Source organism: Paenibacillus sp. DMB20 (assembly GCF_000987955.1).
GTDB lineage: Bacteria > Bacillota > Bacilli > Paenibacillales > Paenibacillaceae > Paenibacillus_AQ.
This window is the reverse complement of the sequence record NZ_LAZU01000028.1, coordinates 173,014-229,775: the sequence shown is the minus strand read 5'-3', so window position 1 is coordinate 229,775 and position 56,762 is coordinate 173,014. Positions and strand designations below refer to the sequence as shown.

Below are 56,762 nucleotides of genomic sequence, written 5' to 3'. Positions count from 1 at the left end.
AGATCCTTTATGCTGACCGCGCCTCCATGAGACCGGCGAAGACGCCCGGACTGCTCAAGCCGGTCCAAATCGCGGCGGATGGTTTCTTCCGTGACTCCGCAAATCTCGCTCAGCTCGGTGACCCGAATGCTTCCCCGTTCGTTGACCAACTGTACAATTTTCTCATAACGTTCTGCAACCAGCATAAATCTCTACATCCTTACTTTTGAATTTGTTCGTTCAGGGCGAGCAAACGCTGAAATTGACCATAAGCCTCTTCCCATTCCGTCCGAAGCTCCGGATCATACGTCTTAACTCCGAACGATCGGCGTATCAGGCGGCGCGCTTCCCATATGTCGGTAACTTCGCCGCGGGCAATCCACTGCACGGCCAAATTGCCGATGGCACTGCCCTCCGCGGGGCCGGCCCATACCGGTTTGCCGATGGCGTTGGCCGTCCATTGACAGAGAAACTCGTTGTGAATTCCGCCCCCCACCATATAAAGTCCGCTGAACTCGTTTCCTGACAGATCTTCGGTCATGTCAAGCACCATCCGATACTTGAGTGCCAGACTTTCCAGGATGCAGCGCACCACCTCGCCCGGTTCCGCCGGAACCGGCTGCGATGTCCGGGCCGCATATTCCCGAATTCTTGACGGCATGTCGCCCGGCGGCAGAAACAGCTCATCGTCCGGATCGATATACGTTTTAAACGGAGCCGCCCCCTGTGCCATCTTAACCAATTCGGGAAATGAATACAAAAGTCCTTTCTTCTCCCAGGCACGGCGGCTTTCCTGAAGGATCCACAAGCCCATAATGTTCTTCAGGAGACGGTAGCTTCCGTAGGCTCCTCCCTCATTCGTAAAGTTCAGCTCCCGGGCCTTGCCGCTGATCACCGGCTGCCGAACCTCGGTTCCCATGAGCGACCAGGTCCCGCAGCTTAAGTAGGCAAATTCGCGTTCCAACGCCGGGACCGCTACCACCGCCGAGCCCGTATCGTGTTCGGCAACCGTGTATACGGATATATCCGGAATCCCCAGCTCCTGCTTGACGGTCGGACGCAGCCCCCCGGCCTCCATCCCCGGTTGCAAAACCGCTGGGAAGATATGACCCGGTATGCCAAGCCTTTTCATCAAGCCGCCGTCCCACTGGCCGGCAAGCGGATTGTACAGCTGCGTCGTCGTAGCGTTCGTAAATTCGCCGAACGTTTCGCCGGTCAGGAAGTACCGCAGCAAGTCCGGAATCATTAATAACCGGCTGGCACTAGCGAGCCGGGAAGGCTGAAATTTTTTCAATGCCACCAGCTGGTAAATCGTATTGAACGGCAGAAACTGAATGCCGGTCTGTCCGAATAGATCGGCAGCCGGTATGCGTCCCAGCACCTCCTCCATCATTCCGCCCGTTTGAGCATCCCGGTAATGGTAAGGATTCCCCAATAATTCCCCGTCTTCGTCGATTAGTCCGAAGTCCACGGCCCAGGAGTCGATTCCGATCGAACCTGGCACCATATTCTTCTGCCCGGCTATGATTAAGCCCTGTTTGATTTCGTGGTACAGGCGGAGAATGTCCCATTGAAGTCTGTTGCCTACCCTTACCGGATCATTGGAAAAGCGGTGAATCTCCTCAACGTTTATTCCGTGATCGTCCAGCCGGCCAATCATAGCCCTTCCGCTGCTTGCTCCAAGATCAAATGCAAGAATACTCATTTTAACGGCCACCCCGCATTCCTTAATGCTAGCCGGCACAGCGGCAGCTGCATCGCTACACTTCGCGTTTAAGCAAGACATCCTTCTCATAAGCTTTGACTTGGGCGAGCCATTCCTCGCGGACAGGCACGTCATTTTTTTCGCAATAATAATCCCAGACCGCGCCGAACGGATACGTTTTAAATTCCTCCAGCAAGGCCAGACGGGTCGTGAAATCGCCTTCTTGTTCCGCGGCCTTCAAGGCATCGACAGGCTCAAGCATCGCCCGCAGAAGCGCTTTGATGGTATTTCTTGTGCCAATCACCCATGCCGCTACGCGATTGATGCTGGCATCAAAAAAGTCCAAGCCGATATGCGTGGTATCCAAAAGATCGTGGCGAACCAGCTCTCTGCCGATATCCAGCAGCTCATCGTCCATAATGACGACATGGTCGCTGTCCCAGCGCATCGGTCGGCTGACATGCAGCAGGATGCCGTCCGTGAAGAGCGCCAGGGAGGACAGCTTCCCGGCAATGCTTTCCGTAGGATGGAAATGTCCGGCATCCAGGCAGATCAGCTTGTTGTTTTGAATCCCGTATCCCATGTAAAACTCATGCGAACCGACCACGTAAGCCTCGGAACCCAACCCGAACAGCTTGCTTTCCACGGCATCCAGGTTATGAGCCGGATTAAGCTCCTCCGCGAAAATTTCGTCGAGCGCGTCCTTCAACCGCCGTCTGGGAGCAAGGCGATCCACCGGCAGATCCTTATAACCGTCCGGAATCCATATGTTCGTCACGCATGTTTGACCAAGCTGCTCGCCAAAATACGCTCCGATCTTACGCGATGCCTTGCAATGGTCGATCCAGAAACGGCGGATATCGGGATCGTGATGGCTTAGCGTAAAGCCGTCTTTGGACTTCTCATGGGAAAAACACGTTGGATTGAAATCCAGGCCTAGACCCTGCTGTTTGGCCCAATCGACCCAGGTCCGGAAATGCTTTGGCTCAAGCCGGTCCAGCTCCACCTCTTCATCCGTATCCGCATAGATGGCGTGAAGATTTACTTTGTGTCGTCCCGGGATGAAAGAGAACGCCTTTTCCAGATCTTGACGAAGCTGCTCCGCGGTCCGCGCCGCGCCCGGATACTGACCGGTCACGGATATGCCTCCGCTTAACTCCTGATCCTTGGACAAAAATCCCTTTACATCGTCGCCCTGCCAGCATGCATCGAAATTTTGACCTGTCCAAGCATCTCCAGCGCCTGATCCACGTCGATTCCGTGACGTTCATAAAGTTTTTTGGCCTCTTCGTAGGCATGAATGATATCCTGCCGCATGCCAGTCCTTCCTCCTTAGAAAGAGACGCTATAAAACCCGCGTTAGCCTGTTCCAAGCGTCTCTCCATTATGATTATCAATCGCGATTTGTCCCTTAAGGACAGGGGCCTATCTCGTAAAAGCAGCCGGCACCCCGCCATCGATCGTGAGCATGCATCCGGTTGTTTTTTCCGCTTTGGACGAGGCGAAGAAAGCAATGCCTTCGGCGATATCCCTTGGATAAATGTTGACGAGCAGGGTGGTCCGCTTGCGGTAGTATTCTTCGAGTTCATCCGGCTGAATGCCGTAAGCCGCCGCACGCTCATTCCGCCAACCGGAATTCCAGATGGCCGAGCCCTGCAAAATCGCGTCCGGCAGAACCGTGTTCACGCGGATGCCGTACTGCCCTCCTTCGGCAGCGATGCAGCGTGCCAAATGGGCTTCCAATGCCTTGACGGAGCTGTAAGCACTCGCGTTCTTCCCGGCATACACGGAGTTTTTGGAACCGACGAACACCATGCTTCCCCCGATGCTTTGCTCTTTCATCATCTTGAACGCTTCGCGGGCAACCAGGAAATACCCCGTTCCGAGCACGTTCATGTTGAGGTTCCATTCCTTGAGCGAGGTTTCCTCAAAAGGACTGGAGGTGGCCAGACCGGCGTTGTTTACGATAATATCCACGCCTCCATAGGTCAAAGCCGTTTCGGCATAGGCGCTGCGGACGGCATCCTCATCGGTGACATCCATCTTGACGGCGATGGCTCTGTTCTCTCCGAATTTCCCGTTGATTTCGGCGGCTACCTTTTGGGCTCCTTCAAGATTAAGGTCCGCGAGCACCACGTGAGCCCCCTCTTCGACGAAACGGCGCGCGGTTTCGCTGCCGATTCCGCCGGCTCCGCCCGTAATAAAGGCCACCTTGCGGGAAAACTCGGCTTCCGCCGGAGCCAGGGATAGCTTGTAAAGCTCAAGCGGCCAGTACTCCACATTGTAGGATTCGTTCTCGCTAAGGGATACAAAGCGACCAAGGGCCGTCGCTCCCCGCATGACCGCGATCGCCCGGTGGTACAGGGCTCCGCTGACTTTGGACATCGCCCAGCTTTTGCCGGAGTTGATCATCCCGATGCCGGGAATCAGAATCACGCGCGGCGCGGCTTCAAACATGACGTCGCCTTCGCTGCGGTTCCGTTCAAAATAGGCTTTATATTGCTCCTTGTAAGCGGCTATGCCCTCTTCGAGCTTGGCTTTAAGGCCTTCGACATCGTCCTTGTCGGGCGCCCAGTCGATAAAGAGCGGAACCATCTTCGTGTGCACGAGATGGTCAGGGCAAGCGGCGCCTACTTGGGACAGCTCATATGAGTTCTTGCCGCAGACAAAGGAAAGCACATCCTCCTCATCGTCGAACGACAAAATCATTTTCTTCGCATCGCTGACGGCCCCGCGAATGACCGGCATGACGTCGGCAGCCATGCGGCGCCGGTCCTCGGTTGGAAGCGGCTTAAACTTCTCTCCCCCGAACAAAAATTCATCCTTGACTCTCGCCTCGATGAAGGCTTCTGCTTCGCTGATGATTTTGATCGTCTGGGCGTAACACGCCTCGGAGGTGTCTCCCCAAGTAACAAGACCGTGCTTTTCCATCAGGACCAGCTCGGCGTGCGGGTTAGCGAGCACTCCCTCCGCAATCATCTTGGACAACGAGAAACCGGGTCTTACGTATGGAACCCATACAAAGCGGTCGCCGAAAATTTCTTTGGCCAATTCCTTGCCGTTATCCGCACAGCATAGGCTTATGATGGAATCGGGATGCGTATGATCCACGTGTTTAAACGGAAGGAATGCATGAAGAAGCGTTTCGATCGACGCTCTCGGATGCTTTGCGTCGATCATGCAATGCGCAAGGTATGCGACCATTTCCTCATCGGGCATGTGCTCACGTTCAAACAGCGGTCTGATATCGTCCATGCGCAGTCCGGTAAAATTGGCCGCCTTCATGCTTGCCAGATCCGAGCCGCTTCCTTTGACGTACATGACCTCCACGTCACGGCCCCGAAAATCCTTCACGGTCGTTTTGCTGGACGTATTTCCGCCGCCCCAGTTGCACACCCGGCGGTCTGCGCCGATGATGTTGGACCGGTACACCAATTCGTCTAACGTGTGTTTCGCCTGACCTGCTTTCGATTTGTCCCATAAACTTTGAACCATGAAGTGCTCTCCCCTCCGGATATCCCATTCATTCGACCAATTTGAACAAGCTATAATCGTTTGTTTCAGTCGTTTTGGTTTGAACCCATAATAACATGCCCGTTTATTTTTGAATAGTTGTTTTTCAAAAATAAACGGGCATTTAGTTGGGTTAAATAGACCGGTTGATTAATCCAAACGGAAAGCGGCTTTGAGCTCCTCGATTCTTTCCGGGGCGATATGCCGGACCGGACCGAGCACAAACGTATCGATAAACGCTTTGGCGCTGTATTCCGCAACCTCGAGCCGATCGAAGGCATTTAACAGGGAGGAGCCGGTAACCACCACGCAATCATTGGCGGCAATCGCTAGCGGCGTGTCCTTTTTGAAGCGTCCGGCCGCCTCATCGGCCTGCTGCACGACCATGCCGAACGGGAGCTTCGGCATATCGCGAAGCAGAATATAGCTTTCCGGAATCGTCCGCGAATCAAACGGCGTATCCGTGACGGCAAACGCCATGATATGGGGCGGGTGGGCGATAATGATCGACTTTACATGCGGCTGGGTCTTGTAAATCAGCTCGTGGAACCGGACCGAACGGCTCGGGAGCTTGCCCGCTTCCTGTTTTCCGTCCTTGATGCGTACCAAATCGCCGGGCTGCAAGTATTTGCGGTCATCGCCATAAGGCGTAATCACGAACGAACCGTCGGACAGCCTTTGGGAAAACGTACCCTGCGTACTGGTAAACAGGCTCTGATCATACGCTCTTGAAATAAGGCGGCACATTTCGCCTCGCACTTCCCGCTCCTCCGTGGAATAACGAACCGGCGTAAATTCCTCGAGCTGCGGTTGCGGCTTGTTTCGGTTTACTTCAAGCAGCGACACCGGTTTCCCGATCCGATGGGCGTTGATTTCAAGCCTGGCGCAGTATTCAAGCGTCTCAAACGCCCGGAAGGCCTCGAACAAATGGCCGCCTCCGACAACCACCCCATGATTCTCCAGCATGACGCAGTTGATTCCGCGGGCAAAAACCTTCGCGATATTCTCGCCCAGCGACTCGCTGCCAGGCAGAGCATACTCCGCCATTCCCACTTCGCCGACAATAAGCTCTTCGTTCGGGAGCAGCTTGGTGTTCGGGATGCGCCGGACGATGCTGAAGGATACTAGCGCAGGGGGGTGCGCATGAACCACTGCCTTCAGATCGGGCCGCGAACGGTAAATGAGGCGATGGAACGGGTATTCGCTGGACGGCTTATGGTGCCCGATTACCGTTCCGTCTTCTTTTACGCATACCATATCGCTTCGCGTTAAAGCTCCTTTGTCCACACCGGCCGGCGTAATCCAGATATCTCCGTTTTCATCGAGAATGGACAGATTGCCTCCCGACGTGGTTGTCATGCCATAGCCGTAAATCCGTTCCATCATCATTAATAATTGATCCGCAGGATGCAGCAGTTCCGTTTGCATGATGAGCGCCTCCATTAATCCGTGGTTTTCCAAACATTTATTTTTGTTTTCCTTTGTTTATCTGTTTTTAAGTTTACTTTATAAAAAATGCTTAAGCAATGATTTATTGCACTGTAAAATCAAACAAGGTCAAATGACGGAACGGTATGTTTCGTGAATTTAATCACATCATTTCGGCTGGAGACTCCCTATTTTCAAAAATAAACGATCCAAATAAGGCTTTTCATTCCGATATCAAGAAGAATAAAGTTTGACGAAAGGAAGAAGACCTTCGGAATTCCCCGAAGGCCTTGGCTTGTACATATAATGTTAATTGGCCTGATCCACTTTAGCGATCCCTTCAACCAAAGCATCCCGAAAAGCAATTTCCTCATCGTTGACATATCCCTTAAAAACGACTTCAGAAATGTCTTTATGATTGAAAAAAATGTTGGAATCCTTGGTCAGATTGCCGTGCGGATAGAAACACGCCACATAGTCCCAGCGCTTCAGCGTTTTGGAATCGTTCTGCATCCTGCCGTAAATCATCAGCGTCTGGTCCCAATCTTTAAATTTCACAACCGAGCCGATCGGCAAAAGCTCTTCCTGAATCTCTACCATCCATTATCAACCCTTCATTATTTTCTTTCCGACAAAATATACGGCTGTAACTACAAGAGGTATACAAACGAGGAATGCTATACAAATGACAGCCTTTTCCGCAGCCGGAATGCTTGCATCCAGGAGATTGGGGATGACCGTTCCCAGGACGCCGATTACGGCAATGGCGATCATGATCTGTTTAAACCGGATGCGTTTATCTCGCATATCCCGCATGCCCCTCTCTAAAAAAATTATTCGACCGTTATGTTTCCGCCGACGCCGACCAGGCTTGCACCGGGACCGAGAGGAATATGGAACTTCAATCCTTTTTTGCCGACCTCCGCTGACGCTCCAACGACTCCGAGGGATGCCGATCCGCCAATATTCAACTCTTTGTCCGTAAATGGAAGAGGAATTTTGACTCCCCCTTCATATTTGTTTAAGGTCGCTTCGGCACCCACGCTCAAGGTTCCATCCTTAACGGAAGCTTCTACTTCAGCCTTCGCCAAACTTACGGACCCTTTAACATGATCATTTTCATAGCCCGCTTCGACAACGGCGCCCTCGGCAGAAACACCTTCAACGATGTTGGCCTTGGCACTTCCGGTTATGGCTTTTCCGCACCAGCCGCCCTCTTTTTCTTCGATCACGCTGCCCTCGGCTTTGACGCCGTCAATCATTTTATCCATCAAGCCTTTTCCATTGCCCGCAGAGCCAGCTCCAGCTCCGCCTGAACCCGCAATTCCTGCAACGGCTCCGGCAGTCATCAATCCGGCGCCACCGACGCCTGCCATCACGCCGACGCCGCCCGCAGCGCCGGCCATTGGAACGCCGCCGATTCCCGTGCCTGAGCTAGATCCGTCTGTGGAACGGAATTTCACGGCAATTTGCTTAAGCTCAGTCGAGACGTTATGTAAGCATTCTACGAATTTATTCATGGTGATACGAGCCTGTTGGTATTCTCCGTAAAACCTTTCGCGGGTGATGCCTTCCCACTGTCCCTCCATTTGCATGATGCTTCCTTGAAGCCGCTGTACAATGTCGCCGCCCTGCTGACCGGACTGCGAAAATTGTGCCGAGATCTGTTCAAGCTGCTCCGGAGTTACCAAAATACGATTGGACATAGACCAAACGCTCCTTCTCTGACGATTTCCAAAGGGATGAGTCCTGTTTTCCGGGACCGCAATCCCCAAAACCTATTACCCTCTTTCCCAAAAACCATAACCACATTTTTCTATTTTAAATTTGAATGGACTCTAAAACAATGAAACTTTTGGTCCATTTCCATCCGCACTAAGGGCTATCCATTATGATTCTTCGACTAGTCCGTTTTAACCTGTGTTCAAAAAGTCGGGGGCACGCCCCCTACGAAATGGACGTGAGAAACGCAAAAGACAGCTCCCGAAAGAGCTGTCTTAAGTTATTATATAAAAAAGAATGGCAGCAAAAACAACAGCGCGATTGTTTCAAAGGCCAAAATGCGTCTAAATGGATATCCGAATCCATAGTAGCCGGGATAAAAAGCCGAAGTTTCCGCTTTCTTCTTGGCAGCTCCCTTTTTCTTGGATTTGACCGGATTGTGAGACAGCACGGCAGCTTGGGGGCCGACCGGCTCGAACATAATTCCTCTATCGTTGACGTCTTTCAAAACTCCGACGACCTCCGTTCCATCATGCAAAACCGCGCAAACATGACGGCCGATATATGGACGGCAGGAACCCGCATTAACAGGATTAATGATTTGCACCCTTTGATCCTCCTCACCCGTTGAATTGATTCATTGTATTCTTCCGGCTAAATGGAGGTCATATATAAACGTCTAATCCGCATGGATTTAATATGTTTCCATTATTGACCTTAACGGGCTCTCTCGTAGGCTTTAACCATTAAATCGTGATCTATGGCTCCCTGATAGCGGCCGGTTATGACGCCTGATGCATTCAGAACATAGGTCGTAGGGTAGGCTACGATCCGATAGCGATCCGTGACCTCTCCTTGATGATCATATACGGTCGGGAAACTGGCGCCGACTTCATCCAAAAAGGCAGCTGCATCCCCCGGATTTTTCTCCAGATGCGACATATTGACGGCCAGAACGACTACATCCTTTTGCCGGTATTCCTCGTAAAAATCCTGCATATAGGGCATTTCTACCTGGCAAGGAGGACACCAAGATGCCCAAAAATTCAGCAGAACCGTAGACCCCCGGTAATCCGATAGCCTGACAGAAGTTCCGTCTGCCGTCATCAGCGTAAAGTCAGGGGCACGTTGGCCAACTTTAAGCCCTTCGGGAATCGCGCTATCCGCCGCCTGATCCGTCCGGAAAGCGTCATCCCCCTCCGCTGCCTGCTTTGACATATAATCATACACTCCCCAGGTTATCAACCCTGCAAGGAGAATAAACGCTACAGCATTTTTCCTCACCATCATCCCCCTCTCTTGATCTTATAGATGCCCTTTGAAGCTATCGTTTTTCTTCATCCATGCCGTCTCCACGAGCAGCAGGATGATTGCAATGACGCTAAACGCTATTTGAGCGGATGTGAAGCCTGCAAATACCGCATAGCGGTCTTCCTTAAAGAAAGGGATCATCACGGAAGCTATACTGAACCACAAAGCCTGCGATAGCAGCGAACGGAAGGAATCGTTATATGTCAGCCACAGCCGGGCCGTAAAAAAGCCGTATAGCACAACATTCAACGCCTCAATCCAATCAAACGAACCGCTCCATAACAAGATCAATGCATGCTTGGTAAATCCACCTGCAACATAAGCCAGGGCCGCTGCCCGAACCAGCGGCCCGGTCCATTCCTTCTTCCTGTTTAACCGGAAGCCGATATATGCAAGAGCTAAAGCCGTTCCCAGAAGCACGCCTTTGCCCCCGCCCGTAAAATAAAGAAGCGACATCGGATACCGGAACGTGCGGACAGGATCGAAGACGATCATGCTGAACTTCCATGCAAGAAAACCGATAAGAAGTACATTTACATACATATCCAAAACCCAGGCAGATTCTTCGCGGCGGCGGAGTCTCCACTTCAACATGAAAAAACCCGCCGCGGCGGAAATTAAAAATATAAGAATATCCGCACGGATCATCAACGAACCAAGAGCAATCGTGTTCAATAGCGATCCTCCTTTTCTTCCTCACCGCCCGAATTACCCTTAGGGGTATAACCGAATGATAATTTTTTTTCTCCTTCGTGTCAACTTGAATTAACTTTGTTTATCCGAAATGACAAGGAAGAACGTTGCCAACGGACCAAGCAGCAAAACTAGTAAAAACCAGTTCAGACCGCTTCTGTTTTTCCCTTGTGCCAAACCTGCTTTTATCAACGCCAGCGTCCCCCAACCAACATAAAATTCATTGGACATCATTCATTCTTCCTGAGCGTATGTACTTCAACACCTATTACGGTCCCCCTATAGGAATGTTTCATGTAAATATATGAAAAGGCCGCGAAAGTCCGCGGTCTTTGATAGGATGCAAGCAGCTATGAAGCATCTGCCAGCCAATCTCAAGTGCTTGACAGCTATGTGTTCGCTCCGATCCCGTGCTTTTGGGCGTAGTTCCCCCAATGCGGCCTTCTTCCGTCAACGTCGCTAAAGCCGTATTCGTCGGACAATCCCCAGCTGCTCGGAGAGCTTCCCGTCTTCGCATGGACCTCCGGGTCGCCCGCCAGCGCCGCTATTGCCCGACCGACAAAGTAAGGCGTTTCGGACTCGCTGTAATTCGGATCCTTCGCGATGGCATCCCGCCAATGATCCTCCGTTACGCCAAAATGCTCAAGCATCTGCTCGGAACGTAAAAAACCGGGGGTTACGGCAACGGCTGTAACCTGATGCGGCCGCAGTTCTTCGGCCATGGCGGCTGCAAGGTGAACCGGCGAGATTTTGGCCAGGCTGTAAAAAAGATGGCCCCGATAGCCGTAACCCACCCCGTCCGTAACCTCTACCACCAGGCCTTTGCGGTGTTTTACCATGAGCGGAACGCCGTAATAACTTGTGATCAAATGGGCACGGACCGAACGTTCCTGAAGTAATAATCCGTCCGCTAGCGAATGCTCCCAGAAAGGAACCCCCCATTGCACATACTGTTCCCCGCCCCAAATATCATTCACCAATATATCCAGCCGACCGTCCTGCTCTTCGCTTACGCGCTTGAAGAGGGCTTCGACCTCGGTCTCCCTCAGATGGTCGACCCGTACCGGGATCCCGACACCCCCGCCCTGTGTTACCATTTCCGCCGTTTCTTCAATGGTTTCCGGTCTTTGCAAATCCGAAGGGTTTCCCCTTACGCTGCGCCTGGTACAGTATACGGTCGCTCCCGCGGCACCCCAGCATGACGGCAATCCCCCGGCCAGCCCCTCTTGTCGCTCCGGCTACAACCGCTACTTTTCCTGATAAAGGCTTCATATCTATCGACTCCTTCTCATCCCCAATTTTACTTTCTGCAGTGCGACTCCATCGTAGCAAAAGATATATGACATCTTTTGTCTTATTTCCAAAATATGAAGATATAACGCCTATCTTCTTTTCATTGCACCGATAGACGTTTTTCATATGGTAGAATGGAAAAAGAATATGTTTGCCGGAGGGTACCCATGCCACATTCATCCCGTGCCTCATCGCAAGTTAAAATCATCGCCCCCAAGCTGCCAAGGCAGCTGGACAGCGTCTCAGCCCAAGATAACCCGTTGATGGACGACGTCCTGTTAAGCAATTCAGGATGAAAACATCGCTGACGTAATTGCCAGCAAAGCGGCGATTGAACAGGTTCTGTTCGATCATGTTACGTTCGAGAACGTTTCGCTGCCGCATGTGGAATTGACCGATGTCGTGTTTAGCCATTGTGATTTATCCAATGCGGATTTTGCCGAAGCCATCATTCACCGCGTCCAGTTCGATAACTGTAAAATTTTGGGTATAGTTCTAACAGCCGCAACGATTCGCAACACTGTATTTACCGGTTGTTCGGGCGATTACGCCACGTTCCGGTTCGCCAGCATGAAGCAGACCGCTTTCCGATCCTCATCCCTGATCAAATCCGATTTTTACCATACGGAGCTGTCCAAAGTGGAATTTGACGAGGCCGTTATCGATCAGGCCCAATTTTCCGGCACGAGTCTGGCCGGCATCGATCTGAGCACAGCCGAATTTCACAACTTGGGCGTCACCCTGGAAGATTTGCAGGGCTGCATCATATCTCCGGCTCAATCCATCGTGTTCACCAAAATTTTCGGTTTGGTCGTGAAAGAGTAAATCCCGCTTGACCATTCGCAAGAGACCCGATTTCAAGACGAAAATTCCGCGCAAAAAAAACTGCCAAGCGCGAAAAGCGCGCTGGCAGTCCTATATGAATAATCCGCTTTTAAACTATGACTGGTGTAAGCTGCAACCCAAAAAAAGACGGGTCTGTTAATAACGATAATCTCATTTTTTCCAAATATTCTTGTTGTTTTGGCGTTAGCTGGTCTTGCGGCGAGAATATCCGGTGGTAGGCGTAAGAATACAAATGACGGAAATTCAGGAAGAAGTCGAGCACTACCAAAGGTCGATCTGTGATGACCTCGTATACATTATTATGGTAGCCGCCAAGGCACACGGCATCCTCCGCTTTGAATTCGAGCAGCATGCCCGCTTCCGCTATTGCCGTTTGCACATTCATCCGAACTAGTTCCCTTCCGTTCCAAGAATGAATTGCCAGGACATTGTTTTTAAATATGCTTTCGTTTCAAATAATGCAGCATTTTTTCCAGCTCAAGATGAACCTGCCGCAGGTCGCCGGTCGTAAGAGTCCCCAAAACATTATCCACTTGATAACAAGCAAACGCTCTTCGAAGGCCGACCAAGTCGTTAAGAATGTCCAACTCTTGCGGGGTAAACCGTCGATTTTTCGAGTACCCTTCGAAAAAAGCATTAAAATACTTGTCTCCCGTCTCCTCGGAATCGTCGTCCATCCGATCCGCGGCGTAGGATAAAAAAGCGCCTTCGCCCGCAAAATGTCCCACGAAGGCATCGGTACCGGCAAGGTGAAAATCAATGATGCTGCATAGACGGCCCTCATCGTTAACGAGCAAATTATTTAACGAAAAATCCCCCTGAACCGCTCCTCGTGGAAGTTGGAGCCAACGTTCCTTCAGTTTGGTCCGCTTTCGAGCATACAACGCGAAAAGTTCTTCATACAACGTCTGATCGGCAGAGCTCTCCTGCAGAGCCGTTTTCAGGCTTTGGGCGTCTTGGTCCAATTCATCCTCCATGCCGAACATGCCCCACGGACTTTCGGAGGAAAACGGGATTTCTTCGTCTTCACAGACGCGATGCATTTGGCCAAGCCACTCTCCCGCTTGACCGATCAGGTTGATGTCGAGCAGCTCCGGCTCGCCTCCAGGCATCCAATGCTCCACCACGGCAAAAGCCTTTTGACCATTCCGGGTCAGTGTCATATAGGGTAAGGAGTCCTCGCCCTGCAACCGTCTGGGAACGTTTAACCCGGCTTCCGCATAAAGCTCGCACAACCTCGCCTGACCGATAAGATCTCTTACTTGGGTAGAGGCATCGGAAAAAATTCTAACCGCATAAGAGCGTCCGTCAGCCGCCGTCGTTTTGTATATGTACCTTACATCATCCTGTTCGTCTTCGTGTTGTACCAAATCCGCCTTCGTAAAGACAGGGAGCCGGAAGCGTTCCCGGATTAGTTCCAGCTCCGTTTCCATGGTTATTATGGTTATCGCCCCTTCCTTCCGCATTACTCGATAATTTGATTGGTTAAAAACATACGGTCCATTAAATTGTTGTATAACAATGGGGCTGCTGTCAAATCATCACGAAGGAAGCTGACGCCATGACTATATGTATTACGATGCTGCTTATGGGCCTGATCCTCGCAATTCATGCCGATTGCTTTGTTCGGAGGGCTCGATTTTTTTCAGGCCGGATACATTGCTTGGGATCTCCAGGACACGAAAAAACCATCCTTGACGGATGGCCTGTACTTGAGGTTTGAAATTTAGGAAGGTATATCCAGCGCCGTCTTGGCGGTTCGCAAGTCCACATGAAGCTGCTCATCGATATTGTATGGGCGATAGTGTCCTTTGTCCATCATATAACGGAATATCCGCTCATGGCTGGCTATGGCCTCTTCCAGATGATCGTTCAGCACGGCCCTGATTTCCGGGTTAGACGCCTCGGTTATGGCCACCGCAAGATTCTGGACGGCCGATTTCGAAGAGAGCAGGAAATCCGTCGCAATGGCCTGATCCGTCAAATGATGCAAACCGAGCAAATGCTCGAGAATCGTATTCAATGGATTCCCCCGCTTTCGATTTTCTTTTCAATTAAAGTGCTCAGTTGTTGAAGCTGCCGTGTCCCCAAGTCCACTTCCTGTCGAAGAATGCTCTTCAGATCCTCGTCCGAAACCAGCAGTTGCATGGCTTTGGCCTTGATGAGGCTGTTGCTTTTCAAGGTTGTCATCTCCAAAAGCTCGAGGGTTTCATGCTCCCCGTAGGAATATGTCATTCACCAATCTCCTCCTTTACTATGGTTTCAGAACCACTTTAATGCAGTCGTCCAGCTTATCGTCAAATATCTCATATCCGCGCTTGGCCTGATCGAGCGGCAGCACGTGGGTGACCACGTCTCCCGGATCGACTTTGCCCTGTGCAACGAGATCGTAAAGATGCGGCATGTAATGAATAACAGGTGCCTGACCCGTCCTCAAATTAACATTGCGCTGAAAAATATCGCCGAGCGGAAAAGCATTGTAGCGCATACCGTAAGCGCCCGTTACCTGTATGGTTCCTCCTTTACGGACGGCCTGCGCCGCCATCACAAGGGCTCCCAGCGCGCCGCCATGCAGCTTCAAACCGGATGCGACAAATTCAAGCGGCGTCATTTTACCGTCCATTCCAACCGCGTCGATGACGACATCCGCCCCGCCCTGCGTGATTTCTTTCAAATAAAGCCCGGCGTTGTCAAACTTCTCAAAATTAACGGTTTCCACCTTGTTCGTACGCTTGGCATGCTCCAGCCGGTAATCGATATAATCCACGGCTATCACCCGCTTTGCCCCTTTATGCCATGCGAATTTCTGAGCTAGCAAACCGACGGGGCCGCATCCCAGGATAATGACAGTATCTCCCTTTTTAACCCCAGCGTTATCCACGCTCCAATAAGCCGTGGACATGGCATCCGCTATGAGAACGAGTTTCTCGTCTTCGATCTCGCAGCTTTCGGGAACGCGAAACGACGTAAAATTCGCGTATGGCACTCTCATGTACTGCGCCTGTCCGCCCGGATACCCGCCCGTGGTATCGGAGTAACCGAAATAAGCACCCATATCGCCGTTCGGATTCGAGTTATCGCACTGGCTCTCCAGTTGGTTTTTGCAAAAAAAACACTCTCCGCAGCTGATATTGAAAGGAATGATCACCCGGTCGCCCTTCTTCAGCTTCGTCACCCCGGGTCCTGCTTCTTCAACGATCCCGATAGGCTCGTGACCGATCACGTAATCCTGCGGAAAATTCGGGATCATTCCGTGAATCAAATGCAGATCCGAGCCGCAAATGGCCGTGGCGGTCAGCTTGATGATCATATCATCGTCTTTAATCAGCTTCGGATCCGGAACCTCCTTGACCTGAACGTTTTTAATGCCTTGGTACGTAACGGCTTTCATGATGAAGGCTCCTCCAATGTTTAATAATCTGGTGTCGCAAACGTGCCGAGCCTGGACGTATCCTTCGGAAACAGCTTCATCTGCGCTATTTGCATTGTCGTTTTGGCCGACAGCATATCCAGTTCGTATTGCTTACGGGTTTCGTTCGGGTGAAGCCAACCTTTTTGGATCATCATCCGGCTTAACTCCTCATGCATCGCCAGGGAATGGCGCAGCTGGTTGCGGAAAACGGTGCGGACCTCGGGGGTGGCCGCTTCCGTTAATGCGATGGCGCAGTTCCGTACCCCGGTTTTGACGGAGAGCAAAAAATCCATGGCCAAGAAGGCATTTGCCTGATCCGGCATGCCTTCGGCGTTGATCGGGTCCAAATAATCATCGTTCATGTATTTTCAACCTCCATTAATGAATGGGAGCTCTCTGGTACAGATGTTGGAGCTCCTGAATATCCTGAATGGTCTGTTCAACATCCTTTTGCATCAGAGCCCGAAGGTCCTGATCGAACACGAGGCCCTGGGCCATTTTCGATTTGGCGAGGCAGACGGTTTTGAAATTAAGCATTTCGTGGATTTCCATCGATTCATGCAGTGCCAAGCGAACTTGCTCCAAATGTAGTCACCCCCGGCATTTGTCAATTTCGGGTATTTTCCCCCACAAGAGATGGACTTATGCTATAGGCCCAAGAGCCTGAAAAAAAATCCCACCAGACTATTTTATAGTTAGCTGCTTGACAAAGTTAAGTTTAGTCGCTATCATACTAACATAAAGTTAGTGATAAGATTAAAAAGTTAGTCTTAAGCTATCAAAATTAATAATAGGAGTCGATTGATCTTGAAAAATTATGCTTCATTTAGCAGCCTCATTTTGCGGGTTGTGCTCGGTATTATATTTTTGGCGCATGGCCTTGACAAATTTCAGAGCGGCATCGGCAATGTTTCCGGCTTTTTTTGAAAGCTTAGGCATCCCGGGTTATATGGCTGCCGTCGTAGCGGTAATCGAAACCGTCGGCGGGATCCTGCTCATCCTTGGTGCCGGAACGCGGATTGTTTCGTTGGTGCTCGCGTTTGTCTTGCTGGTCGCCATTTTCACGGCTAAAATCAGCGCCGGCCTTCTGAACGGATACGAGCTTGATCTGGCTCTCATCGCGATTGCGGTATCCCTGGTTTTGACGGGAAGCGGCGTTTGGTCCATAGATTCCCTGTTTGGAAAAAACAGAAAACAATAAGGCCATCAGCACACGCACTTGAATCTTTAGTGTGAATACCGGTGTAATACGGGGAAAACTACCGCAATCGCGGAACTTCATTCCCCTTGTTAAAAAAAGCTGTACCGTCCGCTTTCTGGCGCGACCGGTTACAGCTTTTATCTTTTATTCTTCAACCCCGGCAGGAGTATCCTCATTGTTGCTTTCCATACTCTCCTCGAAAGTTTCGGTACGGGGGACATTCGTCAACTCTTCGGCTTGACGAACCCAATGGCTGATATTTCGGTAGAGTGCTTTATAGGATCGTTCCAAGAGTTGTTGCGGTATATGTTCGGCGCTTACATGCTCCGCATCCGGGGCATCGGGGTCAAAGCCTGTTTCCGCCTGGCCGAAATTATCCGCGACAAATTCTTCGCCAGAACCTTCATTGAGACCTGCGTCTTGCTCAAGCTGCATCGCGATACACCTCTTCTCCTGTTGCTGGTTGATGATGCATTCCTTTTTTCAATGCATTTATTCCTTGGCCTTATGCGTATTCGCGTTTATGGCTGCCCTGTTAATATTGTTGACCATGACTTCTTTTATTCCAGCCGCAATTCACATATCCAGATGAGCTTCTTTGCGCCTCTACCATAACTGACCATGAAAAAAAAGCCCGCGCCGTAAATTTACGGCACGGGCTCTGATTTCATTCCGCGTATTAGCCGGAATCAGTGCAATGCCCGATTCAGAAATGCGCGAGTACGCTCAACCTGAGGGTGATTCAAAATCTGTTCGGGAGTTCCCGATTCCGTGACTTCCCCGTTGTCCATAAAAATGATCCTGTCCGCCACATCGCGCGCAAACCCCATTTCATGCGTCACGATGACCATGGTCATATGCTCTTCCGCAAGCTGTTTAATAACCTGCAAAACTTCCCCTGTCAACTCGGGGTCCAGCGCCGAGGTCGGCTCATCAAAGAGCATGATGTCCGGATTCATCATCAGGGCCCTTGCAATCGCCACACGCTGCTTTTGACCGCCGGATAAATTGCCGGGAAAGGCATCCGCTTTGCTGGCCAAGCCTACTTTCTGCAATAGAGCCGAACTCTTCTGCCGGACGGTTTCCCCGGACTCTCCTTTAACGAGCCTCGGCGCCAGCTCCAGGTTGTCCTGGACGGTCAAATGAGGAAACAGGTTGAAATGTTGAAACACCATCCCCATTCGGGACGTGACCTGTTTGATTTGTTTCGCCGCAGGATAAACCCCGTTTTCAACCAGAAATCGATCCTGAACCCGTATGCTCCCTCCGTTTACTTCCTCCAGATGAACCAAACTCCGCAGCATGGTGCTTTTACCGGAACCGGATGGACCGATAATCGCAACCACCTCGTTTTTATTTACTTCAAAAGATACATCTTTCAGCACATCCAGATTGCCAAATGATTTTTTCACATTGGAGATTTCAATGATAGCCATATCACGACATTCCTTCTATTCGAATTTGAACTTGCGTTCCAGATATTTAAACAACAGCGTCAGCACCAGCGTCATCAGCAGGAAAATCACTCCCGCCACAAAGAAGGGGAGCAGCTTGAAGTCCCGGTTAACCGCGGTCTGCGCAAAATGAAGAATCTCCGGAACAGCCACCGCATACAGAAGCGCCGTATCCTTCACCAACGTAATCGATTCATTGGATACCGCTGGAAGGGCCACCCGAAACATCTGCGGCAAAATGATCCGCGACGTCATCTGCCAGCGGCTCAGTCCCAGCACCTGAGAAGCTTCGTACTGCCCCTTATCGATCGCCAGAAGGCCTCCGCGGAATATTTCCGCAAAGTAAGCCGCATAGTTTAACACAAACGCGAGACTGGCCGCCACGAAGCGGTCCATGACGAGATAGTCCCCGATCACCGGCAAAATCGGAAGTCCATACACGAAAAACAAGAGCTGCAGCAGCAGCGGCGTTCCCCGCATGACGTAAATATAAGCGTTCGCCAGCCAGACAAGCGGTTTGACCGAGCTTCTAACCAACAGGGTTAGTCCGAATCCGAGCGGAATAGAGGCCATAATGGCAATGATAAACAACAGAATGGTCGCCCGGGCCCCTTCCAGCATCGGTATGGTTATGTCTATTAGGTAGTTGATGTCCATAAATATCTATGCTCCCGTAAAAAAACGTTAATGGATGTACGAAACAAAACCGGAGCCTTGGGTAAAGTCCGGTTTTTAATAGTGAAAGGATATAGAAAACACGCTATTTCAATACTTTATCCTCGCCAAACCATTTTTCGGAAATCTTGCCTGCCGTTCCATCCGCATTTAAAGCATCCAGTGCTTCCTGCAGCTTGTTCAGCAGCTCTTCGTTCCCTTTCTTGACCCCGATGCCGTATTCCTCTGGCGCAAGCGACTCGTCTAGAAGCTTGTAGGTTCCTTCTTCTTTGGCCATGTAGTATTTGATAACGACTTCGTCAATAATGACGGCATCGACACGCCCGTTTTTCAAATCGCTAAGCGCCAGAACGTTATCGGCAAACTCGGATACACTCTTGATCTGGGACTTTATTTCACTCCCGTTTAAAGCGTCTGCCGCAGAGGACAATGCTTGCAGGCCCACGTTTTTGCCCGCCAAGTCACTGATGCCGTGAATATCGGAATCCGCCAAAACCGCGACGACCTGGCTGTTTTTCAAATACGGTTTCGTAAACAGGACCTTTTCCTTTCGTTCATCCGTAATGGTGTAGCCGTTCCAGATCAGGTCGATCCGGCCGCTGCTCAGCTCCGACTCTTTCGTTTTCCAGTCAATGGGCTGAAATTTAACCTTATAACCCATCTTTTCCACGGCGGCACGGGCATAATCAATATCAAAGCCGACAATTTCATTCTTTTCATCGCGAAAACCCATCGGCGCAAATTTGTCGTCTATGCCAACGATAATTTCATTGTCGCCGCTCCCGCTTTTGGAGCAGCCCACCAGGGAAATAATCAACAACAGAATTCCCATGAACATTAATGATTTCTTTCTCATCCCAAAAGCCCCCTATAAACTTGGCGGGAATTATCCATCTCCCGACTTTATCTTTCTCGCTTTAATACAATACCATATTAGCAGAGAAGAGTCGATAGTTTCCCTGAAGAGATTTATACGACGGCACCCGGTATTTTATTCCACTTTAAGCAAACGTTAAGGATGTTTTCAGCTATAGCGGAAACACTGAGGAAGGAAACACCAAAACAACCCGGAAAGGCGGTATGTACAAGTGAAACGGAATGGTCAATGGGGAAAGCTTCTGATAAGCCTGACCCTTACCATAATGCTCGTACTCGATGTTCAACAGGGAATAACGCACGCGACGGAAACGGAGAAACCTTCGGCTGGAGAATGTTCCGAACCCTCCTCTCTGCTGTTGCCTGCTTACAATTTGCAAGCTTCCCAAGCAGCGCCCGGTCTGTTCAAAGAGCTGGCCGATTATTTGGGTCTTGAGCCGAAGGCCCTCCGTGAACGGCTGACTAACGAATCTCTTGCCGAAATCGCCAGAAAACAAGGGATCGACAGACCGGCGCTTAAAGCCAAGATGGTCGAGCTGATGAAATCGCGGACGGCTTCCAAACCGGCACCGCTGGGCGTAGAGATGGATTATTCGGCTGCCGCGGAAAAGCTGATGGACAAAAAAAGGCGGCTGGCACAATGCCATGCGCAAACATACCCGAGTGGCCGATATCGAAGGTCTGGCCAAAGTGCTGAATATGTCTCCGGAGGAAATTATGAAAGGATTGCACGCCGGAAAGACGCTGGCGGAGCTTGCGGAACAAAGAGGAGTCAACGTGCAAGAGGTCATCGATCAGCAGGTTAAAGCCGTCACGGAACATCTGGATCGGCATTTGGCGGAAGGCAGAATAACGAAGGAGCGGTACGAAGAGAAGAAATCGAAAATAAAACCGTTTATCACGGATTTTGTTCACGGAAAGCACCAGAAACCAAAAATGCATTCCAGGCACCGAAGCATCTCCAACGTACCGGACGCGGGCGAATAAAATGCCTGTAAGAAAAACGTCTATCGATGTACTTTCTCAGAAGACAGACCGCATTTAGCGGAAGTTTTTCTTGCGATATAAGGAAGCCTCGTCTTTCGAAGCTTATACTTTCTTATATCTACAAAATAAACGGCCTGCATTGTGCAGGCCGTTTGGCTGTGTCGTATCATGGGGTATATTGCTGGATGATTTTAACGATCTTTCCGTCCTCTATCGTGATATGGTACGGGAACCAGCCCATATCCACAATGTCTTTTTTATCGTAAACGGACAAGAATTTTTTTTAAACCCACCTGCTGGTTCCAGATGATTTGGGCATCCTCCATCCGACCGGTGTGGTCGTATAACTGAAGTTGCACCTCGGCATCCTCTTTTACGGGAAGAACCACCTGTTCCTTTTCGTCATTGACGATATAATAGCCGTCAGGAGCCTCCGTCATTTCGGGATCCTGCTCGCGCTGGCGAAATACCGCATCGGCCTCATCGCCTTCATACCATTGGATCGGATCGACGTTTAAATAAACGTTTCCGTTCTCCACTTGAATGGAATTTATGAATACGGCCTCTTGGTTGAACGCCTTCTCTACCGGTTTGTACTCGCCACTGCCTGAAGCCGCTCCTACCGTCGTTGTCATCGTCATAACCAACAGGATAATGCTTGCCCATTTCCAAGCCGTCTTTTTCATATCTATCATCTCTCCCTTAAGTATAAAATGGAGAACAGACATCCTATCAGAATACTTACCCTCATCGCGGAACATCAAACCATTCCTTGTATGTAATGTATCATCAATCTTCGTCGTTCTATACCCAGTATATGAAAATGCTCATGAAAAAGGGTATCAAATCGTCGTAAATTCATTACAATAATTCAATCTTCTTCGCCAAAAATGCCCGGCTGTCAGCGTCTGGAACGCATGAAACCGGGCATTTATAAAAGTATCGGCAAGTTGTATCGAATTACTTGCTGAACGCTTCGGTAAGCACTGGGACAATTTGCGATTTACGGGATACAACGCCTTTCAGAAGAGCTTTATTGTCTTTCAGCGATACGCTGTAAGCTTTCTCGACTGCCCGGGTCTCGTTGCCCAGAGCAAGAGCGACGGAATCGTTGTTCAAAATGTCCGTTACGACGAAAACGAACAGATCCAGCTTCTTATCGGCAATAATGCCGGAGATAGCTTCTTCCAACTCGGCTTGGCGGGACAGAACATCATTCGTATCCACGGCGTTTACTTGGGCGATTTCGACTTTGGCCCCGCCCATCTGGAATTCCTTCGCATCCAGGGAAATTAACTGTTCGATGCTTTTATCGCTCAGATCCGCACCTGCTTTCAGCATTTCCAGTCCGTAAGCATCCGCATCAACGCCGGCGATTTCGGCAAGCTCGCGTGCGGCCGCCACGTCTTCTTCCGTGCAGGTAGGAGATTTGAACAACAGGGAATCGGAAATGATGGCGGACAGCATCAGACCGGCAATTTCCTTCCGGATGGAAACTCCTTTTTCCTTATAGATCTTGTTCAGGATCGTAGCCGTGCAGCCAACCGGCTCGGCGCGATAATACAGCGGATGGCTCGTTTCAAAGTTAGCGATACGGTGATGGTCGATAACCTCCACCACGCGAACCTGATCAATGTCCGAAGCGCTTTGTTGGCGCTCGTTGTGGTCTACCAGGATAACATCTTTCGCTTCATTGGCTACCGTTTCTACGAAACGTGGAGCCTCAACCTTAAAAGTATCCAAGGCGTAACGCGTTTCGCCGTTGATTTCTCCCAAGCGGACGGCCTCTGCTTTTAAACCCAGCGCTTTTTTCAGCTCGGCGTAAGCGATGGCCGAACAAATCGTATCCGTGTCCGGATTTTTGTGTCCGAAAATCAAAAGGTTTTCCATAATTATTGCCCTCCGTCATTGTTCTCTTAAACAGGTGATTGCCTGCTCCGAATTATTCCTATTTGATTATAACGTTAAATACTGCTTATTCCAATTCCATTACAATGATTTTACCAAAGTGCTTAAACAAGCACAATTTCCGGTTCGGGAACGAAACCGAATTTCCTGTGAATCGCCTCTGTAATCACATCCATCAGATAACGGATGTCCGAAGCTTTGGCATGGTTCCGGTTCAGGATCATATTGCCGTGATGGGGCGAGATGACGGCCCCTCCGTGCTCCGTTCCTTTCAGGTTCAATTGGTCCACCAACGAACCGATCGCCACGCCGTAGTCGTAATTGTTCTTGAAAACGGACCCGCAGGACGGGTAATCAAAATGCCGCTTGCTCGTCCGGTATTTGATAATATCCAGCATCGACTGCGGCGTAGGGAACCCTTTGCCGGCCAACGCGTGTGCCTCCCCCAGGAAAAACGAGAAAAATTGGGGCAGCGAGGAAGGATGGCTTCCTCTCTCTTTCCATGCCGGCACCAAAGACATAACATATCGGACCTGTTCTTCGGAATGAATCGGAATGTTCAAATCCGCACCGACGATAATCCAGGGGTGGTGCTGGAAAATAGACTGCTTGTAGGCGAAGTCGCATTCCCTGGCAGGTATGGAACGGACCGATAAATCAGGAGAAGCCATATCCATATAATAGACCGTATCTAGAATATCGCAAATCTGGCGATGATTGTACTTCGCGTTCATATATATCCCTGCTCCGAGGCATCCCGGGAGCAAAAAAGTAAAATCCAGAAGGTCCGAATTCCCGCTTAACCCCAACAGAGACAGCATCGACATCGGCGTTCCTGCAGATACAAACCATTTATCGTCCTTTACCTTCACTTCGGCAAAACGCTTCAAGGACACAAAAACCGTCTCCGGATCCGGTTGGTCAGGAAACAGGATATTGGACCCCATTCCGAATGTATACCAGGGAAGGCCCTTAGCATTACAGTCCCGATACAGCTCAGCTAGGTCTTGCGTCGTTTCGGGCTGCGCCACATAATTCGCGACCCCGCCGATACCGTAAGTAGAGAAGCTCGACAACGGGATGTCGCGCAGGCATAATCGTTCCACAGCGGACGTATGTAAACTCATCGGTGTCCAGTCACTCCTCTATTCATAATCGATAACGTTACATTGACTCTTTAAGTCAGCTACTTACACTATATACGCTCCATAATTATGATGGAAGCCCTTGACCCATGTCAATTCCCACCCATGCGTACTTCACAGCAAAAAACAGCCCCGGAAAGAGCGGGTCAAAAGCCGCCCGGTCTCCTGGGACTGTTTATTAGCAGTTCCGATTTTCTTTTCCGGCGTGATATGGTTGAAATCCGGCCCGAATGGGCCGCGTTATTCCAGAAAGTCCTTTAATCGTTTACTGCGGCTTGGATGACGCAGCTTGCGCAGCGCCTTGGCTTCGATCTGACGAATGCGTTCGCGGGTCACGCCGAACACTTGCCCGACTTCCTCCAAGGTCCGTGTTCTTCCGTCCTCCAAACCAAAACGGAGTCTGAGAACATTCTCTTCCCGCTCGGTTAATGTATCAAGAACCTCTTCAAGCTGTTCTTTCAGGAGCTCGAACGCCGCGGCATCGGCCGGAGCAAGCGCATCATGGTCCTCAATGAAATCTCCAAGATTGGAATCACTTTCCTCCCCGACCGGAGTTTCCAACGAAACCGGCTCTTGGGCAACCTTCAAAATTTCACGCACTTTATCGGGACTGATATCCATCTCCTTGCCGATTTCCTCAGGCGTCGGTTCACGGCCCAATTCCTGAAGCAGTTGTCTGGAGACTCGAACGAGTTTATTGATCGTTTCCACCATGTGGACCGGAATGCGGATCGTCCGAGCCTGGTCCGCGATGGACCGGGTAATGGCCTGACGGATCCACCATGTGGCGTACGTACTGAACTTAAACCCTTTGGAATAATCAAATTTCTCTACGGCTTTGATTAATCCCATGTTGCCTTCCTGAATGAGATCGAGAAATTGCATGCCCCTTCCGGCGTACCGCCGTGCTATGCTGACAACGAGACGCAGGTTAGCTTCGGCCAGCCGGCGTTTCGCTTCTTCATCCCCGTTATTGATTCTTTTCGCCAGTTCCACTTCCTCATCGGCGGAGAGAAGAGGAACACGTCCGATTTCTTTCAGGTACATACGAACTGGATCGCTGATCTTGATGCCTGGCGGAAGCGTAAGGTCATCATGAACGGAAAAATCCTCCGATGGAGAACTCTCTGTTTTTTCCGGTTCCGCTGCCTCACGTTCCAGTGCGAAATCCGCACCGTTACGGTTTTCCATTCTATGCCCCCCTGTTGACAATTCTGATATTTTGTGCTAATATTATTGTAGATTATTATGACTATAATCCAATAATTATTTATCCTTCATTCTATCATACTGAATCTTTTTTTTCAACTTCCAATCTATTGAATCAGTAAACCGATCTCCGGGGAGATCGGTTTTTTGCTGCCTTCTTTAAACATGCATCTTTTCCGTTCCGAAAAAACGGTCAATGACCTCGGCAAGCACGGCACTCTTTAGCGGTTTGGTTATATACTCATCCATCCCTGAGGCCAGACACAGCTCCCGGTCTCCTTTCAGCGCATTTGCGGTCACCGCGACGATAATCGGCATATGATCGGGCGGGAAGGTTCTTCGGATGATCCGGGTTGCTTCAATCCCGTTCATCTCCGGCATCTGAATGTCCATGAAAACCAGATCGTATTTTCGGTACTGCAGCTTTTCCAAAACCTCCTGTCCGTTCGTGGCCATTGAGACTGCATGTCCCTGTTTCTCCAACATTTTACGGATCACCAGCTGGTTGGTTTCATTATCCTCGCCGACCAAAATATTTAACCGCCTGCTCTGATCGGCGTGCTCGGCTGCTTCCACGTCTTCTCGAAGCTCGCCTTCAGGCTCGGCCAAATCCATGATAACGGTAAATTTAAACGTAACCCCGGGATCGTCGCCATGAGGCTCAACCCATATCTGCCCGCCCATAAGGTCAACAAGCTTTTTGCTGATTGCAAGACCGAGCCCCGTTCCTTCATGTTTCCGGGTCATAAAATGATCCAGCTGATAGAACGGTTGAAACAACTGGTCTATTTTCTCTTCCTGAATGCCAATGCCCGTATCGGAAATCGCACATTCGATCTCTATACATTTACCGGAAGTCTGTTTCGAGCCCACTTCGATATGGACTCCGCCGGAAAACGTGAATTTCAAACTGTTGCCAATGAGATTGATTAACACCTGTTTAAGACGCTCGGCATCACCGATCACCACATAGGGAATCTGATCGGAAACGGACCAGGCCATTTTCAGCCCCTTCTTTGCCGCTTTAGCGGTCAGCAAATCCACCGTTTCGGAAACGAGGACCCGGATATTGAACGGTTCTTGGACAAGCGTGGTTTTGCCCGACTCGATTTTTGAAAAGTCAAGGATATCATTGATGATGTTTAAAAGGGACTCCCCGCTTTTCCTGATAATATGAACATATTCCTTCTGTTCCTCGTTTAGCTCCGTGGACTCCATAAGCAAGTCGGTCATTCCGATGACCCCGTTCATCGGGGTTCTGATTTCGTGGCTCATCATCGCCAGAAATGCGCTTTTCGCCCGGTTGGTGCTTTCGGCCGTTTCTTTTGCGATCAGCAGTTTTTTCTGCTCCGTGATGTCTTTCGCGATCACGTAAAATCCGACGTTTTCGCTGTTGATGATAATCGGCGCAATCGTGGTTATGACCTCGACCAGATGCCCCTCCTTATGTTTTATGCTGTTGATATTGTTGTCGATCGAAGCGTCATTCAGGGACTCTTTTAAAATTTTTCGCAAATTGGTGGTCCCCACCAGCCTCGACAAGCTCATGCCCTCCAGTTCTTTTATGCTGAAGCCGGTCAGTTTCTCGGCCATGATATTCCCATGGATGATATTCCCGTTCAGATCCAGGGAGATAACCGCGTCATGATTGTATTTTTTCAGGGAGGTATAACGTTCGACCGTCTCCTGAAGCTTTAATTCAACCTCTTTTCGATCCGTTATATCCTGAATGATCCCATTGATTCGAATCGGTTTGCCTTTCTCGTCAAAGGTAACGTTTCCGCGAAGGTACAGGTACTGCACCGTTTCATCCTCATGGGTCAAGCGGTACTCGTAATGAAGCGGGTTGCCCTTACAAGCCTGCTGCAGCGTTTTTTTTGAGGTCTCGCCTGTATTCCTCGGGCACGAAATCCAGGACATCGAACAACGATAAATCCCGATCGTGCTTATTTATTCTGCATATCCGGTATACCTGCTCAGACAGAGTGATACGCTTGTCCGTTATATTCCAGACCCAGCTTCCAATGGCGGCGACGCGTTCAGCTTCCTTCCGGTTTTCCTCCCTCCGCTTGCGCTCGCTTATTTCCCGTCCAATGCACAAGGTTTTGAAGGCTCCGTTGGAGAGTACGCGCTTCAAGGAAGCTTCAAACCATAAATAACTGCCGTTTTTATGAAGCAACCGGTACTGAAGGATGTCCCGATCCTTCAGGCCGCGGGCGACAACATCTTCGAACCTGTTTAAATCATCCGGATGATATAGATGTTTGTTATCTCTACCCACAAGCTCTGCTGGTTCATAACCGAGCAACTCCTGAACGGACGGAGAACAATACAGCCAGCTCCCGTCTTCTTTTATGAAGCAGATGAGTTCCTGCGCGTTATCGGAGATCAGCCCATGCATTTCTTCATCTTTACTCAGGCTTTTCTCCGAATGCTTCATCTCCGTATTATCGATGACATTGCCGACAAAATATAAAGGACGGCCCGTTCCGTCAGCAACAAGGGATACGCGGCACGACACGCAAATAACAGAACCGTCCTTACGGAGCAGCCGCAAATCCGACTCGCCATAAGGCTGTTTCTTGTCAAGCAGCCGAGCCGTGACCTCCCGCCCAAAATCCTCGTCCTCCGGGTACAGGGAACTGGTGAAAGAAAGCCCATTCAGCTCTTCTTCCGCCGCATATCCAAGTAGCTCAAGCAGCGCCGGATTGGCCTTCAGCCATTTTCCTTCCGGTGAGATGAGCGCAACCCCGATAGGAGCATACCGACAGATATGTTCAAAATAAGAAAGATGGTCTACCTGTACCCCTGACATCATATCCGCCTCCGTTCTCCATGATCAGTCTACCGATTATATTAATACGAAGCGGCAGCTATAAACAACTCCGAAGTCCAACTCACGGGACGATGGCGTTTTTGCGAGCTTTACTTGAATTTGCGGATCAGCTTTTCCGCTTCCCTGTTCATTCGTTCGATGTCCGGTTGCGTCACTACCTTATCGCTCAAACGGTACTTACCCTTCAGACGAAGTATCGCGAGGACGCGGTCATCCAGTACCTCTGGCGATATCCTGCCGTTATGAACCGCTTTCGTAAGCGACTGCAGCACCGCTTCTTCCAATTCGTACTCATGACCGACAAGAATAATATTGGAGCCTGCCAAAACCGACCGGACGGCGGCTTCTCCAATCTCCAGCCCGCCTTGCGTTACGGCTCCCATCGTCATGTCATCCGTAATAACGACGCCTTCAAAGCCCAGCTTCTCCCTAAGCAGCCCGGTAATGACCGGCCCGGAATAAGACGCTGGAGTTTTGGGATCTATATTCGCCATCAGCAAATGGGCAACCATGACGACATCCGCGCCTTCCGCAACCGCTTTACGGAACGGCGCCAGCTCCACTTCGTTTAATCGGCTCATGTCGTGCTTTACGACCGGCAGACCCAGATGCGAATCGACGGATGTATCCCCGTGGCCGGGAAAATGCTTGACAACCGGTACCACCCCGGTTTCCCGAATGCCTTTCATGGCAGCCGTGCCAAGGCGGGAAACGCGCTCCGCGCTGCTCCCGAAGGAACGGTCTCCGATAACCGGATTATCGGGGTTGCTGTTTACGTCCAGAACGGGGGCAAAGACCATGTTCAAGCCAAAACCTGAAAGACGTTTTCCGATTTCGTTGCCTATGGACTCAGCCAACCCAGGATCATTTTTCATGCCAACGGTCCCGCTGGCGGGCAGCTTCGCAAATTCGCCCGGAAGACGAGTCACCCGGCCGCCCTCCTCATCCACGCTGAGCCAGAGAGGCAGCGGGTTTCCGGCATTCGCTTTTTTCAAATCGTTAAACAGTCGAACCGCCTGTTCCGTACTTTGGATATTGTCCTTAAAAAAGATAAAACCGCCAACTTGATATTTATCCAGAAGCTTGCGGGAAGTTCGGTCCACCGTGGTTCCTTCCATGCCGACGATAACAAGCTGGCCGATCTTCTCCTCCACGCTAAGCCCTTTTAACTGCTCCAATACCGGATCCGTAGGGGGCTGTTCAGGCTTGACCGGCGTCTTGCCTTGGTTTATCGGCTCTTCATCGGCTGTTCCGGTGGGTTTCCCGGAATCCTTTGTTTCAGTAACCGGAGGTTTGTTATCCGTCTTCCCCTCCTGCTTGGAAGAGAAGCTGCACCCGACAACGGTAAGCATAATCAGCATCACGGCTATAAAACGAATATGTATACTGCGGTTCATGACTCACCTCCCTGAAATTCGATCATACATCATCCAAGCTACTCAATCAGCCCCAGTTCTCGGGCCTGATCTTCCGTCAATATAAATTGTTCGTTATCCCACGTTTCGTCTCCTTCGCGCAATCCGAACATAATCACAATATCATCCCAGATTTTTTTTCTCCATGGCTTCGCTTTGACTAATAATAATTTTCATGATTTCCTCAATCAACCTCCGACTTGTAATTTTCTGTAATAGGATGACCATTACAGCTTTCACCTATTACATATACAACCGATATCCAAGGCTAGAAACGTAAATTTTAAATTTTTCACGGACGGAACACCCCAAATGGCTTCTTATATATAAATATGAAAAAAAACAGCCGGAAAGAATACAGGCTGTTTTAGCTTGAATAAACGCTCTCAGGAAAACGAAGGCTGGTTCTTAATCCAGGACATGGCAATCGTCCCTTCTCCTGCGTGAACGCCTACAACGGGTATAAAGGTCATGATTTCGGTTTTCAGCGAAGGGTGCAAGCCGCTGATTTCTTTTTCGATTTCTTCGGCCTCTTCCATATTGTTCGCATGCATAATGCAAACCTTTTTGATCTTTTGAATATCGTGTTTGAGCGTCTCTACCATTTTTTTGTTTTGCTTTCTTGAACGTACGGATTTTCTCTTCAACGACGACTTTTCCTTCTTCAAAACGAAGGAGCAAATGAATGCGCAGCAAATTGCTGAGCAGAAGCTGTGTCCCGGACACACGGCCGCTTGCGTGAAGACGGTTCAGACTCGCCGGAATGAGATAAAAGGACGTATTCTGAATCATCGTCTCAATTTTTTCCTTGATCTCGTGAATGGAATGGCCCAATTTATGCCAATTGATTCCCGCCGTAACCATTTCGCGAAGCGGAAACGCACCGAATTTGGAATCGATAAAGGAAGCGGAAACCTCGGCGATTTCGGCTGCCTGCACGGATGAATTCAACGTTCCGCTCAGTTCCGAGGAGCAGTGGATCGCGATGACATCATCATATTTGCCCTTCAACGATTCGTACAGCTCGATAAATTCCCCGATCGGAGGCTGCGAGCTGCTGACTTTGCTTTCATGCTTCATCTTCTCATAGAAGTCACCGGCTGAAATATCGATACTTTCCTTATATGCATCCTGTCCCAGGATCAATCGCAAAGGTACGATATAAATATGATTTTCCCTGGCGAAATCGGGGTCTATGGTACTTGTGCTGTCTGTTACCCATGCAATCGATCTCATTTTCTCTGATCACGTCTCACTTTCGCGGTATCAATGGTTGGTGTATATTCTTATAAACCAATATTAAAAATATATATCAACCCCGACCCTCATGCAAATGGAAGGAATCAAGAAGACCGTTTGCTTGAATGATAGCCTTTGTCGCCAAAAGGCCGGAGCTCGTTAATCCAGTGTTCCTCTCTTTTATTTACGACATCCTTCAGATCATAATACGGATCGTTCTTAGGTTCAATGACCTCGATCACCTCGAAAGCAAAAGCCTCCTCACCATACTCGTTCCACTCCTGTTGAAGCGTTTTGTTGAGGCTCGTGCCCATCTGCAATTCGAATTTTTTGCCGTTGATCGTTTTCAGGTTCGGTGTGCCGACAACGAGCATTTTACCATTGACCGTATTTCTGATCCGGTAAACTCCGGCCTCGGTTTTCAGTTCCTTATACATTTGTTTTAATTCTTCTCTCCGATTCATCGTGCTTAGTTCCTCCTGATCCCCTTGATTTTAATGAAGCCAGTATTGGCTTCCGTCCGGCTTGCGGTCAATAAAGCCGTATTCGATCAAGTACCGGCGTATCGTGACAAAATCATCATAAACTTCCTTGATCCTCTCATTGACTTCCGGTTCCGAATAAATACGGCCCGGCTCGAACTTCTTTGCGATTTCCCTCAATACCACATAACGCTGCTTCTCTTTCAGTTTAAAGGTCGTCAGCCTTCCGCCGTCCCCTTCCGGAAACAGTTTGGCCAGGATTTTCTTTTGTTCCTCCTCGGTCACGTTGTAACGCTCATCAATCATTTTGGCGGACGGGTGAAGGGGCAGGAATGACGGTGCATGGGAATCCTTTTCTTTTAACAGCTCCATCAGTGTCAATAGGACTTTGGCTTGGCGCTCTTTTTCCTTAAGGGCAAAACGGTGGTTCCGGATCGTGGAAGCACTGCCGATCCCCATCTCCTGCTGTACCTCGGCGTCGGTTTTTCCCTGATAAAAGAGCCTCACCAAACGATTTTGATGCTCGGTCAAGCCGGTGAATTTCTTGTCGAGGCTCGATAAATACTCAAAAACCGAGCCATGCTCCCGCTCGATATGCAGTGCCATGAACCTCCCCGGCTCGTATAACAGACCTTGAACGGGGTAGATGATCCCCTTTTCGATTTCCCTTCCGCATAACAAACACACAAATCCGTTTTTTTCCTCAATGTATCCCTGTTTCAACTCTTCTATGGAAGCCTCCCAAAAACGATCCTGCAATTCCATAATATATACACCTACATTTCGATTTTATATAGACATAATATTATTTCGTCTATCATGTGTCAAACGTTTGTGTTTGTTCGGCTGCAAATGAAGCGCACAGCCTCCTGCCGTCGAATTAAGGGCGCCCAAAGGTCTTTTTGACCGCCACGGACCCTTGCTGCTCGTTAAGAGAGCATTGAACGGCAGATTCCCTAAATTATAGCAGATTAATCCTTTCTCGGTTTTCCTTAACCTGATAAAATAGAGAGGTTGCTGCAGGAGAACAGGAGGTAGGACGGTGCGGTTCATACAACAGTCGGCAAAAGAATGGAAAGATTGGCCCAGGAATATCAAGCTCTTTTTTCTGGCCAACGTGCTGTACCAGATCGGTACCGGCATGTTCGGGGTTTTATACAACTTATATATCAAGGACCTGGGTTACGCCGATTCGATGAACGGTACGGTCGTAAGCGTCCAGTCATTGGCTACCGCGATGATGTTTATCCCGATCGGTTTTTTGGGAGACCGCGGAAGCCGGAAAAAGCTGCTTGTGCTCGGCGCCCTTTTAAGCGGCGCGGGGCTGATATACCGTGCCTTTCTGGAGGCCGAAGCCGGGCTGCTGGGACTGGCTGTGTTTACGGGCCTGTTCTCATCGTTTTTTCAAGTTCTGGCGATCCCCTTTCTCGCAGAAAATACGGTAAAATCGGCGCGTATGCGTATCTTCAGTTATCACGCTTCCCTCGTGCTTGCCGCTCAGGTTCTGGGCGGAATGGGCGGGGGTTTCTTGGCGGATTTTATTCAGCTTTTGGGGGCGGATCAATTAGCGAGCCTGAAAATCGTGCTTATGATTGGCGGCATGTGCACATTTGCCGCGTTCATCCCGCTTTTGTTTACCACGGAGACGCCAAGACCGGAACCGGACATCCCGCAACCGGGCACCCGGACCGTGAACACGCTGCCATCCGACGCCCGGTCCGACTTTAAAATTATCGGGCAATTCGCGTTCGCCCAACTGCTGATCGGGTTAGGTTCGGGTCTGGTCGTACCGTATTTGAATCTTTATTTTACGAATAGGTTCTCCGTGTCGCTGTCGGCGGTTGGAATATTGATCTCCCTCGGTCAAGTCATGACGATCGTATCCATGCTCATCGGTCCGGTGCTCGTCCACCGGGTGGGAGCCGTTCGGGCAGTCGTCAGCTTTCAGATTCTGTCGCTACCGTTTCTGCTGATTACCGGATTTACGAACGTCTTCGGCGTGGCAGCGGTCGGATTTTTATTCCGTCAGGCCTTGATGAACGCGGCCAATCCGATTCAGTCCTCCATATTGGTTGACCGTGTCCCGGATCACCGCAGGGGGATCGCCAACTCGTTCACCCAAACCGCTTTCATGCTCGGCTGGGCAACCATGGGGCCGGTTCAGGCCATGCTTGTCACGAAATACGGAAGCTACTGGGGTTACGCCACGACCTTCTGCATTACCGGTTGTCTTTACATCGCATCCTCCCTGATCTATTACCGGATGTTCCGCGAAAAAAAAGAATAAAAACATAACCGCTTTGCCAACCGCGCCTTAACATTAACAAGAACCCTGGCTCCTTTGTATATTAGGACAGGGTTCTTTTCGTTTGAGTCGCAGGTTCAAACTTCGTTTCCTGTAGCTCCCTTGTAATAATGGGTGTGGGGTCTGACGCCATTTACTGTCGTATACCCTTCAAAGTAATGGATATGCCCGCCACCCGGAAGGTTGATGGCCGGACCCGTTACCCCTTCGATGACATGTTTATGACCCTGATTTAGGGATGTAACCGAATAATAGCGGTGAACGTGAGGAACGCCTGTGGGGGCCGGCTCCGTGTTGCCAACATATTGATGTGTATGTCCGTCATCGAATGATGTAACGCCGGAGAAGGGATGAATGTGGTAGATTGGCCGACCGTCCCAAGAAGTAAGGTAAAGACGATGAGAATGTTCGTTTTCGTCATTGTTCGAATGAAGGACGAATCCGGAAACAGGAATTTTTTTCAAACTTCCAACTCCTTTCGATTGGTTCGGTATCTCAGCTTATGTCAATATCCGCTAAAAGGATTATGTCATTTGCCCAGCCCCAGTCAAAAAGAGCTTCTTCAATAGCAAAAATAAAGCTCGATTCAAATGCCACATACTTATGGGCTATTTCACATAATTTGTTTATGAAGGAAACGCTATCCTAAGGAGGCAATGAAATTTGGCATATACGAGCTTTGAAGGCGCCTCGTTGTTTGAAAACCGCTTTTGGATGCAGATACTCGGGGATCACAGCAGATTCATTTACGGAGCGCTCGCTCCTAACGAAACGGAAGAAATACGGCGGGCAGAGATGTTTATTCAAATCTTTGACCGACTGCTGGAATCGGCAAGGACACAATTAATCGACTTCAATATACGCAGCCTGAATTCTGCTGCCTTTGCCAGAACGCAGGAATTTCGCTCGTTCAACCTGCATCTGCTAAAACGCCGGATTACCGAGAATATCGGTCTCAAAATGCCCCCGACGTTCTTAAGCCATATGGTAAACGAGGCCGAAGAGGCGCTTTCTGTCATGAATTTTCTGCAGGCAGGACAAATTCCTCCGCTGCAGGACGCTCTCCATCATCATTTGGTATGGCTGCAGGATGCTTACGGTCACGCGGCGGGCATCAACGGCGAGCTGGACTGGATGGAAAAAAGAATGAAAGAGACGACCGAAGGCTTTGAGAAGCATTTTGAGGAGTTCTATTTGAAAGCCGTCGAGTTGGCCGGTTATACCCGAACGGGACTTAAGAATTTTCCGGCACTGGACCGCTTTAACCACGAGGTAGAGCTGGAAATGCTTTTGTTCAGGGAGTTCCTGAAGGAACTGGAAGAACTTCAAATCTCCAAGGAGATACTGGGCACGTTGATGCCGCTGCTGGCCGATCATATGGCGAGGGAAGAGTGCTATTATTTAACGAAGTTATCCTGGGTGTCCAAAGTGAATAATCCAAACTGCGATCCCGGCAAGCCAAGAGTGGAAAAATGAATGCCCTGACACATCGAAGTCAAAACCGCGCAAGGCGGCGTAAAGAAGCGATTTACGCTGTAGTTTCACTAAATCTGCTATTGCTTTTCTACTGCTCTCAACTCACTTGGACGATAGGACAATGCCGTGCAGGACAGCGGCAAGGAAGCGCTTTATACCGGAATCGCACTCATTCTGCTGCTGGCCTCCTGTGTCTTCGTCACGCTCTATAGACGTAAACGGCTTTAAAATATCTTCCAACACAAAAAGCTCAATCTTCCGAAATCGGGGAGATTGAGCTTTTTAACAGCGCCCATTAGGGGCTCCAAAGAAAGTACAAAGGAACCCCCTTTTATTAAATCCAGAATAAAAATATCGGCGAGGAAATCAGCAATACGGCGGCCGCCACGCAGCCTGTCGTAACGGGTCGTCTCAGCTTTAACTGGGTTGAGGCGGAACGGTACCAGCCCTTAAACTGCCACCTGTTGCGGTATAACACATAAAATAGCAACCCGTTCCCACCCAAAAGAAGCATACCAAACCACTCGTGCCAAGCCTCAAAGGAAGATGCCGCGAAAATCACGGCGTAAACCCGTCCTGATTTCACGTGTTATCGTCCGAGAATACAACCGTCCCTATCCCAGGTTCCGCATCCTTACTCCATTGGCGTATTTGCAGCGGATTCCGGCAAATAACTTCTAAGGATATAGGACTCCACTTTTTTGCTGATCCAGAGCAGCAGCAGAACGAAAACAATGACTCCCGCAAACAAAACCGGCTGCCGTAAAAAATCCGAGAAATTGGCGCCAATGAACGAGACGCAGAATACCATGATTCCTTTACCCAAAATAACGGCCATCAGATAGGATTGAATATGCATCCTCGCCAAGCCGGCGGCGATATTAACCGCCACAAAAGGGCCGACAGGCAGTATTCCCAGCAAAAACACATAACTGAAGCCGTTGCGTTGAACCCATCTCATTCCCTTTTGCACCTTCGGCTTCGCAGCCCATTGATCCAAGTATCGGCTTTTTCCGACCGAGCGCACCAGAAGAAAGGTAACGAAACAGCCGGCAACCAAACCGAACCAAGAATAAATAAAGCCCGGCCAAAAGCCGTAAACCGCGGCATTCACCCCGACAATAAGCGCTGTCGGCAGAGGGGGAACAAATGACTTCATAAAAGTAAGAAGGATGCCCGGTATGGGACCGAGCCCCCGGAATTTCTCCAGAAACCACTCCAAATTGTCTTGCGTGAACAATGACATGATATCCAATGCTGCAGCACCAATCAATCCGTTTCACCAACTTTAACGTTATTGTTATGGATAGTGTAACGGATAAACGATGATTTTTCATAGAAGTTTATTGAAAGATTATCGTCATATTTCTATTCCAGCAATGGTGAGATCTGGACGATATGATGTTCGTCATGCCAAATAAAGTCTTTCAGGTAAGCGGTAAGCTCAAACGGATTCCCATCGCCGTCCGTGTAGGCTCGTTCATATTGATCTTCACTCAGCGACCGGATATGCCGAATCAATTCCTGACGGAGCCTCTTGGTTTCGTCCGCAAGCCTGGAAACAGGGCAGGACTCTCCATACCGCCTGGCTTCTTCGTTAAACTCATCGTAATCGAGATGCTTTGAGGTCAATGGTTCGCCGCGACTGATTTTTAATATAGCTTCATTCAAGAAATATTCATCCCATTTCATGATATGGCTCACAACGCCCCGAACGGACCATTTCCCTTCGGCAAGCGGCTGATCCCACACGCTCTCGCTGTTTCGTTCCAGACTGCCCACGAAATCGATCCATGTTCCGAACTTCTCGAGAAGCTGTTCTTTTTCATTATGCATATTAATCTTCTTCCCCCTTAATGTTAAAATGCCGCGCAAGCCGTTCATCCTGCCAGTCATTCAAGCGGAGCAGTTCTTCGTACGGATCCCCTTCCAACCCTAACAGCCTGCCGAACGCCGGCTCGGTTTTCATGCCGCAAAGTTTGTATTTCATAACGGCCTTACGGGCCTTTTCCCCCCATAACCGCAATATTCGGTGTTCGACGATCATATGCCTCCAGCCGTTCTGCATCAGCGTAGGCACAGGCTGCGCAAAAAGCTCGATGATCCAATCTTGGTATGTAAATTGTACGGTCAGGCTCAAGATTCCCCCGGTATAACCCTGTTCCATATGAAGGGATAAACCCATTAAACGCTGCTTTACCGCTTCTTCGAAAAAACCTATGTCCGGCGCAAAACAAATGATGTCCAGATCGCTGTCCGGCAAATCGATGCCGATGGGCACGGTTCCGACAAGAAGGGGATCAAACTCCCCCAGCAGTTCCATGATTTTAAGATCTGTCAGGGCACGATAGGCGGATTGCTGCTTTTCGTTTCCGCTTTGAAGGTAAGCGATATCCCGGAAGCGTATGATGTCTTCTATTACGCACAGCCCCCCTTGAAAACGCCCGCTTACCCAGGCTTCATGATAGCGGTTACGTTTTATTCATTCATTATAGAACATAAGTTCCTATAACTCAATCCTGTTTTCTGCTGCATTTATCCCAAAAAAAACCCTTGGCAAGCGGCATATAACATCTCCGTTTGGACGGAATAAAAAATACCCGGGTTTTCTTGACGAAAACACCGGGTGTTCATGTTCCTTCTTATTTATTGTTCGTTGGCAGTTCGCACGATTCGTCCGTGCAGGCTCCCGCTGCCGAGTCTTCGTCATTTACCAGAATGAGCGGTTTTTCTTCTCCGAACGCTTTGCGCAGCGCTTCCGCGAATACCTCGGCAGGCTGGGCGCCGGATACCGCATATTTGCCGTCCAGAACAAAGAACGGCACGCCTTGAACGCCGATGCGTCTCGCCGCGTCTTCATCGGCCCGGACTTCGGAGGAATAACGATCGCTCGCTAGAACGGATGCAGCTTCGTCTCGGTCCAGACCCGTTTCGGCAGCCAAGTCGGCCAAGAGTTCTGGATCGTCCAAATCTTTCGTTTCGGTAAAATAGGCCAGGAAAAGACGTTCCGCCATTTCTTTCATTTTGCCCTGCTGTCCGGCAAAGTGAACCAATCGGTGCGCATCGAACGTGTTGGCAGGAATGACGCGATCCAGGTGATACGTAAGGCCTGCTTTTGCAGCCTGATCCGTAACTCGGGCGTTGGAAGCCTCCGCCTGCTCTATGCTCATGCCGTATTTGGAGGCTAACAGCTCGGTCATCGATACGCCGGGCTCATACGTCGCACCCGGGCTCAGCTCGAAGCTGCGGAAAACAACCTCCACCTGCTCTTTTTGCGGAAATTGGCTCAGCGCTTCTTCAAAGTGACGTTTTCCGATATAGCAGAACGGACACATAAAATCCGACCAAATTTCAACCTTCATGTACATAAACCCCCTACCGTATATATTCGACTTACTTATTGTAACCTACATTCCGAATGATCGCAAGCCGGACTTATTTCAGGGCGTTGGCGAAGCCTTAGCCACCTAAGCGCTCCAGGTAGGAACGCAAATCCCCGTTGGTATCAAACGTTTCCAAATAAGGCGCCAACGCTTCAGGCATCATTAAAGCTCGCTCTCTCCGCAATATATAATCAAGAAAAAACGTCTATCGACGTACTTTCTCAGAAGACAGACCGCATATAGCGGAAGTTTTTTCTTGCGAGATAAGGATGGCAATCCTCTGAAGTTTATTCTTTCTTATCTCTATAAAAAGTCATGTGCTTCTTTTCGGACTTATAGTAACTTAATCTGTCGGCAAGTGTCCCGGTGTGAAATTCAAACAGGTGTCCGTCGGGATCGGTGAAGTAGACAGACCTTTTGTCGAGCGGGTCCCTCTTTCTCCCTGGAAGAATATGTACCTTGTATCTGTTCAATCGTCCCAATAATTCGTCGAAATCCTCTTCCTCTACCGTAAATGCGGTATGCGTATAGGAAGAGGGTGCTCGGTCCCGTTCGATATCTTCCTGATTCAAGGCAATCCATAAACCGCTCAGGTCGAAATACGCGAGCTTCCGGCCTTTAACCAGCAGTTTGGCTTCAATCACATGCTCAAAGAAAGCGATGGACTGCTCCAGATCGGATACCGAAAAACATAAATGGTTTAGCCCTTTTACTCTCATCCGTTCATCCACTCCCCAGTTGAAGGCTGTGTTCAATCCAAACCTGAATCAACTCCGCTCCCTTATGCGGTCCGGTCGAGCCGTTAATGATGATATCGGCATGCCATTTCGTCGGTTCCACATATTCATCATGGCGGAAACGCACCAGATCCAGGTATTCTTGCGTAGTCTCCTCATAAGAGTACCCCTTGCTCAGAAACCATCCCGTTCTGCGGATCATCCGCCCGGCAGTCCACGTACACTTTCAAATCCAACCATTCCCGAAGCTCATCAAAGTACAGAAGAAGAAAACCTTCAATGATGATCAGATCGAATTCGTTCCCTTTTCGGGCAGCTTGGTACTCCGAACAAAGGCGCTGAACATCCACGCCGTCGGGGTGGTTGAAATCCTCATATTCCTTATTCGAAAAAGGGGCCTTTGTCACGGGTCTCTGCGCCTTGTAATACCGATCCGTATGTAAAATCAAAACATTCTTGTCTTTTAACCTGTCCTTCAGAAGCAGGCTCAAATGGGTTTTTCCGCTCCCGGAACCGCCTGCGATTCCGATGGTCAGCCCCTTTGTCCCGGTCAACGCGCCGCGCCGTATTTTTCGTTGAATTCATCCCGCGTCATGCCGAAATAAATCTCGTCGAAATAACGGCCCTCCGTATACACCATGTTCCGCAGCCTTCCTTCCTGCATGAATCCCATTTTTTCATGGAGCTTGATGGAGGGTTCATTGAAGGAGTACACGTGGGGCGTGGCCTTTTGATAACCGAGTTCGTTGAAATAAAAACGCAGGACCATCTCGATCATCTCCCTCCCGTAGCCCTTTCCCTGTTGGCTGGGAGCGAGCGCGAGGCCGTATTTAAACGTCCCGAAACGCCGGTTGCAGGCAAACGCATCGATGGTCCCGACAGCCTCATCCCCGCCCGCTACGGCGATCCAGCGAAAGGAATCGTCCTCGCGGGGCTTAAGCTCCGACTCCAGCCACTCCTGCCTCCTCCGGTCCGGCTGGGGCCAGTAAACGGCATCCACATTTCGGTCAATCGTATCGTCAAAAGCTTTGAAAAGCTCGATATCCGACGGTTCTATGGCTCTCAGGGTCAGTCGCGCCCCTTGCCAGTAATGGCTGGATGAACTCATATTCCTCTCCTCCTTGAAATAAACCTTATCCGAAAGCGATGATTGCCGGTCTCCCGTTCCATTATTATACATGAGGATCCAAACCATGAAAAAGCATCAACCTCTACCTGATCGGGCCGCATGCGTTGTACACTCAAAAGAATACCGCCAGGGAATACCACCCTGACGGTCTTTGTCGTTTCATCTATTGCCGGTTCTCCGAATCGGCTGTTCCTTTTTCGGGCGCCGGTGCGTTCGTCGATTCCTGCTCCGTTTCACGCATCCAGCTCCGCATCATGGACAGCAGCTGCGCGCTGTTCACCGGCTTGGTGATGTAATCGGAAGCGCCCGCTTCCAGGCATTCCTCGCGGTCCCCTTTCATGGCTTTGGCCGTCAGGGCAATAATCGGCAAGTCCCGGAAATGGGGCTTCTTCCGGATGGCGCGTGTCGTCTCGTAGCCGTCCATGACCGGCATCATAATGTCCATCAGAACAATATCCACATCCGGCGTCTGGTCCAGAATATGAAGCGCCTCATGGCCGTTCTCGGCAGGTATCACCTTCATGTTGTGACGTTCAAGGATTGTCGTCAGCGCGAAGATATTGCGGATATCGTCATCCACGACGAGAACGTTTTTGTATTCGATCATCTCATCGGACTGATGAAGCTTCACGAGCGTCTCCCGGGGTCCTTCCGGCAGATTTTCAGCTTTGCGGTGCAGATACAGGGCGGTTTCGTCCATGATCTGTATCGGCGACTTCACCTCTTTGATCACCGAGGATTTGGTCAGTTCCTCAAGTTCTTCCTCTTCTTCGGTCGTCCACTTCCTGCTCCGGTTCAGAACGATCGGAAGGAATTTGTTCTTGGCATTTTTCTGAAGTTCCCGGATAAAGGAGAGCACACCCATGTCCGTTAAGTCGTTATCCGTCATCAGGCAATCGAAATCATGATCTCTCAGCAGATTCAGCGCTTGTTTGGCCGTCTCCGCCGTGGATATTCCGATATCCTTATTGTCGATCGTCTCCACGATTTCCTTGCGCCGCTCCTCATCGCTCACGACGACAAGCAGATGGTGGAATTCGCGTTTTGCGTACGCGCTGAGCCGGTCAATCGCATTTTCAAGATCCTCGTTCGATACCGGCTTGCACATATAATCGAAAACGCCTTTTTGTTTCAGGCCGACCTCGTCCTCCTCAATCGTAATGACGCAAACCGGGATGTGCCGGACGCCGAGGTCATTCTTCAGATGCTCGATCACGAGCCAGCCGTCGGTATCGTCCAGGCGCAGATCCAGCGTGATGGCAGCCGGTTGATATTTTCTGGCCATTGCCAGCGCATTGGATCCGGACGAAGTGATTACGGCTTTAATGCCCTTTTTATGCAAAATTTCCAGCAGAATTTCGTTAAATACCTGGTCATCTTCAATAATCAGGAATACCAAATCGTCCGGCTGAATATTGTCCCGGTCGTCCAAGACATTCTTCTGGCTTGTTCTGACGAAAGAGCGGGTTCGAAGCGGCGGCGTCACGTCGATGACCTCCGGTACGTATTTAGACTTCGGCTCCGGCCCGGCGAACTCTTCGTCAAGCGGCAGATACAGCACGAAGGTGCTGCCTTTTCCTTCAACGCTGAACAGCGTGATTTCCCCGCCGAGCAGGGCTGCGATTTCGCGTGAAATGGCCAGCCCGAGGCCGGTTCCCCCGTATTCGCGGTTCGTGCTTCCATCGGCCTGCTGGAAGGCTTCGAATATAATCCGCTGTTTATCCTCGGGAATTCCGATGCCCGTATCGCTAACGGTGAAGCCGAGTACCGTTTTCGCCTGGTTCAGAACGCTGTTGTCCGGGCTCCAGCCTTCCGCGGCGCGGGCGATGTACAACGCGACCTTTCCTTCTTCGGTAAATTTAAACGCATTGGACAACAGATTCTTCAAAACCTGCTGCAGGCGTTTAAAATCGGTGACGATCAGTTCCGGAACGCCGGCTTCCGTCTTCAGCTCAAAGTCGACGTCCTTGTCTTCGGCGATCAGGCGGAAGCTCCGGTCCAATCCGTCCACAAGTTCGCTGATCTTGACCTCGTTATATTCCGGGGTTACCGTGCCCGACTCGATTTTGGAAAGATCCAAAATATCGTTGATCAGGCTCAGTAGTTCCATTCCGGACTCTTGTATCGTTTTGGCAAACTTGACCTGGTTCGAAGAGAGGTTCCGATCCGGATTCTCGGCCAGCTGTTCCGCTAGAAGAAGCAGCGAATTCAGCGGGGTACGGAGTTCATGGGACATGTTCGCCAGGAATTCGGATTTGTATTTGGATGTGAGCGCCAGCTGCTCGGCCTTTTCCTCCAGGAAGCGCTTGGCAAGCTCGATCTCGTCGTTCTTGCTTTCCACTTCGGCCTTCTGGATGACGAGCAGTTTGGCTTTCTCCTCAAGCTCTTCGTTCGTATGCTGAAGCTCCTGCTGCTGGTTTTGCAGCTCCTCCGTCAGCGACTGCGATTGCATCAGCAGCTCCTCCGTCCGGCGGTTGACCTGCATCGTATTGATGACGATGCCGATCGATTCCGTCAGCTGGTCCAGGAAAGCAATATCGATATCGCTGAACGGACGGAAGGAAGCCAGCTCCAGAACGGCAAGCACCTGATCCTCGAAAATGATCGGCAGCAGGACGATGTTCAGCGGAGCCGCTTCGCCCAGACCGGACGAAATGACGACGTAGTCGGACGGTACATGCGTAAGAAGAATCCGCTGTTTTTCCACCAGGCATTGTCCGACGAGGCCTTCGCCGGAACGGAATTCGTTGGACAGGTTTTTACGCTGCTGATAGCCGTAGCTGGAGTACAGCTTCAGAAGCGGCTCCCCGCCTACCGGTTGATTCAAATAAAAGACCCCGTGCTGCGCCGAAACCAGCGGCGCCAGCTCCGACAAAATCATCCGGCTGGCGGCGTTCAAATCCCGTTGGCCTTGGAGCATGCGGGAGAACTTGGCCAGATTCGTCTTCAGCCAGTCCTGCTCCGTGTTGATCCGGGTGGTTTCCTTCAGGTTGCGGATCATTTCGTTGACGTTGTCCTTCAGTGCCGCAACCTCGCCTGCCGCCGCAACGTCGATCGTTCTGGACAGATCGCCCTTCGCTACGGCCGTAGCCACGTTCGTGATGGCACGCACCTGCGTCGTCAGCGTGCTTGCCATATAGTTAACGTTATCCGTCAGATTACGCCATGTACCGGCTGCCCCCGGAACGTTAGCCTGCCCGCCGAGCTTCCCTTCGGCCCCTACCTCCCGGGCTACCGTCGTCACTTGGTCGGCAAAGGTGGCAAGCGTGTCGATCATATTGTTAATGGTATCCGTCAACTCGGCAATTTCACCCTTCGCGTCCACGGTCAGCTTTTGTTTCAAATTACCGTTCGCTACGGCGGTAACGACTTTGGCAATGCCGCGGACCTGATCGGTCAGGTTCGAGCCCATCGTATTGACGTTGTCGGTCAGATCTTTCCAGATCCCGCCGACGCCCCGCACGGTGGCCTGTCCGCCCAGTTTGCCGTCCGTCGCCGACCTCCCGGGCCACGCGCGTTACCTCGGAGGCGAAGTTGCTCAGCTGGTCCACCATCGTATTCATCGTGTTCTTCAGTTCAAGAATCTCGCCTTTGACATCCACCGTGATTTTTTTTGGTCAAATCGCCCTTGGCGACCGCCGTGGTAACCTCGGCAATGTTGCGCACCTGATCCGTCAGGTTGCGTGCCATGCTGTTTACCCCTTCGGTCAGATCCTTCCACGTCCCGCCGACGCCTTTAACCTGCGCCTGGCCTCCAAGCTTGCCCTCGGTTCCAACCTCGCGCGAGACGCGGGTAACCTCGGAGGCAAACGTGCTGAGCTGATCCACCATCGTATTGATCGTGTTCTTCAACTCCAGGATCTCTCCCTGCACGTCGGCGGTGATTTTCTTGGACAAGTCGCCGTTTGCAACCGCTGTCGTAACAACCGCAATGTTTCGGACCTGATTGGTTAAATTGGATGCCATGTAGTTGACGCTTTCGGTCAAATCCCGCCATGTCCCGGCAACGCCTTTCACCTGGGCCTGTCCGCCCAGCATGCCCAAGGTGCCGACCTCCCGCGCTACGCGGGTAACTTCGGAAGCAAACGTGCTGAGTTGATCCACCATCGTATTGATTGTGTTCTTCAGCTCCAGAATTTCCCCGCGCGCGTTTACCGTAATATGCTTCGACAAGTCGCCCCGGGCTACCGCCGTCGTCACCTCGGCGATGTTCCGTACCTGATCGGTGAGCGTTCCCGCCATATAGTTGACGCTGTCCGTCAAGTCCTTCCAGGTGCCGGATACATCCTTAACGTCGGCACGTCCACCAAGCTTGCCTTCGGTGGAAACCTCCCGGGCTACGCGCGTGACCTCGGACGCAAAGTTGCTCAGCTGGTCAACCATCGTGTTGATCGTGCTCTTGAGCTGCAGAATCTCGCCTTTGGCGTCGACCGTAATTTTTTTGGACAAATCGCCCTTGGCAACGGCGGTTGTCACCTCTGCGATATTACGGACCTGATTGGTCAGGTTGCTGGCCATGTCATTCACTGCTTTCCGTCAGATCGCGCCATGTGCCGGCGACGCCGCTCACTTCGGCCTGACCGCCGAGAATGCCTTCGGTTCCGACCTCGCGGACGCCATCCGGGTTACCTCGGACGCAAACGTGCTCAGCTGATCCACCATCGTGTTGATCGTGTTCTTGAGCTCCAATATTTCGCCCTGCACGTCGGCCGTAATTTTCTTGGAAAGATCGCCATTCGCCACGGCGGTCGTGACAACCGCGATATTCCGTACCTGCTCCGTCAGGTTGCTGGCCATGTCGTTTACGCTTTCGGTCAGGTCCCGCCATGTGCCCGATACGCCCTTCACGTTTGCCTGACCGCCCAGCTTGCCTTCGGTTCCGACCTCGCGGGCCATCCGGGTCACCTCGGACGCAAACGTGCTGAGCTGATCCACCATCGTGTTGACAGTGTCCTTCAGCTCCAATATTTCGCCCTTGGCGTTAACCGTAATCTTCTTCGAAAGATCGCCATTCGCCACGGCCGTTGTTACGGCAGCGATATTCCGAACCTGATCCGTCAGGTTGTTTGCCATGTTGTTCACGCTATCGGTCAAGTCTTTCCATGTGCCGGAAACGCCTTTGACATCCGCCTGGCCGCCGAGTATGCCTTCCGTCCCCACCTCGCGTGCGACGCGGTTGACCTCGGAAGCAAACATGCTGAGCTGCGTGACCATCTGGTTGATGTTGTTGGCGGTTCTCAAAAACTCCCCGGTCAGCGGCCGGCCTTCAATCTCCAACTCGACCTTACGGGACAGATCGCCCTCGGCGACGGCGTTAATAACCCTCACCATTTCGCTGGTGGGCTGAGTAAGGTCTGTAACCAGGCCGTTCAGCGAATCCACCATAACTCCCCAGGAGCCGCCGTTATTTTTATGTACGAATCTGCGGTTCAGCTTGCCGTCTTTACCGACGACCTTCGCCACTTTCTTCACTTCGTTGACGAGGCTTTCCTGCATGTCCATGATCTCGTTGAACGAATCCGCAACTTTACCTGCAACGCCCGTCCATTCATAGGGCATTCTATGGGAGAAGTCCCCCTTTTTTAATGCCATTAAAGCGTTAAGCAGCAAACCTACGTCCAGCTGGTCTTGTGACGAATCTAGTTTCCGTTCCTGATCAGACATGGTCATATTCCTTTCATCGAGTATTATGGATAAATGAATCGTTCAGTTTCCTATTTTACTATTACAATGAAACCCTGTCATATTGTTAAAATATCGAAAACCTCCAAATGACGCTTTCTTCGCACCATAAAAAAAAACGTCTATCGACGTACTTTCTTTAGAAGACAGACCGCATTTAGCGGTTGTTTTTTCTTGCGATATAGAATTCCATCAGCTCCGCTGATAACTTATAAATTCTATATCTATAAGAAGAAAACGCCTATCGACGTACCTCACTAGAAGACAGACCGCATTTAGCGGTTGTTTTTTCTTGCGATATAGAATTCCATCAGCTCCGCTGATAACTTATAAATTCTATATCTATAAAAGGGACGGCCAAAAGCCGCCCCCCCTTACTTGTATTTCCGCCAGTCCATCTCGCTGTTCTGAAGCAGAAATTCAAAATCGTTATCCAATCGTTTTTGCTCGGACTTCCGGGCCTCTTCGCGTTTGATACGCTCCGCTTCCTGCCTTTTTGCTTCATCCGCTTTAAGGGTATCGGCTTGGGCCTTCAGACGCTCCACCATCTTCGGGTCCAAGAGATCCTTCAATGTGGCGGGTTTGTCGGCCGGTTGATGATTCGCCGTCTGAACTTTTCCTTTTTTATTCGTTCTGCCTGCCATCGTTCATCACCTCTGTACTGTACATTATAGCAGTTTACGATCCTTATGGCATACGAGTCTTATGTATCATCCGAACGCGTAGCTAATGTATACCATGATCAGCAGGCCCATGATGAACGAATAGGTCGAAGGACGCTCATAGCCGTGTCCGTGGCTTTCCGGGATAAGCTCCTTGTAGGCAATAAACATCATCGCTCCGGCAGCGAAGGCCAGACCGTACCCGATGATGAACTCGATATAACTGGCCGTAAAAAAGCCGACCACCGCCGAAACCAGTTCCATCATCCCGGTTAAAAAAAACAATAAGGAACGCTTTCATCCGGGCGACCTTGGTATTTATGAGAAAAACGGCCAGAATCAATCCCTCCGGCATATTCTGAGCTCCGATCGAGATGGCCACCATCGGGCCGAGGCCTTGATTTTGACTTGCATAGCTGAACCCTGTGCTGAGGCCTTCGGGAATGTTATGAATGAACAACGCGATAATGACCAAAAGCGAAGATGAGTCGAAAGATGTGATCCGCGACTGGTTTTCCACGTCGATGTGGGGTATGTTTTTTTCAATCAAATCCAGCACCACGATCCCGGCCAACAGCCCGATGGTCAGCGGCATAATCCCGCCTTCGTCAAGCGCCTGCGGCATCAAGCCGAATGTCGAGGCCGACACCATGATCCCCGCCGTAAAGGCTACCAGAATATCCTTCCATTTCTCAGACAATGTTTTCACAAACAGCAAAGGAACCGCCCCAATTACCGTAGCCATTGCTGAAATAAAGCTCCCGAGTAGAGCTGAAACCATAGTTGCAGTCCCCTTTTGCTGAAATCTTTAAAAGTAACTGAGTCACTAACACTATATAACCATGGACTATGAAATATGAAATATGAAAATGGGATGAATTTCCTATAACAAAATGATCTGCAAGCCCAGTCTTTAAAAATTTATCAAGCCGCCTGCTTAGCTTCTCCATGCCATCCTGCATTATGTGGAAAATCCCGCTGCGGGAACGCAAAAAAGAGAGCCCGTAGGCTCTCTGGTTTTAAACATTATGTAAAATTTGGAGGGCGATCGATGGGACTTGAACCCACGAATGCCGGAGCCACAATCCGGTGCGTTAACCCCTTCGCCACGACCGCCACAGGGAATATTGTTGTTTTCCCGAGACACTAATTTATCATGAATCCCCAAGGTTGGCAAGTTGTAAGTTTTCCCATATCCAAAGAGCGGATGCTTCCGCACCCGCCCCGTTATATATTATAGATTGAATGAATAACTCTCATAACGCTGGATATTGGAGATTGCCTGCCACACGTCGGGCGTTTCGGAACCAGGGTACCAGTAAGCCGTACCGGCAACATTTCGGGCGACAAGCATGCGAAGTTTTACGGATAAGGACCGGGCATCTTCCGTCCAAATTTTGCGGCGAATCCCCTCCTCGTCATACGAGGTTTCATATTGGCCCAACGCCTCATTCCATATCAGGACCGATGAGTGCTTCCGAATCCGCCTTCCCTGCTCCAGCAAGCTGATGTCCTCTGACCCGCTTCCAGGGCTTAACCGCCACTCCCTTGTGTATAGCGGGAGAGCGATAATCGTTTTGGAGAAGGGTACCGTGGTCAGGATTTTATCCACCGCCGAGGTAAGCCATGGCATCGAAGACACGGAGCCTGCCAAAGGAGAGCCTCCCCAGTGTTCGTCGTAGCCCATTAAAACGACATAGTCGGCATAAGCCCCCAATGCCGAGTAGTCGAACGCTTCGGTCCAATCCGTCCCCAAATCCGGGGACACGTCTATCGAGACGACCGCCCCCAGGCTGTGGAGCTCCTCTGACAGCTCTTTAATGAACGAGGTCAAATTCGCCCGGTCCGCCGGAGCCACGTTTTCAAAGTCGACATTAATGCCGTCCAGTTTATATGTCGAAACATATCCTGCAAGCTTCTGAATGACAGACCTTCGGGCTTGACTGTTGCCGAGCGCCCGATGGGTAGCATCCGCGTCCGACCGGTTGCCCAGCATGCCCCAGACCTTTCGTCCGTTTTGGCGTGACCACTGCAGCAGTTCGATATTGCTGTAATTGGTGACGGCTCCCGAAGGCTCAATATAATACCAGCGGGGGACAAGGGTGTTCAGATTTGCGGCTTTGGCATAGCTAATATACTGGCCCACGTTCCCGTTATACAGCCATCCCATTCGGATATCCTGACGCAGGGCTTCCGATCCGTGATCGATAAGGGGCTTCACATTGCCGGATTCGAGAACACGGTCCAGCAACGCAGCCGTTTCTTCCCGCGTAATTTCGATCTCCGGCCTGAACAGTCCTTGGTTTCCCTCCATCCATCCGGATACGGTGGCTGCCGCTACCTCTGTCCGAGCCCATCCTGCCACTTCGTCCGCATCCTTGTAACGGTCGGCCAAACCGCTGCCACGGCCGCCGTCCTGCTTCATCGCGCGGACTACGATGACCGCCGCCTCCTGCCTGGACAGGTTGTCGAGCGGCCTGAAAAGCTGTTCCCCTTTGCCGTTTACAATGGACAGATTGCTTCCGGCATGAACCCACCCATAATACCATGCCTGCTTTTGAACATCGCGGTAGGCGGGCAAATCATTAAACACCGGCCCCATTCCGAGCAGTCGGCTGACCATGGCCGTAAACTCCGCCCGTGTAACGGTTTGGCGCGGCAAAAAAGCCCCGTTGCCGTTTCCGTCCACAATTCCTCTGTCGGCCAGGCGAATGATCGCATCTTTCGCATAGCTGGAAGAAATGTCGTTAAACACGGGCTGATGAGGGGCTGCCTGAGCCTCCGCCGGACAAAAACCGGCGGAAAAACCGATTAGATAGATAAACACGGATATCATATATTTTTTCAAGATTACGCCTCGTTTCTTTCGTTCTTTGCATACATTTCAGCATATCAGACGAAAGACTTTGCAGGCATTAATCATTTGTTGGTAAATTTTCTGCTGTAAAAGACATGCGCTCCTTAGCGCCGCGACTTTCCGGAGGCCAGGACTACGGTGCCGATGCCGTCAACGGTCAAGCTGTTGTCCGTCAGGCATTCAATCAGTTCCCCGCCGAACAGCACGCGCCAGGAACCCAAGCCCGGAAGCGGGATTTCCCCGGTTGACCGGCCGGCATGGTGAAGCACGAACAGATTTTCGTCCGGATCTCCGTTGGCATGCCTCCTGATCGTATAAGCTACCGCATGATCGGGAGCTTTCTCGAAGCGGAGAAATTTGCGGATGGATTCCGCGTCCTTCATCCGAAACGCCGGATGTTCCTTCCGAAGAGAAATCAGTCGCCGGATGTACTCAATCCCCTCCTTGTGCCAAGCCGCCTGTTCCCAATCCATACGATTGACTTCGTCGCTTGATTTATAGCTGTTCTCTTCCCCGTTCTTGGTACGATAGAACTCCTGTCCCGCGTGAAGAAAGGGAATGCCCTGGCTGGTCAATATCATGGAAGAAGCCAATCGGTGCATCGCACGGCGGACCTCATCGCTTTCCGACTCGGCTGACAGCTCGATCTTATCCCATAGCGTATGGTTATCGTGACATTCCGCATAGTTCACGATTTGATCGGGTTGGAGCGCAAACGAAGATATGGCATCGTCATAAGGGATGCCGCCGACAATTCCCGGCAAAACCCTCTCCTTGAATGAAGCTTCGCCGCTGATAAAGCCTTTTCGGTCAAACACGAAAATGTCGCCCTTCACGGCATCCCGAAATCCGTCGTTGAATTGGCCGATCCCCGGCATTTCAGCGGCATGAAGCTGATTCGCCCTTTTGTCTTTCGCCAGTTCGGTCTCCATCATCCATCCCTCGCCGATCATGATGATGGAAGGATCGATTTCATTCACGCGATTACGGATTTCGTTCATCGTGCCTATATCCATAAGGCCCATCAAATCAAAACGGAAACCGTCGATCTGATATTCCCGAATCCAATGCAGAATGGAATCGACGATAAACTTGCGCATCATGGGTCTTTCCGTAGCCGTATCGTTGCCGCAGCCGGAACCGTTCGAGAACTTCCGATCAGCCGTATAACGCAGGTAATACCCGGGAACCAGCTTCGTGAAATTGACAAGATAGCCGTCGTACACATGGTTATACACCACGTCCATGATGACGCGGATGCCCTCGTCATGAAAGGCCTGAATCATCTGTTTCAATTCCCGGATGCGTACGTCCGGACGATAGGGGTCCGTAGCGTAAGAGCCTTCCGGCACATTATAATTTTTCGGATCGTATCCCCAATTGTATTGAGGCTCGTCAAGCCGGGTCTCGTCCACGCTCTCCGTAGCAAAATCATAAAAGGGAAGCAGCTCGACATGGGTTACGCCAAGCTCCTTGATATGGTCAAGCCCGGTAGGCAAGTTTTGAGGTCCGCGGGTGCCTTTTTCGGCCAGACCGAGATACTTGCCTTTGCGTTCAACTCCGCTTGCCGGATGAATGGTGAAATCCCGGATATGCAGCTCGTAAACGACCGCATCCACCGCATCCCGGAACGACGGTTTTTTACGGCTCCATCCCGGAGGGTTGGTTTCGGAAAGAGGAATGATCGCCCCGCGGTCCCCGTTTACTCCCACGGCTTTCGCGTAAGGATCGACCGCCTCGTTCCACTGCTTCCCGATCCGGACCAGATAGGTATAATATTTTCCGTTCAGATCGCCGGAAACCCTTGCAACCCATGTCCCTTTGACATCCCGCCGCATCGGAATTTTCTCGCCGCGCTCGCTGTTCCAATCGCTGTATATCATGACAAATGCTTCGCTTGCCGTAGGGGCCCATAAACGAAACTTGGATAACTCGGCCGTATAGATCAGCCCCAAGTCATCACCGTCATAATAAAATGCCTTGTCAAATTCCTTGGAGAAGACGGAGATTCCTCCGGTAACTTCAAGGTCGCCGTAATCGATGACGGCATTGCTTTCCTTCTGTACAGACATGCTGTCCACTCCTTATTTATATTTGGAAGTCGCCTTCGAAGCTTTAAGAACGGTTTCGGCCCTGTTCTTATCCACAATCCCGCCCCCGTACCTTGCCTGCTCATAAAGCTCGACAAATCCGTCAGGCACAGGTTCCGACGCCCCCGTCCTCATCTTCAAATCATGCACGGTTTCCCGCGGCGTGAAATGTCTTTTCCATTGGTATCCCTGCCGTATATTTCGTTCCACGAGGTTCCGGTATAAACGTCTGATTCCGGCCTCTTGTCCATCCTCCCTCACGCCTGCCCGGTTATTGCGGGCTGAAAGCCTCCATCGTTTAAATGCTTTCCCTCTCTTGGGAGGAGCGATTTTCTCCACCTCATCCACATAACCAAGGCGCTCTCCTTCCCCCGACCGGCGCGATAACAGCCGGTTCAGCCATGCGGATAATTTTTCCGCCCATTTGGGCAGCGTGCGAGCCAGACGATATAGCAGGTAAACTGCCGCAAGGCCGGCTGCGGCGCAAGCCGCAACGACCATTATTTTTTCCAGGACTTTGATCCATTGCGGCGGCGGAAGAGACTCCTCCACGGGCAGCAGCGGATCTTCCAGCGGCGGTCGCTCCGGGGGCGGTTCCGTTTTATCTTCCGGCAGTTGTTGAAACAGTCCGTTCATCCAGGACACGACCGTGTTCCATAGATACTCCAAACCTTGGCGCAGCTGAGGCAAAAGAACAAGAACCGCTATAAGCAAAAGCATTGACGCAACCAGCCATCGATTCTGGCGGCGGACCCTTTTCTCCAGAATGACTTTATCGTCATGGGGAAGGGTGGCTTCCTCAATGTGGGTCCGGTTTATGATAAACAGCGTGACTGCCAGCGCAGCGGCACCAAACCACGTCAAGACTCCCCTATACGGGACGAACGACGGCATGAAGTTAAGAACGAAGCTGCTGCATCCATAAATGATCAACCCAATTAAATAGTACATGCCGGGAAAGAGAACCGACCAATGGGCCTGTTCCATTCTTATCCCCCGGTAACATGCGACAAACAAACCGGGGACGCCGATCAAGAGCATAAATGAAACGCCAAACGCCATTAGGGATACCGCCACCGACCATGCCAGGGACCAAAGAACGGTTTTAAGAACCGTGTTGACCCGGAAAAGGCGGCTGCACGCATAGCCCGCACCGTATCCGGCCACAACCAGAAGGGGCCATGCCGCAATCCAAGGACCGGCTTTAGCATAAACCAGCGGAATATAGAGCAGCGGAAAAAACAGCAAGCACTCGACAAGGCCTTGTCCCAAAACGCGGGGAAGGTTTTTGAGTATCGACTTCATCCTTAAGCCCCCTTGCGATGAGATGCCTTCTCTTCCAACAGGTGGACCATGACGTTATGGCCTTCTGCACGGTACTTGGCCATAACATCCTCCAGCCTGTCGTTCATGTAGGTCGTCAGCAGAAGCACCTCGTACTTTCCTTCCAGACGGACAAGCTCCCCCTCCAGAAATTCGTGGAATGACAGACGACGGTCGAGCTGAAGAACCGCCAGGTATTCCAGTATAAGGGACAGCTGCTCCGAGCCTCCGGCGGCGGGGATCCCGGGAAAAGGTCCTCCCTCCTCTTCCAACATGCCGTTTGATCCGATTCCCACCTCCATCCCATGCGACAGCAGCTCGGCGGCCGCTCCGGCAGCAAGCCGGATTCCGTATTCCACCGGCTCGGGCCTGGTAGACCGGCTCCACATATGCTCATGGTCCTCGACGTTCAGGTACATGACAATCCTGCTGTCTGCGGTCGCATCCCTTCGGTGCACCTGCAGTTCACCGGTTCGGGCGCTTGCCTTCCAGTGGATATCCTTCAGCGAATCCCCTTCACGGTATTCCCTGACCCCGGACAGGTAAAACGGGTCCTGCACAATCCATCTGCGGACCAACGTTTCTCCCATCCAGGTTTGAACGGGCATTTCCATCTCCGCCATATCCAGCGGCTCAGGGTAAACGACAAGCTTGCCCTCGAGCGGTAAGCTGAGAACGGCGGAGCCCGTGCCCAGAAGATCCCCCGAGGTCATTGACACGGTACCCAGGCGGTACATGCCCCGTCGGCTCGCCGTAACATCATGCCTTCTTACGATCTTGGTCCATGGCATTAGACTGAAAAAGCTTTTATGGTTCTGGGCAAACTGCCCCTCGCTGATATCCAGGTTGAGCTGGCCCTGAAACCTGAGCCCCGCTTTGAACTGGGATTCCACCCGCAGCCAGGGTACCGGAACGATTTTCCGGTTTTCGATCGTTTCCACCAGCTCGAAATGTTCGCCTTCGTAACAGGCCGAGACTTTAAACGAACGGCTGTATGCAATCCTCTTTAACGCATAACGGCGAAATAAAGCGCCCTGAAGGACAATGACCAGCGCTCCGATCAACAGTATCCAGTATGCACCCATATTTCCCTCCTAAAGCGCTGCCGTGCCTTCGGCGGGAACGGTTGTATCCCGGATAGCCCGGGCAATGACTTCTTCGGCGGCTCCCGCTCCCTCGCGCGTCCGGACCGTTCCCCGCAGCTGCAGCCGGTGCGCCCAGACAGGGGAGGCCAGCCGCTTGATGTCGTCAGGGGTGACGAAGTCCCTTCCCTGAAGGATGGCTTCAACCTGGACGGCCTTCAAAAGCGCCTGGCATCCCCTCGGACTGACGCCCGATGACACGACATCGTCTTTCCTTGTCCGTTCCGCGAGTTCAACCATATAGTTCAGCACCTCATCACTGACGTATACCCTTGCGGCAGCTTGTCTGGCCTGCAGGAGCTTCTCCGTCGGCGCGACTGCTTTCAGTTCCTTCAGCGGCTCATCATCCTTAAAACGCTTCAGGATGGTGACGCTCTCCTCCCTGCTCGGGTACCCCATGCTTAACCTGAACAGAAACCGATCAAGCTGAGCCTCCGGAAGCGGAAACGTTCCCTGCTGCTCCAGCGGGTTTTGCGTGGCGATGACCATGAACGGATTTTCCAGCGCATGGGTGACGCCATCGATGCTGATCTGGCGTTCTTCCATGCATTCAAGCAGGCTGGATTGGGTGCGCGGGGTGGCACGGTTTATTTCATCCGCGAGCAGAATATGCGTGAATAAGGGTCCCGGGCGGAAAGCAAACTCGGAAGATTTCGGATTGAAGTAATAGATTCCGCTCAGATCGGACGGCAAAAGGTCCGGCGTAAACTGTACTCTTTTAAACTCGCAATCCACAGACTTGGCGAGCGTTTTTGCCAGCAAGGTTTTCCCTGTTCCCGGCACGTCTTGCAGCAGGACATGTCCCGCCGTTACAAGGGCAATAAACAGTTTGTCGATCAGGTCTTCCTTTCCGACAATGACTTTGCAAACGTTTGTCCTAACCTGTCCGGCCAGCTCTCTGACAGCATTGTAATCGGTGATAGAAACCACTCCTCATCAAAAAAGATGCCCTTATCCCATTTCGGCATCCCCACCCGACAATCCTTGTTTTTTAGCGAAAATACGCATATACGGCTTCGTCGGCAGGCTCAATGGACGACAGCCGTTTCGGATTGAGACAGTCAGGCGTACTTAATCGTTAAGCTTTTCGGCGGTATGACTGTCGTCCTGCAAATATCGCGCCTCCGCCTGCTCTCTTCCCCCGACCCGGATGTCAATGTAATGTTTGACATCCGGCTGCGGATCGCAGAATGGCTGAAGCACCTCGAGCCACTGCTGATACTCGGGCGATTTCCGGAAGCCGACGGTGACATCCTTAATGGCGCTCCAGCGTACGAGCAGGATATACTCGTCTTTTATTTTCGACGCATTTGTACAGCTCATGCCCCAGATAGCCCCTCATTCCGGAAACGATGCCGTAGGCCGACCGAAAAGCGCTCTCGAACTCGTTGATCCGGCCGGGCTTGATATGCAGCGTTGCCGCTTCAAGAATCATGGACGTTCCCCCGCTTTCTATCGTATTCTTCCTTTTCGCCAAACTTCGGATTTAACGGGCCGCAACCCTTGTACTGCAATCATGTATATGCTGGTATAATGAGAAAGTATACTGAAACAAAAGGATGAGGCTTTCATGGCGTTCGGCATCACAAGACAGGAACTGAAGGAATGGCAGCGTTCGGTAGTCAGGGGAGAAATCGCTTATCTGACGCATTTCTGGTACGATCCGCGCTTCCCCCAGTTCCGAACGGTAACCAAGGTTGGCTGCAGCGATATTGTCCGGCTGAAGCGGTGGTGTCTGGAGCACGGGCTGGATCCGCAATACATCCACCACCGGAAGCCTTACCCCCACTTTGACCTGATGGGCCCGAAACAGGCGGAGCTTCTCCGTGCATTGAATCAAGAGGAACAAATTCTGCGTTTTAACCTTTAGCCGAACAAATGGGCGGCAAAAAAGAGACATTCTGTCAACGCTCAGCGTTCGCAGGATGTCTCTTTTTATTAAACAATGGAGCTCTTATCTAGTTCTTGGCGACAACCGCGCATTTCTCGCGGTAGATCTTTGCGGCTTTCACCATATTTTCCAGCGAGGCCACCGTTTCCTCCAAACCGCGAGTCTTCAAGCCGCAATCCGGGTTGATCCAGAACAGTTGGGGATCCAATACGGACAAAGCCCGGTCCATCATGCTGACCATTTCCTCCACGGAAGGAACGCGGGGGCTATGTATATCATACATGCCGAGCCCGATGCCCAGGTCGTAAGTATGGTCCTCGAAGTGAGAGATCAACTCCCCGTGCGACCTCGACGTTTCTATGGAGATCACATCCGCATCGAGCGCCCGGATGGAGTCGATAATGTCGTGAAATTCACAATAGCACATATGCGTATGAATTTGGGTCGTATCCCGGATCGTGGACGTGGCCAGCTTGAAAGCAAGCACGGCCTGTTCCAGATATCGTGCATGACGGTCCTTTTTAAGAGGGAGTCCTTCCCGCAAAGCAGGTTCGTCAACCTGGATCATCTCGATCCCGGCGGCTTCCAGCGCCTCTACCTCTTCCCGAAGGGCAAACGCGATCTGGAACGCTGCCGATTCGCGGGAAATATCGTCGCGGACAAAGGACCAGTTCAGAATGGTCAGCGGTCCAGTCAGCATTCCTTTAACCGGCTTGCCCGTCAACGACTGGGCATATACGGTCTCTTCCGTCGTCA

The 56,762-nt window shown here is 50.9% G+C and carries 60 protein-coding genes, 1 tRNA gene and 5 pseudogenes (2 of these 66 only partly in view); 8 read left to right on the top strand and 58 right to left on the bottom strand.

All coding sequences use genetic code 11. The features are described 5' to 3' along the window. The 13 genes and pseudogenes from XI25_RS14165 to XI25_RS14110 form a co-directional block, all read right to left on the bottom strand. Positions 1–185: the 5' portion of a DeoR/GlpR family DNA-binding transcription regulator gene (locus XI25_RS14165; protein WP_046679153.1), read on the bottom strand. The gene continues 592 nt to the left of window position 1, outside the view; 185 of the gene's 777 nt are visible here — the first part of the coding sequence; the start codon lies at positions 183–185; its stop codon lies off the left edge, out of view. Between the two features lie 14 nt (positions 186–199). Then, entirely contained in the window at positions 200–1,684 is a 1,485-nt protein-coding gene (locus XI25_RS14160; protein WP_046679152.1) for a rhamnulokinase, read from the bottom strand. A 55-nt stretch (positions 1,685–1,739) separates the two neighbouring features. After that, a pseudogene (rhaA, locus tag XI25_RS14155) lies at positions 1,740–3,001 on the bottom strand (L-rhamnose isomerase). A gap of 108 nt (positions 3,002–3,109) precedes the next feature. Then, positions 3,110–5,179 carry a bifunctional rhamnulose-1-phosphate aldolase/short-chain dehydrogenase gene (locus XI25_RS14150; protein ID WP_046679151.1) on the bottom strand — a complete coding sequence of 690 codons (2,070 nt, stop codon included), beginning with the start codon at positions 5,177–5,179 and terminating at the stop codon, positions 3,110–3,112. A gap of 168 nt (positions 5,180–5,347) precedes the next feature. Next, positions 5,348–6,625: a class II aldolase/adducin family protein gene (locus tag XI25_RS14145; RefSeq protein ID WP_046679150.1), complete on the bottom strand. Its 1,278-nt coding sequence runs from the start codon at positions 6,623–6,625 to the stop codon at positions 5,348–5,350. Positions 6,626–6,934: 309 nt separating this feature from the next. Then, positions 6,935–7,225: a DUF4176 domain-containing protein gene (locus XI25_RS14140; protein WP_046679149.1), complete on the bottom strand. Its 291-nt coding sequence runs from the start codon at positions 7,223–7,225 to the stop codon at positions 6,935–6,937. A 6-nt stretch (positions 7,226–7,231) separates the two neighbouring features. Further along, positions 7,232–7,432 (bottom strand): hypothetical protein, encoded by a 201-nt coding sequence (locus tag XI25_RS14135; RefSeq protein WP_046679148.1) that lies wholly within the window; start codon positions 7,430–7,432, stop codon positions 7,232–7,234. Positions 7,433–7,458: 26 nt separating this feature from the next. Then, positions 7,459–8,331 (bottom strand): WXG100 family type VII secretion target, encoded by an 873-nt coding sequence (locus XI25_RS14130; RefSeq protein WP_046679147.1) that lies wholly within the window; start codon positions 8,329–8,331, stop codon positions 7,459–7,461. A 299-nt stretch (positions 8,332–8,630) separates the two neighbouring features. Then, positions 8,631–8,954, bottom strand: a complete 324-nt coding sequence (locus XI25_RS14125) for a hypothetical protein (protein ID WP_046679146.1) — start codon at positions 8,952–8,954, stop codon at positions 8,631–8,633. A 110-nt stretch (positions 8,955–9,064) separates the two neighbouring features. Next, the gene (locus XI25_RS14120; RefSeq protein ID WP_160308918.1) at positions 9,065–9,565 is read right to left on the bottom strand and encodes a TlpA disulfide reductase family protein; all 501 of its coding nucleotides are present in this window, start codon (positions 9,563–9,565) and stop codon (positions 9,065–9,067) included. Positions 9,566–9,652: 87 nt separating this feature from the next. Next, positions 9,653–10,333: a hypothetical protein gene (locus XI25_RS14115; protein ID WP_046679144.1), complete on the bottom strand. Its 681-nt coding sequence runs from the start codon at positions 10,331–10,333 to the stop codon at positions 9,653–9,655. Positions 10,334–10,423: 90 nt separating this feature from the next. Next, positions 10,424–10,585: a hypothetical protein gene (locus XI25_RS33365; protein WP_160308917.1), complete on the bottom strand. Its 162-nt coding sequence runs from the start codon at positions 10,583–10,585 to the stop codon at positions 10,424–10,426. Between the two features lie 155 nt (positions 10,586–10,740). Further along, positions 10,741–11,623, bottom strand: a pseudogene (locus XI25_RS14110) (SDR family oxidoreductase). A gap of 188 nt (positions 11,624–11,811) precedes the next feature. Here XI25_RS14110 and XI25_RS35805 point away from each other — a divergent pair. From XI25_RS35805 to XI25_RS33360, 3 genes are all read left to right on the top strand, one after another. Next, positions 11,812–11,940 carry a hypothetical protein gene (locus XI25_RS35805; RefSeq protein ID WP_268794512.1) on the top strand — a complete coding sequence of 43 codons (129 nt, stop codon included), beginning with the start codon at positions 11,812–11,814 and terminating at the stop codon, positions 11,938–11,940. 88 nt (positions 11,941–12,028) lie between these two features. After that, positions 12,029–12,469 (top strand): pentapeptide repeat-containing protein, encoded by a 441-nt coding sequence (locus XI25_RS14105; protein ID WP_442950391.1) that lies wholly within the window; start codon positions 12,029–12,031, stop codon positions 12,467–12,469. 253 nt (positions 12,470–12,722) lie between these two features. Then, on the top strand, positions 12,723–12,884 hold the full coding sequence (locus tag XI25_RS33360; RefSeq protein WP_160308916.1) for a hypothetical protein: 162 nt from the start codon (positions 12,723–12,725) through the stop codon (positions 12,882–12,884). A gap of 40 nt (positions 12,885–12,924) precedes the next feature. On the opposite strand, the gene XI25_RS14095 is transcribed toward XI25_RS33360, so the two are convergent. The 6 genes from XI25_RS14095 to XI25_RS14070 form a co-directional block, all read right to left on the bottom strand. Continuing rightward, a complete protein-coding gene (locus XI25_RS14095) occupies positions 12,925–13,923 on the bottom strand; it encodes a phosphotransferase enzyme family protein (protein ID WP_046679142.1) in 999 nt (332 codons plus the stop codon). A 293-nt stretch (positions 13,924–14,216) separates the two neighbouring features. Further along, positions 14,217–14,513 (bottom strand): spore coat protein, encoded by a 297-nt coding sequence (locus tag XI25_RS14090; RefSeq protein ID WP_046679141.1) that lies wholly within the window; start codon positions 14,511–14,513, stop codon positions 14,217–14,219. Beyond that, positions 14,510–14,725 (bottom strand): hypothetical protein, encoded by a 216-nt coding sequence (locus XI25_RS14085; protein WP_046679140.1) that lies wholly within the window; start codon positions 14,723–14,725, stop codon positions 14,510–14,512. Before XI25_RS14085 ends, XI25_RS14090 begins: the two co-directional genes overlap by 4 nt. Positions 14,726–14,744: 19 nt before the next feature. After that, positions 14,745–15,881: a zinc-dependent alcohol dehydrogenase gene (locus XI25_RS14080; RefSeq protein ID WP_046679139.1), complete on the bottom strand. Its 1,137-nt coding sequence runs from the start codon at positions 15,879–15,881 to the stop codon at positions 14,745–14,747. Positions 15,882–15,901: 20 nt separating this feature from the next. Further along, positions 15,902–16,264: a spore coat protein gene (locus XI25_RS14075; RefSeq protein ID WP_046679138.1), complete on the bottom strand. Its 363-nt coding sequence runs from the start codon at positions 16,262–16,264 to the stop codon at positions 15,902–15,904. A 16-nt stretch (positions 16,265–16,280) separates the two neighbouring features. Continuing rightward, on the bottom strand, positions 16,281–16,454 hold the full coding sequence (locus tag XI25_RS14070) for a spore coat protein (RefSeq protein ID WP_442950393.1): 174 nt from the start codon (positions 16,452–16,454) through the stop codon (positions 16,281–16,283). Between the two features lie 255 nt (positions 16,455–16,709). On the opposite strand from XI25_RS14070, the pseudogene XI25_RS14065 reads away from it, so the two are divergent. Next, positions 16,710–17,103: pseudogene (locus tag XI25_RS14065) on the top strand (DoxX family protein). 144 nt (positions 17,104–17,247) lie between these two features. On the opposite strand, the gene XI25_RS14060 reads toward XI25_RS14065, so the two are convergent. The 4 genes from XI25_RS14060 to XI25_RS14045 all read right to left on the bottom strand — a co-directional run bounded on the left by XI25_RS14060 (position 17,248) and on the right by XI25_RS14045 (position 20,088). Further along, positions 17,248–17,538 carry a hypothetical protein gene (locus tag XI25_RS14060; protein ID WP_046679136.1) on the bottom strand — a complete coding sequence of 97 codons (291 nt, stop codon included), beginning with the start codon at positions 17,536–17,538 and terminating at the stop codon, positions 17,248–17,250. Positions 17,539–17,792: 254 nt separating this feature from the next. After that, positions 17,793–18,539 carry an amino acid ABC transporter ATP-binding protein gene (locus XI25_RS14055; protein ID WP_046679135.1) on the bottom strand — a complete coding sequence of 249 codons (747 nt, stop codon included), beginning with the start codon at positions 18,537–18,539 and terminating at the stop codon, positions 17,793–17,795. A 15-nt stretch (positions 18,540–18,554) separates the two neighbouring features. Beyond that, positions 18,555–19,214 (bottom strand): amino acid ABC transporter permease, encoded by a 660-nt coding sequence (locus tag XI25_RS14050; protein WP_046679134.1) that lies wholly within the window; start codon positions 19,212–19,214, stop codon positions 18,555–18,557. Between the two features lie 103 nt (positions 19,215–19,317). Beyond that, entirely contained in the window at positions 19,318–20,088 is a 771-nt protein-coding gene (locus tag XI25_RS14045) for an amino acid ABC transporter substrate-binding protein (protein WP_046679133.1), read from the bottom strand. A gap of 665 nt (positions 20,089–20,753) precedes the next feature. On the opposite strand from XI25_RS14045, the gene XI25_RS31335 reads away from it, so the two are divergent. Then, positions 20,754–21,095 (top strand): hypothetical protein, encoded by a 342-nt coding sequence (locus XI25_RS31335; protein ID WP_052759606.1) that lies wholly within the window; start codon positions 20,754–20,756, stop codon positions 21,093–21,095. 257 nt (positions 21,096–21,352) lie between these two features. Here the strand turns inward: XI25_RS31335 and XI25_RS14035 are convergent, their stop codons facing one another. From XI25_RS14035 to XI25_RS13985, 11 genes and pseudogenes are all read right to left on the bottom strand, one after another. Next, positions 21,353–21,781: a hypothetical protein gene (locus tag XI25_RS14035; protein ID WP_235439876.1), complete on the bottom strand. Its 429-nt coding sequence runs from the start codon at positions 21,779–21,781 to the stop codon at positions 21,353–21,355. 274 nt (positions 21,782–22,055) lie between these two features. After that, a complete protein-coding gene (locus tag XI25_RS14030; protein ID WP_046679132.1) occupies positions 22,056–22,985 on the bottom strand; it encodes a manganese-dependent inorganic pyrophosphatase in 930 nt (309 codons plus the stop codon). Between the two features lie 122 nt (positions 22,986–23,107). After that, positions 23,108–24,130: a UDP-N-acetylmuramate dehydrogenase gene (locus XI25_RS14025; protein WP_046679131.1), complete on the bottom strand. Its 1,023-nt coding sequence runs from the start codon at positions 24,128–24,130 to the stop codon at positions 23,108–23,110. Between the two features lie 258 nt (positions 24,131–24,388). After that, on the bottom strand, positions 24,389–25,339 hold the full coding sequence (gene rpoD, locus XI25_RS14020; RefSeq protein WP_046679130.1) for an RNA polymerase sigma factor RpoD: 951 nt from the start codon (positions 25,337–25,339) through the stop codon (positions 24,389–24,391). Between the two features lie 177 nt (positions 25,340–25,516). Further along, the gene (locus tag XI25_RS14015; protein WP_082112359.1) at positions 25,517–27,277 is read right to left on the bottom strand and encodes a PAS domain-containing hybrid sensor histidine kinase/response regulator; all 1,761 of its coding nucleotides are present in this window, start codon (positions 27,275–27,277) and stop codon (positions 25,517–25,519) included. Further along, entirely contained in the window at positions 27,210–28,175 is a 966-nt protein-coding gene (locus tag XI25_RS14010; RefSeq protein ID WP_082112358.1) for a PAS domain S-box protein, read from the bottom strand. The genes XI25_RS14015 and XI25_RS14010 overlap by 68 nt, the downstream gene beginning before the upstream one ends. A gap of 107 nt (positions 28,176–28,282) precedes the next feature. Continuing rightward, positions 28,283–29,590, bottom strand: a complete 1,308-nt coding sequence (nagZ, locus tag XI25_RS14005) for a beta-N-acetylhexosaminidase (RefSeq protein WP_046679127.1) — start codon at positions 29,588–29,590, stop codon at positions 28,283–28,285. Positions 29,591–29,994: 404 nt separating this feature from the next. Beyond that, complete coding sequence (locus XI25_RS35800) at positions 29,995–30,213, bottom strand: DegV family protein (protein WP_268794510.1); 219 nt, start codon at positions 30,211–30,213, stop codon at positions 29,995–29,997. A 22-nt stretch (positions 30,214–30,235) separates the two neighbouring features. After that, a pseudogene (locus XI25_RS13995) lies at positions 30,236–30,844 on the bottom strand (DegV family protein); the annotation flags it as partial. Positions 30,845–30,951: 107 nt separating this feature from the next. Continuing rightward, positions 30,952–31,311 carry a GIY-YIG nuclease family protein gene (locus tag XI25_RS13990; RefSeq protein ID WP_046679126.1) on the bottom strand — a complete coding sequence of 120 codons (360 nt, stop codon included), beginning with the start codon at positions 31,309–31,311 and terminating at the stop codon, positions 30,952–30,954. A gap of 30 nt (positions 31,312–31,341) precedes the next feature. After that, positions 31,342–32,094, bottom strand: a complete 753-nt coding sequence (locus XI25_RS13985; protein ID WP_046679125.1) for a DUF2087 domain-containing protein — start codon at positions 32,092–32,094, stop codon at positions 31,342–31,344. 277 nt (positions 32,095–32,371) lie between these two features. Here XI25_RS13985 and XI25_RS13980 point away from each other — a divergent pair, with 277 nt between their 5' ends. Continuing rightward, a complete protein-coding gene (locus XI25_RS13980) occupies positions 32,372–33,616 on the top strand; it encodes an MFS transporter (RefSeq protein WP_046679124.1) in 1,245 nt (414 codons plus the stop codon). Between the two features lie 95 nt (positions 33,617–33,711). Here the strand turns inward: XI25_RS13980 and XI25_RS13975 are convergent, their stop codons facing one another. Beyond that, entirely contained in the window at positions 33,712–34,098 is a 387-nt protein-coding gene (locus tag XI25_RS13975; protein WP_046679123.1) for a YmaF family protein, read from the bottom strand. Positions 34,099–34,297: 199 nt separating this feature from the next. On the opposite strand from XI25_RS13975, the gene XI25_RS13970 reads away from it, so the two are divergent. Beyond that, positions 34,298–35,110, top strand: coding sequence for a DUF2935 domain-containing protein (locus XI25_RS13970; RefSeq protein ID WP_082112357.1), 813 nt, complete (start codon positions 34,298–34,300; stop codon positions 35,108–35,110). Between the two features lie 334 nt (positions 35,111–35,444). Here the strand turns inward: XI25_RS13970 and XI25_RS13965 are convergent, their stop codons facing one another. From XI25_RS13965 to XI25_RS36290, 22 genes and pseudogenes are all read right to left on the bottom strand, one after another. Next, positions 35,445–35,696 carry a hypothetical protein gene (locus tag XI25_RS13965; protein WP_046679122.1) on the bottom strand — a complete coding sequence of 84 codons (252 nt, stop codon included), beginning with the start codon at positions 35,694–35,696 and terminating at the stop codon, positions 35,445–35,447. 48 nt (positions 35,697–35,744) lie between these two features. After that, positions 35,745–36,356 (bottom strand): TVP38/TMEM64 family protein, encoded by a 612-nt coding sequence (locus XI25_RS13960; RefSeq protein WP_046679181.1) that lies wholly within the window; start codon positions 36,354–36,356, stop codon positions 35,745–35,747. A 122-nt stretch (positions 36,357–36,478) separates the two neighbouring features. Beyond that, positions 36,479–36,946 carry a DinB family protein gene (locus tag XI25_RS13955; RefSeq protein WP_046679121.1) on the bottom strand — a complete coding sequence of 156 codons (468 nt, stop codon included), beginning with the start codon at positions 36,944–36,946 and terminating at the stop codon, positions 36,479–36,481. Position 36,947: 1 nt separating this feature from the next. Next, positions 36,948–37,451, bottom strand: a complete 504-nt coding sequence (locus XI25_RS13950; protein WP_268794514.1) for a DUF4269 domain-containing protein — start codon at positions 37,449–37,451, stop codon at positions 36,948–36,950. Positions 37,452–37,752: 301 nt separating this feature from the next. Then, on the bottom strand, positions 37,753–38,472 hold the full coding sequence (locus XI25_RS13945; protein ID WP_046679119.1) for a DsbA family oxidoreductase: 720 nt from the start codon (positions 38,470–38,472) through the stop codon (positions 37,753–37,755). A 308-nt stretch (positions 38,473–38,780) separates the two neighbouring features. Then, positions 38,781–39,212, bottom strand: coding sequence for a metallothiol transferase FosB (fosB, locus tag XI25_RS13940; protein ID WP_046679118.1), 432 nt, complete (start codon positions 39,210–39,212; stop codon positions 38,781–38,783). A gap of 4 nt (positions 39,213–39,216) precedes the next feature. Next, complete coding sequence (locus tag XI25_RS32925; RefSeq protein WP_152669131.1) at positions 39,217–39,432, bottom strand: hypothetical protein; 216 nt, start codon at positions 39,430–39,432, stop codon at positions 39,217–39,219. Then, positions 39,386–39,784, bottom strand: coding sequence for a zeta toxin family protein (locus XI25_RS32920; protein ID WP_160308915.1), 399 nt, complete (start codon positions 39,782–39,784; stop codon positions 39,386–39,388). The genes XI25_RS32925 and XI25_RS32920 overlap by 47 nt, the downstream gene beginning before the upstream one ends. After that, a complete protein-coding gene (locus tag XI25_RS13930; RefSeq protein ID WP_046679117.1) occupies positions 39,781–40,338 on the bottom strand; it encodes a GNAT family N-acetyltransferase in 558 nt (185 codons plus the stop codon). Before XI25_RS13930 ends, XI25_RS32920 begins: the two co-directional genes overlap by 4 nt. A 184-nt stretch (positions 40,339–40,522) precedes the next feature. Beyond that, on the bottom strand, positions 40,523–43,822 hold the full coding sequence (locus XI25_RS34660) for a response regulator (protein WP_235439874.1): 3,300 nt from the start codon (positions 43,820–43,822) through the stop codon (positions 40,523–40,525). Between the two features lie 113 nt (positions 43,823–43,935). Next, positions 43,936–44,877 (bottom strand): HAMP domain-containing protein, encoded by a 942-nt coding sequence (locus XI25_RS34655; RefSeq protein WP_235439873.1) that lies wholly within the window; start codon positions 44,875–44,877, stop codon positions 43,936–43,938. Between the two features lie 48 nt (positions 44,878–44,925). Continuing rightward, positions 44,926–46,023 (bottom strand): HAMP domain-containing protein, encoded by a 1,098-nt coding sequence (locus tag XI25_RS34650; protein ID WP_235439872.1) that lies wholly within the window; start codon positions 46,021–46,023, stop codon positions 44,926–44,928. Positions 46,024–46,415: 392 nt separating this feature from the next. Then, on the bottom strand, positions 46,416–46,685 hold the full coding sequence (locus XI25_RS13920) for a YqkE family protein (RefSeq protein WP_046679116.1): 270 nt from the start codon (positions 46,683–46,685) through the stop codon (positions 46,416–46,418). 66 nt (positions 46,686–46,751) lie between these two features. After that, positions 46,752–47,484: pseudogene (locus tag XI25_RS13915) on the bottom strand (ZIP family metal transporter). Between the two features lie 261 nt (positions 47,485–47,745). Beyond that, a tRNA-His gene (locus XI25_RS13910) sits at positions 47,746–47,820 on the bottom strand. Between the two features lie 117 nt (positions 47,821–47,937). After that, complete coding sequence (locus tag XI25_RS13905) at positions 47,938–49,551, bottom strand: S-layer homology domain-containing protein (RefSeq protein ID WP_052759604.1); 1,614 nt, start codon at positions 49,549–49,551, stop codon at positions 47,938–47,940. Between the two features lie 113 nt (positions 49,552–49,664). Then, positions 49,665–51,632 carry a type I pullulanase gene (gene pulA, locus XI25_RS13900; protein ID WP_046679115.1) on the bottom strand — a complete coding sequence of 656 codons (1,968 nt, stop codon included), beginning with the start codon at positions 51,630–51,632 and terminating at the stop codon, positions 49,665–49,667. A 12-nt stretch (positions 51,633–51,644) separates the two neighbouring features. Further along, a complete protein-coding gene (locus XI25_RS13895) occupies positions 51,645–52,955 on the bottom strand; it encodes a DUF4129 domain-containing protein (RefSeq protein ID WP_052759603.1) in 1,311 nt (436 codons plus the stop codon). Positions 52,956–52,957: 2 nt separating this feature from the next. Next, positions 52,958–54,058 carry a DUF58 domain-containing protein gene (locus XI25_RS13890; protein ID WP_046679114.1) on the bottom strand — a complete coding sequence of 367 codons (1,101 nt, stop codon included), beginning with the start codon at positions 54,056–54,058 and terminating at the stop codon, positions 52,958–52,960. A gap of 9 nt (positions 54,059–54,067) precedes the next feature. Then, on the bottom strand, positions 54,068–55,045 hold the full coding sequence (locus XI25_RS13885) for an AAA family ATPase (protein ID WP_235439871.1): 978 nt from the start codon (positions 55,043–55,045) through the stop codon (positions 54,068–54,070). Positions 55,046–55,186: 141 nt separating this feature from the next. Beyond that, positions 55,187–55,438, bottom strand: coding sequence for a hypothetical protein (locus tag XI25_RS13880; protein WP_327204785.1), 252 nt, complete (start codon positions 55,436–55,438; stop codon positions 55,187–55,189). Beyond that, positions 55,371–55,550, bottom strand: coding sequence for an antibiotic biosynthesis monooxygenase family protein (locus XI25_RS36290; RefSeq protein WP_327204784.1), 180 nt, complete (start codon positions 55,548–55,550; stop codon positions 55,371–55,373). The genes XI25_RS13880 and XI25_RS36290 overlap by 68 nt, the downstream gene beginning before the upstream one ends. 135 nt (positions 55,551–55,685) lie before the next feature. On the opposite strand from XI25_RS36290, the gene XI25_RS13875 reads away from it, so the two are divergent. Next, positions 55,686–55,985, top strand: coding sequence for a hypothetical protein (locus XI25_RS13875; protein WP_046679113.1), 300 nt, complete (start codon positions 55,686–55,688; stop codon positions 55,983–55,985). A gap of 88 nt (positions 55,986–56,073) precedes the next feature. Here XI25_RS13875 and metE read toward each other — a convergent pair whose 3' ends face one another. Further along, positions 56,074–56,762: the 3' end of a 5-methyltetrahydropteroyltriglutamate--homocysteine S-methyltransferase gene (metE, locus tag XI25_RS13870; protein WP_046679112.1), read on the bottom strand. 1,612 nt of this gene lie beyond the right edge of the window; 689 of the gene's 2,301 nt are visible here — the last part of the coding sequence; its start codon lies off the right edge, out of view; it ends in the stop codon at positions 56,074–56,076.

Excerpts from the sequence above, each read along its gene's own strand:
- XI25_RS14160 (WP_046679152.1), bottom strand. The coding sequence starts at position 1,684 with ATGAGTATTCTTGCATTTGATCTTGGAGCAAGCAGCGGAAGGGCTATG.
- XI25_RS14055 (WP_046679135.1), bottom strand. The coding sequence starts at position 18,539 with ATGGCTATCATTGAAATCTCCAATGTGAAAAAATCATTTGGCAATCTG.
- XI25_RS34650 (WP_235439872.1), bottom strand. The coding sequence starts at position 46,023 with ATGTCTGATCAGGAACGGAAACTAGATTCGTCACAAGACCAGCTGGAC.
- XI25_RS13880 (WP_327204785.1), bottom strand. The coding sequence starts at position 55,438 with ATGAGCTGTACAAATGCGTCGAAAATAAAAGACGAGTATATCCTGCTC.
- XI25_RS13930 (WP_046679117.1), bottom strand. The coding sequence starts at position 40,338 with ATGAGTTCATCCAGCCATTACTGGCAAGGGGCGCGACTGACCCTGAGA.
- XI25_RS35800 (WP_268794510.1), bottom strand. The coding sequence starts at position 30,213 with ATGGTAGAGACGCTCAAACACGATATTCAAAAGATCAAAAAGGTTTGC.
- XI25_RS14085 (WP_046679140.1), bottom strand. The coding sequence starts at position 14,725 with ATGACATATTCCTACGGGGAGCATGAAACCCTCGAGCTTTTGGAGATG.
- fosB (WP_046679118.1), bottom strand. The coding sequence starts at position 39,212 with ATGAGAGTAAAAGGGCTAAACCATTTATGTTTTTCGGTATCCGATCTG.
- XI25_RS35805 (WP_268794512.1), top strand. The coding sequence starts at position 11,812 with ATGCCACATTCATCCCGTGCCTCATCGCAAGTTAAAATCATCGCCCCC.
- XI25_RS31335 (WP_052759606.1), top strand. The coding sequence starts at position 20,754 with ATGCGCAAACATACCCGAGTGGCCGATATCGAAGGTCTGGCCAAAGTG.
- XI25_RS14075 (WP_046679138.1), bottom strand. The coding sequence starts at position 16,264 with ATGAACGATGATTATTTGGACCCGATCAACGCCGAAGGCATGCCGGAT.
- XI25_RS14130 (WP_046679147.1), bottom strand. The coding sequence starts at position 8,331 with ATGTCCAATCGTATTTTGGTAACTCCGGAGCAGCTTGAACAGATCTCG.
- XI25_RS13895 (WP_052759603.1), bottom strand. The coding sequence starts at position 52,955 with ATGAAGTCGATACTCAAAAACCTTCCCCGCGTTTTGGGACAAGGCCTT.
- XI25_RS14010 (WP_082112358.1), bottom strand. The coding sequence starts at position 28,175 with ATGATGTCAGGGGTACAGGTAGACCATCTTTCTTATTTTGAACATATC.
- XI25_RS14140 (WP_046679149.1), bottom strand. The coding sequence starts at position 7,225 with ATGGTAGAGATTCAGGAAGAGCTTTTGCCGATCGGCTCGGTTGTGAAA.
- XI25_RS13960 (WP_046679181.1), bottom strand. The coding sequence starts at position 36,356 with ATGTCATTGTTCACGCAAGACAATTTGGAGTGGTTTCTGGAGAAATTC.
- XI25_RS14050 (WP_046679134.1), bottom strand. The coding sequence starts at position 19,214 with ATGGACATCAACTACCTAATAGACATAACCATACCGATGCTGGAAGGG.
- XI25_RS36290 (WP_327204784.1), bottom strand. The coding sequence starts at position 55,550 with ATGATTCTTGAAGCGGCAACGCTGCATATCAAGCCCGGCCGGATCAAC.
- XI25_RS14015 (WP_082112359.1), bottom strand. The coding sequence starts at position 27,277 with ATGTCCTGGATTTCGTGCCCGAGGAATACAGGCGAGACCTCAAAAAAA.
- XI25_RS13920 (WP_046679116.1), bottom strand. The coding sequence starts at position 46,685 with ATGGCAGGCAGAACGAATAAAAAAGGAAAAGTTCAGACGGCGAATCAT.
- XI25_RS14030 (WP_046679132.1), bottom strand. The coding sequence starts at position 22,985 with ATGGAAAACCTTTTGATTTTCGGACACAAAAATCCGGACACGGATACG.
- XI25_RS14080 (WP_046679139.1), bottom strand. The coding sequence starts at position 15,881 with ATGAAAGCCGTTACGTACCAAGGCATTAAAAACGTTCAGGTCAAGGAG.
- XI25_RS14095 (WP_046679142.1), bottom strand. The coding sequence starts at position 13,923 with ATGGAAACGGAGCTGGAACTAATCCGGGAACGCTTCCGGCTCCCTGTC.
- XI25_RS14060 (WP_046679136.1), bottom strand. The coding sequence starts at position 17,538 with ATGCAGCTTGAGCAAGACGCAGGTCTCAATGAAGGTTCTGGCGAAGAA.
- XI25_RS14035 (WP_235439876.1), bottom strand. The coding sequence starts at position 21,781 with ATGAAAAAGACGGCTTGGAAATGGGCAAGCATTATCCTGTTGGTTATG.
- nagZ (WP_046679127.1), bottom strand. The coding sequence starts at position 29,590 with ATGAACCGCAGTATACATATTCGTTTTATAGCCGTGATGCTGATTATG.
- pulA (WP_046679115.1), bottom strand. The coding sequence starts at position 51,632 with ATGTCTGTACAGAAGGAAAGCAATGCCGTCATCGATTACGGCGACCTT.
- XI25_RS13875 (WP_046679113.1), top strand. The coding sequence starts at position 55,686 with ATGGCGTTCGGCATCACAAGACAGGAACTGAAGGAATGGCAGCGTTCG.
- XI25_RS14150 (WP_046679151.1), bottom strand. The coding sequence starts at position 5,179 with ATGGTTCAAAGTTTATGGGACAAATCGAAAGCAGGTCAGGCGAAACAC.
- XI25_RS13990 (WP_046679126.1), bottom strand. The coding sequence starts at position 31,311 with ATGAATCGGAGAGAAGAATTAAAACAAATGTATAAGGAACTGAAAACC.
- XI25_RS14145 (WP_046679150.1), bottom strand. The coding sequence starts at position 6,625 with ATGCAAACGGAACTGCTGCATCCTGCGGATCAATTATTAATGATGATG.
- XI25_RS13890 (WP_046679114.1), bottom strand. The coding sequence starts at position 54,058 with ATGGGTGCATACTGGATACTGTTGATCGGAGCGCTGGTCATTGTCCTT.
- XI25_RS14135 (WP_046679148.1), bottom strand. The coding sequence starts at position 7,432 with ATGCGAGATAAACGCATCCGGTTTAAACAGATCATGATCGCCATTGCC.
- rpoD (WP_046679130.1), bottom strand. The coding sequence starts at position 25,339 with ATGGAAAACCGTAACGGTGCGGATTTCGCACTGGAACGTGAGGCAGCG.
- XI25_RS32925 (WP_152669131.1), bottom strand. The coding sequence starts at position 39,432 with ATGATCCGCAGAACGGGATGGTTTCTGAGCAAGGGGTACTCTTATGAG.
- XI25_RS13955 (WP_046679121.1), bottom strand. The coding sequence starts at position 36,946 with ATGCATAATGAAAAAGAACAGCTTCTCGAGAAGTTCGGAACATGGATC.
- XI25_RS34655 (WP_235439873.1), bottom strand. The coding sequence starts at position 44,877 with ATGGCCAGCAACCTGACCAATCAGGTCCGTAATATCGCAGAGGTGACA.
- XI25_RS14070 (WP_442950393.1), bottom strand. The coding sequence starts at position 16,454 with ATGGAAATCCACGAAATGCTTAATTTCAAAACCGTCTGCCTCGCCAAA.
- XI25_RS33365 (WP_160308917.1), bottom strand. The coding sequence starts at position 10,585 with ATGATGTCCAATGAATTTTATGTTGGTTGGGGGACGCTGGCGTTGATA.
- XI25_RS14025 (WP_046679131.1), bottom strand. The coding sequence starts at position 24,130 with ATGAGTTTACATACGTCCGCTGTGGAACGATTATGCCTGCGCGACATC.
- XI25_RS13945 (WP_046679119.1), bottom strand. The coding sequence starts at position 38,472 with ATGAAGGTTGAAATTTGGTCGGATTTTATGTGTCCGTTCTGCTATATC.
- XI25_RS14045 (WP_046679133.1), bottom strand. The coding sequence starts at position 20,088 with ATGAGAAAGAAATCATTAATGTTCATGGGAATTCTGTTGTTGATTATT.
- XI25_RS13985 (WP_046679125.1), bottom strand. The coding sequence starts at position 32,094 with ATGGAATTGCAGGATCGTTTTTGGGAGGCTTCCATAGAAGAGTTGAAA.
- XI25_RS33360 (WP_160308916.1), top strand. The coding sequence starts at position 12,723 with ATGACGGAAATTCAGGAAGAAGTCGAGCACTACCAAAGGTCGATCTGT.
- XI25_RS14120 (WP_160308918.1), bottom strand. The coding sequence starts at position 9,565 with ATGTCAAAGCAGGCAGCGGAGGGGGATGACGCTTTCCGGACGGATCAG.